Source organism: Delftia sp. SD018, assembly GCF_017355445.1.
Classification (GTDB): domain Bacteria; phylum Pseudomonadota; class Gammaproteobacteria; order Burkholderiales; family Burkholderiaceae_C; genus Comamonas; species Comamonas acidovorans.
Window position 1 is genome coordinate 1 of the sequence record NZ_JADDRN010000036.1, and the last position, 48,764, is coordinate 48,764.

General features: G+C 65.1%; 43 protein-coding genes, 1 tRNA gene and 1 pseudogene. 18 read left to right on the forward strand and 27 right to left on the reverse strand.

What is annotated here, in order from left to right:
• Both INR38_RS25475 and INR38_RS25480 read right to left on the reverse strand, forming a co-directional pair.
• Positions 1-541 (reverse strand): (2Fe-2S)-binding protein (locus tag INR38_RS25475; RefSeq protein WP_207476005.1); only part of this gene is annotated, 541 nt, incomplete at its 3' end.
• Entirely contained in the window at positions 538-3,459 is a 2,922-nt protein-coding gene (locus tag INR38_RS25480) for a molybdopterin cofactor-binding domain-containing protein (protein ID WP_207444195.1), read from the reverse strand. The genes INR38_RS25480 and INR38_RS25475, both read right to left, overlap by 4 nt.
• Positions 3,460-3,892: 433 nt before the next feature.
• Between INR38_RS25480 and INR38_RS25485 the strand changes: the two genes are divergently transcribed.
• From INR38_RS25485 to INR38_RS25505, 5 genes are all read left to right on the forward strand, one after another.
• Positions 3,893-4,939 (forward strand): methionine ABC transporter ATP-binding protein, encoded by a 1,047-nt coding sequence (locus tag INR38_RS25485; protein WP_012205010.1) that lies wholly within the window; start codon positions 3,893-3,895, stop codon positions 4,937-4,939.
• Between the two features lie 3 nt (positions 4,940-4,942).
• Positions 4,943-5,608: a methionine ABC transporter permease gene (locus tag INR38_RS25490; protein ID WP_012205011.1), complete on the forward strand. Its 666-nt coding sequence runs from the start codon at positions 4,943-4,945 to the stop codon at positions 5,606-5,608.
• Between the two features lie 70 nt (positions 5,609-5,678).
• Complete coding sequence (locus INR38_RS25495) at positions 5,679-6,488, forward strand: MetQ/NlpA family ABC transporter substrate-binding protein (RefSeq protein ID WP_012205012.1); 810 nt, start codon at positions 5,679-5,681, stop codon at positions 6,486-6,488.
• 4 nt (positions 6,489-6,492) lie between these two features.
• Positions 6,493-7,023, forward strand: a complete 531-nt coding sequence (locus tag INR38_RS25500; protein WP_207444196.1) for a cupin domain-containing protein — start codon at positions 6,493-6,495, stop codon at positions 7,021-7,023.
• The gene (locus INR38_RS25505; RefSeq protein ID WP_207444197.1) at positions 7,020-8,120 is read left to right on the forward strand and encodes a DUF6817 domain-containing protein; all 1,101 of its coding nucleotides are present in this window, start codon (positions 7,020-7,022) and stop codon (positions 8,118-8,120) included. Before INR38_RS25500 ends, INR38_RS25505 begins: the two co-directional genes overlap by 4 nt.
• Positions 8,121-8,179: 59 nt before the next feature.
• Here INR38_RS25505 and INR38_RS25510 read toward each other — a convergent pair whose 3' ends face one another.
• Positions 8,180-9,223, reverse strand: coding sequence for a bile acid:sodium symporter family protein (locus INR38_RS25510; protein WP_034392464.1), 1,044 nt, complete (start codon positions 9,221-9,223; stop codon positions 8,180-8,182).
• Between the two features lie 118 nt (positions 9,224-9,341).
• Here INR38_RS25510 and INR38_RS25515 point away from each other — a divergent pair, with 118 nt between their 5' ends.
• The gene (locus tag INR38_RS25515; RefSeq protein ID WP_207444198.1) at positions 9,342-10,259 is read left to right on the forward strand and encodes a LysR family transcriptional regulator; all 918 of its coding nucleotides are present in this window, start codon (positions 9,342-9,344) and stop codon (positions 10,257-10,259) included.
• On the opposite strand, the gene INR38_RS25520 is transcribed toward INR38_RS25515, so the two are convergent.
• The 8 genes from INR38_RS25520 to INR38_RS25555 form a co-directional block, all read right to left on the reverse strand.
• Positions 10,234-11,589: a D-tagatose-bisphosphate aldolase, class II, non-catalytic subunit gene (locus INR38_RS25520; RefSeq protein WP_207444199.1), complete on the reverse strand. Its 1,356-nt coding sequence runs from the start codon at positions 11,587-11,589 to the stop codon at positions 10,234-10,236. The two genes, INR38_RS25515 and INR38_RS25520, sit on opposite strands and share 26 nt — an antisense overlap.
• Positions 11,590-11,593: 4 nt before the next feature.
• A complete protein-coding gene (locus tag INR38_RS25525; protein WP_207444200.1) occupies positions 11,594-12,562 on the reverse strand; it encodes a sugar kinase in 969 nt (322 codons plus the stop codon).
• Positions 12,563-12,622: 60 nt separating this feature from the next.
• On the reverse strand, positions 12,623-13,678 hold the full coding sequence (locus tag INR38_RS25530; protein ID WP_207444201.1) for an ABC transporter permease: 1,056 nt from the start codon (positions 13,676-13,678) through the stop codon (positions 12,623-12,625).
• Positions 13,675-15,192, reverse strand: coding sequence for a sugar ABC transporter ATP-binding protein (locus INR38_RS25535; RefSeq protein WP_207444202.1), 1,518 nt, complete (start codon positions 15,190-15,192; stop codon positions 13,675-13,677). The genes INR38_RS25530 and INR38_RS25535 overlap by 4 nt, the downstream gene beginning before the upstream one ends.
• 59 nt (positions 15,193-15,251) lie before the next feature.
• On the reverse strand, positions 15,252-16,178 hold the full coding sequence (locus tag INR38_RS25540; protein ID WP_043823111.1) for a substrate-binding domain-containing protein: 927 nt from the start codon (positions 16,176-16,178) through the stop codon (positions 15,252-15,254).
• A gap of 34 nt (positions 16,179-16,212) precedes the next feature.
• Positions 16,213-17,022, reverse strand: coding sequence for a DeoR family transcriptional regulator (locus tag INR38_RS25545; protein WP_063326406.1), 810 nt, complete (start codon positions 17,020-17,022; stop codon positions 16,213-16,215).
• A gap of 110 nt (positions 17,023-17,132) precedes the next feature.
• The gene (locus INR38_RS25550; protein WP_012205023.1) at positions 17,133-17,864 is read right to left on the reverse strand and encodes a type 1 glutamine amidotransferase; all 732 of its coding nucleotides are present in this window, start codon (positions 17,862-17,864) and stop codon (positions 17,133-17,135) included.
• 183 nt (positions 17,865-18,047) lie between these two features.
• Positions 18,048-19,442, reverse strand: a complete 1,395-nt coding sequence (locus INR38_RS25555; protein ID WP_242699189.1) for a hypothetical protein — start codon at positions 19,440-19,442, stop codon at positions 18,048-18,050.
• Between INR38_RS25555 and INR38_RS28830 the strand changes: the two genes are divergently transcribed.
• Positions 19,434-19,826 (forward strand): hypothetical protein, encoded by a 393-nt coding sequence (locus tag INR38_RS28830; protein ID WP_225970930.1) that lies wholly within the window; start codon positions 19,434-19,436, stop codon positions 19,824-19,826. The two genes, INR38_RS25555 and INR38_RS28830, sit on opposite strands and share 9 nt — an antisense overlap.
• A gap of 562 nt (positions 19,827-20,388) precedes the next feature.
• Here INR38_RS28830 and INR38_RS25560 read toward each other — a convergent pair.
• Positions 20,389-21,291 (reverse strand): DMT family transporter, encoded by a 903-nt coding sequence (locus INR38_RS25560; RefSeq protein WP_097202615.1) that lies wholly within the window; start codon positions 21,289-21,291, stop codon positions 20,389-20,391.
• Positions 21,292-21,305: 14 nt separating this feature from the next.
• Between INR38_RS25560 and INR38_RS25565 the strand changes: the two genes are divergently transcribed.
• Positions 21,306-21,875 (forward strand): XRE family transcriptional regulator, encoded by a 570-nt coding sequence (locus INR38_RS25565; RefSeq protein ID WP_026062195.1) that lies wholly within the window; start codon positions 21,306-21,308, stop codon positions 21,873-21,875.
• A gap of 45 nt (positions 21,876-21,920) precedes the next feature.
• Here INR38_RS25565 and INR38_RS25570 read toward each other — a convergent pair whose 3' ends face one another.
• From INR38_RS25570 to cysC, 4 genes are all read right to left on the reverse strand, one after another.
• The gene (locus INR38_RS25570) at positions 21,921-22,265 is read right to left on the reverse strand and encodes a hypothetical protein (protein WP_207444216.1); all 345 of its coding nucleotides are present in this window, start codon (positions 22,263-22,265) and stop codon (positions 21,921-21,923) included.
• Positions 22,266-22,343: 78 nt separating this feature from the next.
• Entirely contained in the window at positions 22,344-23,504 is a 1,161-nt protein-coding gene (locus INR38_RS25575) for a sulfotransferase family protein (RefSeq protein WP_207444204.1), read from the reverse strand.
• Entirely contained in the window at positions 23,497-24,132 is a 636-nt protein-coding gene (locus tag INR38_RS25580) for an aspartyl/asparaginyl beta-hydroxylase domain-containing protein (RefSeq protein WP_207444205.1), read from the reverse strand. The genes INR38_RS25575 and INR38_RS25580 overlap by 8 nt, the downstream gene beginning before the upstream one ends.
• Positions 24,129-24,815, reverse strand: a complete 687-nt coding sequence (gene cysC / locus INR38_RS28935) for an adenylyl-sulfate kinase (RefSeq protein WP_207444206.1) — start codon at positions 24,813-24,815, stop codon at positions 24,129-24,131. The genes INR38_RS25580 and cysC overlap by 4 nt, the downstream gene beginning before the upstream one ends.
• Before the next feature lie 745 nt (positions 24,816-25,560).
• Between cysC and INR38_RS25590 the strand changes: the two genes are divergently transcribed.
• The 3 genes from INR38_RS25590 to INR38_RS25600 all read left to right on the forward strand — a co-directional run bounded on the left by INR38_RS25590 (position 25,561) and on the right by INR38_RS25600 (position 28,061).
• Entirely contained in the window at positions 25,561-26,775 is a 1,215-nt protein-coding gene (locus INR38_RS25590) for an MFS transporter (RefSeq protein WP_242699190.1), read from the forward strand.
• A gap of 378 nt (positions 26,776-27,153) precedes the next feature.
• Positions 27,154-27,516, forward strand: a complete 363-nt coding sequence (locus INR38_RS25595; protein WP_242699191.1) for a hypothetical protein — start codon at positions 27,154-27,156, stop codon at positions 27,514-27,516.
• 221 nt (positions 27,517-27,737) lie between these two features.
• The gene (locus INR38_RS25600) at positions 27,738-28,061 is read left to right on the forward strand and encodes a bacteriocin (protein ID WP_088165046.1); all 324 of its coding nucleotides are present in this window, start codon (positions 27,738-27,740) and stop codon (positions 28,059-28,061) included.
• Between the two features lie 131 nt (positions 28,062-28,192).
• Here the strand turns inward: INR38_RS25600 and INR38_RS25605 are convergent, their stop codons facing one another.
• Together INR38_RS25605 and INR38_RS25610 are read right to left on the reverse strand one after the other, a co-directional pair.
• Complete coding sequence (locus INR38_RS25605; protein WP_207444207.1) at positions 28,193-28,561, reverse strand: hypothetical protein; 369 nt, start codon at positions 28,559-28,561, stop codon at positions 28,193-28,195.
• A gap of 190 nt (positions 28,562-28,751) precedes the next feature.
• Positions 28,752-28,991 carry a hypothetical protein gene (locus INR38_RS25610; protein ID WP_141441621.1) on the reverse strand — a complete coding sequence of 80 codons (240 nt, stop codon included), beginning with the start codon at positions 28,989-28,991 and terminating at the stop codon, positions 28,752-28,754.
• Between the two features lie 141 nt (positions 28,992-29,132).
• On the opposite strand from INR38_RS25610, the pseudogene INR38_RS25615 reads away from it, so the two are divergent.
• Positions 29,133-29,381 (forward strand): annotated as a pseudogene (locus INR38_RS25615) (hypothetical protein); the annotation flags it as partial.
• A 45-nt stretch (positions 29,382-29,426) separates the two neighbouring features.
• On the opposite strand, the gene INR38_RS25620 reads toward INR38_RS25615, so the two are convergent.
• Together INR38_RS25620 and INR38_RS25625 are read right to left on the reverse strand one after the other, a co-directional pair.
• Positions 29,427-29,591, reverse strand: a complete 165-nt coding sequence (locus INR38_RS25620; protein ID WP_157760081.1) for a hypothetical protein — start codon at positions 29,589-29,591, stop codon at positions 29,427-29,429.
• A gap of 56 nt (positions 29,592-29,647) precedes the next feature.
• A complete protein-coding gene (locus INR38_RS25625) occupies positions 29,648-30,631 on the reverse strand; it encodes a hypothetical protein (protein ID WP_141833218.1) in 984 nt (327 codons plus the stop codon).
• Between the two features lie 462 nt (positions 30,632-31,093).
• On the opposite strand from INR38_RS25625, the gene INR38_RS28970 reads away from it, so the two are divergent.
• Complete coding sequence (locus tag INR38_RS28970; protein ID WP_311770687.1) at positions 31,094-31,219, forward strand: hypothetical protein; 126 nt, start codon at positions 31,094-31,096, stop codon at positions 31,217-31,219.
• A 92-nt stretch (positions 31,220-31,311) separates the two neighbouring features.
• Here INR38_RS28970 and INR38_RS25635 read toward each other — a convergent pair whose 3' ends face one another.
• On the reverse strand, positions 31,312-32,421 hold the full coding sequence (locus INR38_RS25635; protein WP_207444208.1) for an Ig-like domain-containing protein: 1,110 nt from the start codon (positions 32,419-32,421) through the stop codon (positions 31,312-31,314).
• Positions 32,422-32,972: 551 nt separating this feature from the next.
• On the opposite strand from INR38_RS25635, the gene INR38_RS25640 reads away from it, so the two are divergent.
• Together INR38_RS25640 and INR38_RS25645 are read left to right on the forward strand one after the other, a co-directional pair.
• Positions 32,973-33,671, forward strand: a complete 699-nt coding sequence (locus tag INR38_RS25640; protein ID WP_207444209.1) for an SOS response-associated peptidase family protein — start codon at positions 32,973-32,975, stop codon at positions 33,669-33,671.
• Positions 33,672-34,095: 424 nt separating this feature from the next.
• Positions 34,096-34,368, forward strand: a complete 273-nt coding sequence (locus INR38_RS25645; protein ID WP_099733936.1) for a hypothetical protein — start codon at positions 34,096-34,098, stop codon at positions 34,366-34,368.
• A 261-nt stretch (positions 34,369-34,629) separates the two neighbouring features.
• On the opposite strand, the gene INR38_RS25650 is transcribed toward INR38_RS25645, so the two are convergent.
• From INR38_RS25650 to INR38_RS25675, 6 genes are all read right to left on the reverse strand, one after another.
• Positions 34,630-34,705: transfer RNA gene (locus tag INR38_RS25650), tRNA-Thr, on the reverse strand.
• A gap of 26 nt (positions 34,706-34,731) precedes the next feature.
• A complete protein-coding gene (locus INR38_RS25655) occupies positions 34,732-35,739 on the reverse strand; it encodes a class 1 fructose-bisphosphatase (RefSeq protein ID WP_183019219.1) in 1,008 nt (335 codons plus the stop codon).
• Positions 35,740-35,789: 50 nt separating this feature from the next.
• Complete coding sequence (gene pepN / locus INR38_RS25660; protein WP_207444210.1) at positions 35,790-38,516, reverse strand: aminopeptidase N; 2,727 nt, start codon at positions 38,514-38,516, stop codon at positions 35,790-35,792.
• Between the two features lie 77 nt (positions 38,517-38,593).
• Positions 38,594-39,698 (reverse strand): peptide chain release factor 2 gene (gene prfB / locus INR38_RS25665; protein WP_013802816.1). Its coding sequence is split into 2 segments (ribosomal slippage): positions 38,594-39,616 and positions 39,618-39,698, totalling 1,104 coding nucleotides; the frame shifts between segments, so codons are not numbered across the junction.
• A 315-nt stretch (positions 39,699-40,013) separates the two neighbouring features.
• Positions 40,014-41,882 carry a methyl-accepting chemotaxis protein gene (locus tag INR38_RS25670; protein ID WP_207444211.1) on the reverse strand — a complete coding sequence of 623 codons (1,869 nt, stop codon included), beginning with the start codon at positions 41,880-41,882 and terminating at the stop codon, positions 40,014-40,016.
• 256 nt (positions 41,883-42,138) lie between these two features.
• On the reverse strand, positions 42,139-44,727 hold the full coding sequence (locus tag INR38_RS25675; protein ID WP_207444212.1) for an EAL domain-containing protein: 2,589 nt from the start codon (positions 44,725-44,727) through the stop codon (positions 42,139-42,141).
• A 228-nt stretch (positions 44,728-44,955) separates the two neighbouring features.
• Between INR38_RS25675 and INR38_RS25680 the strand changes: the two genes are divergently transcribed.
• The 3 genes from INR38_RS25680 to INR38_RS25690 form a co-directional block, all read left to right on the forward strand.
• Positions 44,956-45,486 carry a sigma-70 family RNA polymerase sigma factor gene (locus tag INR38_RS25680; RefSeq protein ID WP_207444213.1) on the forward strand — a complete coding sequence of 177 codons (531 nt, stop codon included), beginning with the start codon at positions 44,956-44,958 and terminating at the stop codon, positions 45,484-45,486.
• On the forward strand, positions 45,483-46,493 hold the full coding sequence (locus tag INR38_RS25685; RefSeq protein ID WP_207444214.1) for a FecR domain-containing protein: 1,011 nt from the start codon (positions 45,483-45,485) through the stop codon (positions 46,491-46,493). The genes INR38_RS25680 and INR38_RS25685 overlap by 4 nt, the downstream gene beginning before the upstream one ends.
• Positions 46,494-46,588: 95 nt before the next feature.
• The coding region (locus INR38_RS25690; RefSeq protein WP_207476006.1) for a TonB-dependent siderophore receptor at positions 46,589-48,764 on the forward strand (2,176 nt) is incomplete at its 3' end.

The following is a 48,764-nucleotide window of genomic DNA, read 5'->3' on the forward strand; positions in this document are numbered from 1 at the left end:
CGGCCGCGTAGTAGCGCACATAGCCGGTGCAGCGGCACAGGTGGGGCTGCAGCGCCTCGCCCACGACCTGCTCCACATCGGCCGCGCGGATGGGTGCCTTGGCCAGGCGCTCGACCAGCACCGTGGCGGCGATGACGAAGCCCGGCGTGCAGTAGCCGCACTGGAAGCTGAAATGCTCCAGGTACTTTTGCTGCACGGGGCTGATGGCGATGACCTTGCGCGGCTGGCCCGAGGCGCCGGGCGAGGGCGGGGGCGCGGTGTCCGCGCCGGCCGGGTCGGCAATGCCTTCGATGGTGCGGACCTTGCGGCCCTGGAAGTAGTGGGCGCCGGTGATGCAGGTGCGCATTTCGCGGCTGCCCTCGGGACCGTCCACGATGATGGTGCAGGCCCGGCATTCGCCGATGCCGCAGCCCAGGCGCGAGCCGGTGAGGTTCAGGTATTCGTGCAGGAAGTCGATCATGGGCATGCCTTCGGGCACGTCCATGGGGCCGACGCTCTGGCCGTTGACGGTCAGCGACAAGGGGCGCGGGACAAGGCTCATGGTGCGAGTGCCTCCCTGATCTTTTGCGGGGTCACGGGCAGGTCGTGGAAGCGCTTGCCAATGGCGTGGTGCAGTCCGTTGACGATGGCGGCGACGATGGGAATCATCACCACCTCGGCAATGCCCTTGGGCGGATCGGTGTCCGACAGAGGTGCCAGCAGCTCGGCTGTCTGCTTCCAGACCGCCACCTCGCTGCCGCGCGGCAGGTGGTAGCGGTGGAAGTTCCAGTTGCCGTCGCCGGGGCCGCCCTCGTACAGCGGCATGGTTTCGTACAGCGCATGGCCTATGCCCATGGCAATGCCGCCTTCGAGCTGGCCGTGCACCAGCTCGGGCACGATGGGCCGCCCGCACTCCATGATGGAGTGGTGGGCCAGCAGCTCCACCGCGCCCGTGCCCGTGTCCACCGCCAGCTCGACCAGGGCCGCATTGGCGCTGTAGTAGGTGACGCCCGCGTTGTTGCGCTGCATGGGCGGATAGAACAGGTTGCGCCGCGCAATCATGCGGTAGCCGGCGGCGCTGCGCCGCGCGGTGACAGAGGCCTCGACGGGCGTGGCCGCCTGCGGCGTGTCGGTGGTTTCAGGGGCCGGCGTGACGGCGGCAGCATCGGGCGCGCTGCCCAGGCGCACGGCCAGCGCGTCCAGCGGCCGGCGCGCGCTGGTGCCCAGGATGTCGAAGTCGGCCTCGGCCCATTGCCAGCGGTTGAAGGTATGGCCCACGGCGCCCGTGACCAGCTGCATGGCATGGGCCTTCTGGGCCAGGGCCTGCAGGGACAGCGGCTGCATGCCGTTGGCCGTGAGCATGCCGTTGACCCAGCGCGCGTCCTCGCGGCGCACCACGTAGGGCGCCTTCTGGCCGCCGCCCGTGCCCTGGCTCCAGATGGCGACGGCGGCCGGCCACAGGCCGTGCTCGAAGACCACGCGCGCCGTCTCGCTGGTGGCGTGGCTGTAGTAGTAGGCCGAGTTGCTGGCGCTGGCCGGCGAGGCGTAGACCGGCGTCCACAGCGGCCGGGTGGCGAAGCGGTCCTGGTCGGCCTGGGGCATGGTGTAGTTGTCGCCCTCGGCCTTGAGCGGCAGCTCCGGCCAGTCCAGGCAGGCGGTCTGCAGCTCGTCGGCGGGCTTGCCGAACCATTGCACGCACAGCTGGGCCTGCGAGGTGCCCATGCCCGTGCCGATCTCGGTGCCCGAGTGGTGCAGCAGCACGCGGCCCTGGGGCGATATCTCGATGCGGGCGAAGGCCGCCTCGCCGCCCGTGCCGAAGTCCTTTTGCACGCAGGCAAAGCCCACGCCGTAGCGCTGGCCGGGGTGGCTGGCCTCGTAGGCGGTCTTGCGCTTGGCGCGCTCGGTCCACAGCGGGTGACGGCGGGCGCGCTCCAGCACCTCGTCGGCGCGCAGGGCACCGGCGGCGATGGCGCCCTGGGTGTTCTTGGCGCCCGAGGTCAGCACGTTGCGCAGGCGCAGCTCGATGGGGTCGATCTGCAGCAGTTCGGCGATTTCGTCCACCATCATTTCGGTGGCCGCCATGCTCTGCAGCGTGCCGTAGCCGCGTGCCGAGCCCGCGTCCAGCGCGCGGCTGGCCAGAGCCACGGCGGTGATGTCGTTCTTGGGAAAGTAGTAGATGGACTGCGCCGCCGTGCCGCCCACCATGGCGACCGAGGGCGAGAAGTTGGCCCGGCCGCCGCCATTGGCCGTCATGCTGGCCACCAGGCTCTGGAAGAGGCCGGTCTTCCTGTCGATGGCCATGGTGTAGTCGATCTCGAAGGCATGGCGCTTGAGCGAGGACTGGAACTGCTCGAACCGGTCATTGGCCAGGCGCACGGGCTTGCCGTCCGCATACAGCGCGCAGACCAGGCCGTAGTAGGGCATGGGCGCGTGGTCCTTGGAGCCGTATCCCACCGTGTAGCACGGGTGCACGAAAAGGTTCTTGAGCGGGAACCTGCTGGCCTGCACCATCTGCGCTGCCCATTCGGCCACTTCGTGTGGCGATTGCGTGGCCAGCACCATGTGCAGGCTTTGCGTGGCCGCGTCATACCAGCAGTTGGCGTTGTCGGGTTCCAGCGCGGCCGTGTCCACCGATTGCGTGGCGTAGTGGCGCTGCAGCACCAGCCAGTCGGCGGGCGGGGTGGCCAGCTCCTGGGCGATCTGCTCGGCCGCGCGCAGGCCGCGCGCCGTGACCGCGTCGGCCTTGGAGATCTGCGGCCAGACCAGCGGCTTGCGTTCGGCGGGGAACAGCGGGGCATCGCGCAGGCTGGAGAACACGTCGTCGTCAAAGGCCGTGGCGCCGCCCTGGCGCACGTAGCGGAACACGCCCCAGGGCGGACGGTCCAGCGCGCCCGTGATGCGGCCGTAGCGGATGACGCCGGCCGTGGCCTGCAGCCTTTCCTTGGCAAAGCGAAAGCGCGCGAAGTCGTGGTAGATGAGGATGGCCACGGCCTGGCCCAGGTATGCGGGGGTCTTGCCTGGTGGCAGCAGCATGTCTTCGCCATAGAACTCGGGAAAGGCCAGGCCATCGCGCGCCAGGTCCTCGGCCGTTACCACGCGGTCGGGCGCCAGTTCGCCGTCCAGGGAAGACAGGTCCATTCCATCGAACAGCCGGTCGGCCAGCGTGGTGCGCACGATGAAGGCATGGGATTGCTGCTGCGGCCAGTGCGGCATGTCGCGTGCGCGGATGTCGCGGGCGAAGACCTTGGCGCCCATGACCTTGGAGCGGCCATCGAGCCGCATGCGCGGCAGCTGGGTGGCCGGCTCGCGGGCCACACTGCCCAGGACGCGGTCTTCAAAGAGGGCTGCATAGGCCTGGCTGGCCAGCGGCGCCACCCAGACGCTGACGCCTGCGATGCTGGCGGCCTGCAGAAAGCCGCGCCGCGACAAGGGAGCCGTGCCGGCCTGGCTGCCGGCGCCGGAGTGTTGTTCTGGGCGCATGGCGCTCTTCTCCTGTGGGGTTGAGCCCACTGTAGGAGGGCGCATGCCGCGCGGCCTGTCAGCAAAGGCTGCTTCTGGCGTCAGCGCGGCGGCAGCGGCGAGTGCTTGCCATCGTCAAAAGCAGGAGCGGGCCAGGGCCGCCAGGCCGCGACGGCAGCGTGCCGGCCGCACTGTCAATCAGACGCCGGCGCAAGAAGGGCCTTGCCGCAGTGCTCCGTGGCGCCGCGCATAGCCCGGCAGGGCAAGGGCGTGTCCACATTCAGGCATAGTTGAGGGTTGTGCAGAAAGTAGTGAAGTCCCGGGCATAACCGGAGCTTCTTATTACTTTATTTTTTTATAGTTTGCGTTTTTATACGCGCAACCTATATTTGCTCCCACTTCCCAACAATGCGCAGCGGCGTCCCCAGGCCGTCCTGCGCCGCGGCGTTTTTTCATGATCGAGATTCGGGATCTTTCCCTGACCTACAAGGGCCCCACCGGGCCCGTCCATGCCTTGCGGGGCATCAACCTGCAGATCGAGTCGGGCGAGGTGTTCGGCATCATCGGCCGCAGCGGCGCGGGCAAAAGCTCGCTGGTGCGCTGCCTGAACCTGCTCAACCGCCCGACCTCCGGCCAGGTGCTGGTGGGCGGCCGTGACCTGATGCAGCTCAGCGATGCCGAGCTGCGCACGGCGCGCCGTGACATCGGCATGGTGTTCCAGCATTTCAACCTGCTGTCCTCGCGCACGGTGTTCGACAACGCCGCGCTGCCGCTGGAGATGGCGGGCATGTCGGCCGACGACATCAAGAAGCGCGTGGACCCGCTGCTGGACCTGGTGGGCCTGAGCGCGCTGCGCGACCGCTATCCGGCGCAGATTTCGGGCGGGCAAAAGCAGCGCGTGGGCATTGCGCGCGCGCTGGCCAGCCACCCCAAGGTGCTGCTGTCGGACGAGGCCACATCGGCCCTGGACCCCGAGACCACGCGCTCCATCCTGGACCTGCTGCGCAAGGTCAACCGCGAGCTGGGCCTGACCGTGGTGCTGATCACGCACCAGATGCAGGTGATCAAGCAGATCGCCGACCGCGTGGCCGTGATCGACGGCGGCGAGATTGCCGAGCTGGGCCCCGTGATCGACGTGTTCACGCGCCCGCAGCAGGCCATCACGCGCAGCCTGATCGACGAGATCGTGCCCCAGCAACTGCCCGAGTCGGTGGCCGTGCGCGTGAATGCGCTGGCCGCCCAGCTGGCGCCGGGCCAGCAAGGCCGGCTGCTGCGCCTGTCGTATGCGGGCGAGAGCGCCTACCAGCCCATCCTGTCGCACCTGATCCGCGAGCTGGGGCTGGACCTGTCCATCCTGCATGGCCAGATCGACGAGATCCAGGAGCAGACCTTCGGCTCGCTGGCCGTCTTCGCCAGCGGCGACGCGGCAAAGATTGATGCCGCCGTGGACCATCTGCGCGCCACCGGCGTGCAGGTGCAGATCGTTTCCACCAGGGATTGAGCGATGTTTGAGAATTTTTCGGAAATGATGCTGGAGCTGTTCGTCAGCTCGCTGTGGGAGACCATCATCATGGTCGGCGTCTCGGGCCTGGTGGGCGGCCTGATCGGCATTCCCCTGGGTGTGTTCCTGCGCCTGACCGACCACGGCGGCGTGCTGCAGAACGGCCCGGCCAACAAGATCGTGGGCTGGATCGTCAATGCGCTGCGCTCCACTCCCTTCATCATCCTGCTGGTGGCCATCATCCCGCTGACGCGTCTGATCACGGGCTCGTCCATCGGCACCTGGGCGGCCGTGGTGCCGCTGACCATTGCGGCAGCGCCCTTCGTGGCGCGCCTGGTGGAGACCGCGCTGCGCGAGGTGGACAACGGCCTGGTGGAAGCGGCCCAGTCCATGGGCGCCACCACGGGCCAGATCGTCTGGAAGATCCTGCTGCCCGAGGCGCTGCCCGGCATCGTGGCGGGCCTGACCATCAGCTTCGTGAGCCTGACCGGCTACTCGGCCATGGCCGGCGCCATTGGCGGCGGCGGCCTGGGCGACCTGGGCATCCGCTACGGCTACCAGCGCTTTTTGCCCGATGTGATGCTGGCCGTGGTCATCATCCTGATCTTCTTCGTGCAGGCCATCCAGAGCCTGGGCGACTGGGCGGTGCGCAGGTTGAGCCACCGCTGATCCACACACCCCGGCGGCCGGCGCGGCCGGGGCGGCAAGCTGCCGTGAGATTGTCTGAAAGAGGGATTCCATGAAAAAGCGCGCATTGCTTCAATCGCTGGCCCTGGCTGCCGTCCTGCCCCTGGCGGGAATGGCCGCGCTGCCGGCCCATGCGGCCGACGGCTCGGTCACCATCGGCGTGACCTCGGGCCCGCACGCCCAGATCGCCGAGGTGGCCAGGAAGGTGGCCGAGAAGAACGGCCTCAAGGTGAAGCTGGTCGAGTTCGGCGACTTCATCCAGCCCAACGCTGCCCTGTCGCAGGGTGAGCTGGATGCCAACATCTACCAGCACCAGCCCTTCATGGACGCCCAGAACAAGGACCGCGGCTACAAGCTCGTGCCCGTGGCCCGTGCGGTCAACCAGCAGATGGGCGTGTACTCCAAGAAGATCAAAAGCCTGGCCGACCTCAAGAGCGGTGCGCGCGTGGGCATCCCCAACGACCCCACCAACGGCTCGCGCGCACTGATGGTGCTGGCCGCGCAAAAGCTGATCGAACTGAAGACCGGCGCGGGCGCCCGTGCCTCGGTGCTGGACATCACGGCCAATCCGAAGAAGCTGCGCTTCGTCGAGCTGGAGGCCGCCCAGCTGGCGCGCTCGCTGGACGACCTGGACGCCGCCGCCGTCAACAGCAGCTACGCCGTGGCCGCAGGCCTGTCGCCGCAAAAGGATTCGCTGGCGCTGGAAGCCACGGACACGCCCTATGTGACCGTGCTGATCGCCACGCGCGCCGGCCATGAAAAGGACGCGGGCCTGCAGGCCTTCGTCAAGGCCTACCAGTCGCCCGAGGTGCGCCAGTTCATCGACACGCAGTTCAAGGGCGCCTACACGGCGGCCTGGTAAGAGCATGGGCAGCCTCGCATCGCACCAAGTTTCCGACGCGGACTTCGTGGCCGCCATCGGCGTGCAATGGCAGCACCGTCCGCTGGCGCCCGAGCCCGGCCTGGCCGCGCTGCTGGCGCAGGCCCAGCTGGACGATGGCGGCAAGGCCACCGTGGTCCAGGCCGTGGGCATGCTGGTGGTCGACGAATGCGTGGCCCATGGCTACCACAGCATGGACCTGGTCGTGCTGCACCCAGGCACCCCGGGCCTGGACGAGGCGCTGGAGCGCTTCGACAAGCCCCACACCCATGCCGATGACGAGGTGCGCTACATCCTCGAAGGCGAAGGCCTGTTCGGCTTTTTTGATGCCCATGGCCAAGAGCGCGTGCTGCGCGTGCAGCCCGGCGACTACCTGCGCATACCGGCGGGCGTGGAGCACCGCTTCACGCTGACCGCCACGCGGCGCATCAAGGCGCTGCGCCTGTTCGCCGATACGGCGGGCTGGGTGGCGCAATATACCCAGCGGCCCGCCGCTGCCATGGAGATGCCCGCATGAGCCTGCCTGTCCCGACACTGTTCCAGACACTTGACGAGGCGCTGTTCACGCGGGCCCAGGACCTGCTGGACGAGGAATGGCTGGCCAAGGATGCCGACCTCGCTCCTGTGCTGCCCGTGGTGCTGGCGCGCGGCGTGGGCCAGGACTGGCACAAGGCCGGCACCTTCCGCCACCACCTGGCGGGCGTGGCCCGTTCGCTGGCGCTGTGGCGCCAGCCGCGCGACGTGCGCCTGCTGGGCCTGCTGCACAGCGTCTACGGCAACGCCTTCGTGGACCTGGTCAAGTTCGACGCGGGCAGCGAGCGCGGCCGCCTGCGCGAGCTGGTGGGCGAGGGCGCCGAGCACCTGGTCTACCTGTTCTGCACCATGAGCCGCACGCAGTTCATGCAGAAGATCCTGGCCGGCGACCTGGCCGAAGACGGCTCCATGGCGCTGGAATCTGCCGGCCGCAGCCAGCGCCTGAGCGCCTATGAGGTGGCGGCCTTCACCATCGTGAGCATGGCCGATGCCATGGAGCAGTGGTTCAGCTGGCAGGAAGACATCTATTCGCAGTTTCCGCAGGTGCAGAACCAGCGGCAGCAGGGCGTGCACTGGGCGGCCTCGCTGTGGCCCGGTCCCATGCGGCCTGCCAGCCGCATGCTCAGCCAGATCAGCGACCTGGGCCGTGCGCTGCTGCACCCGGCGCTGCGCGCCCAGCTGCCGCTGCCGCCGGTGTTCGACCATTGCAGCCGGCAGCTGTCGCCCGGCGACGAGGCCGCTGCCGTGTCGCTGTACTGGTCGGTGATCCAGCTGGACCAGCCGCTGGTGGACCTGGACGCCGCCACGGCCGTGCTGGAAAGCGCCGTGCGCCTGAACCCCTGGGTGGGCGAGCCGCAGATGGTGCTGGCCCAGCTCTACCTGTCTGCCGGCCGTGCCGACGACGCCGCGCGCGCAGCCACCAGCGCGCTGCAGTGCTTCAGCGGCTGGGGCAATGCCTGGGACAAGCGCGTGCAGTGGGACGCCTGGATCGCCTGGACGCGCATCCTGCTGCAGTCGGCGCAGCAGGGAAGCTGGCCTGAACGGCTGGACAAGCTCAACAACCTGGCCCTGAAGGGCTGAGATGCAAAAAAGCCTGGCGCGAGAGCCAGGCTTTTTTGTGATGGGAACGCGCCCGCGCCTTATTTGGCCGGCGCCGTTTCGGCCTTGGCGGCCGGCGCAGCGCTGGCGGGCACGGCGCCATCCTCGATCGCCTCGGGATGCATGGGCCGGCGTGCATAGCGCTGGGCCAGCACGGCGCAGACCATGAGCTGCAGCTGGTGGAAGACCATCAGCGGCAGCACGATGGCGCCCACGGCACTGGACTCGAACAGCACCTTGGCCATGGGCACGCCGCTGACCAGGCTCTTCTTGGAGCCGCAGAACACCAGGGTGATCTCGTCCTCCTTGGAAAAGCCCAGGCGGCGCGCCGTCCACGACGTGATGACCAGCACCAGGGCCAGCAGGATGGACGACAGCAGCAGCAGGCCCAGCAGCGCAGGCAGGGGCGTCTGCTGCCACAGGCCGCTGATGACGGCGGCGCTGAAGGCCGTGTACACCACCAGCAGGATGGAGCCCTGGTCCACGAACTTCACGCGCTTGGCATGGCGCGAGATGAAGCCGCCGATCACGGGCCGCAGCAGATGGCCCAGCACAAAGGGCAGCAGCAGCTGCAGCGCGATCTTGCCGATGGCCTGCAGCGCGTCGCCCCCTTCGGCGCTCTTGTGCAGCAGCATGCTGACCAGGATGGGCGTGATCACGATGCCCATCAGCGTGGAGGCCGAGGCGCTGCACACGGCGGCGGGCATATTGCCGCGCGCCATGGCCGTGAAGGCGATGGCCGATTGCACCGTGGCCGGCAGCGTGCACAGGAAGAGCACGCCCATGTACATCTCGGGCGTGACCAGCGGCTCAAGCACGGGGCGCAGCGCCCAGCCCAGCAGGGGAAAGAGCACGAAGGTGGCGGCAAAGATGGTCAGGTGCAGGCGCCAGTGGCCTATGCCGGCAAAGATGGCCTCGCGCGAGAGCTTGGCGCCGTGCAGGAAGAACAGCAGGCTGACCATGAGCGTGGTCGCCACCTCCAGCCATTGCGAGACGGTGCCCGAGGCGGGCAGGAAGCTGGCCAGTGCCACGGTGGACAGCAGCATCAGCGTGAAATTGTCAGGGGCGAAGCGGGGGCGTGCCATGGGAAAACTCTCTCCAACTAACTATCGGTTCGTGCAGCCAGGCTGCAAGGCCCCGATTGGACGCCACGGCCATTGAAAAGAGAAATGGATTTATCTGATGGTTTTATAATTTTTCCGTATGAATATCAGCCTGCGCCAGCTGCGCGCCTTCCTGGCCGTGGCGGAAAGCCGCAACTTCAGCCGCGCGGGCGAGCTGATGGCGCTCACCCAGCCCGCCGTCAGCCGCAATGTCACCGAGCTGGAACAGGCCCTGGGCGTGCAGCTTTTGCACCGCACCACGCGCGAGGTGGAGCTGACCGACGCCGGCCGCCTGCTGCAGGGCCATGCCACGCGCGTGCTGGACGCGCTGGATGAATGCCTGCTCGAAGTCAGCGGCCTGGCCACCCAGCGCCTGGGCAAGGTGCGCGTGGCCAGCAGCCCCACGCTGTCGGCGCATCTGATGCCACGCTGCATTGCGCGCTGCCGCGAGCAGGCGCCGGGCATCGAGCTGCTGCTGCTGGACCGCATCCAGAGCGACGTGCTGCAAAGCGTGCGCAGCGGCGAGGTGGACTTCGGCGTGGTCATCGACCCGCAGGGCCGCGATGACCTGTACTGCGAAACCATACTCAGCGAGCCCTTTTGCCTGGTCTGCCCGGCCACGCACAGGCTGGCCCGCAAGCGCCAGGTGGCCTGGAGCGACCTGGCCGGCCAGCCGCTGGTGCTGCTGGACCACGCCTCGGGCAGCCGCCGCCTGATCGACGCCGCGCTGCAGGCCCACGACGCCGAGGCCGCCGTGGTCCAGGAAGTCGGCCACACCACCACCATCTTCTGCATGCTCCAGGCGGGCCTGGGCCTGAGCGTGGTGCCGGAACTGGCCGTGCCGCAGGAATGGCGAACTCCCGCGAGTGGCGCCACCACCCCCGACGCCCTCGCAAGCCGTCCCCTGCTGCCGCGCGTTCAGCGCGACATCATGCTGGTGCGCCGCCGCCAGCGCGAACTGTCGCCGGTGGCGCAAAGCGTGTGGGATTTGATCAGGGGGGAGGCGGCGCAGCTGTGAGGCTGTGGCCACAAGCCGCCGCATACGGCCTGATCGCCTCGCGCACGCGGTCCAGCACCAGCGCGTGGGGCGAGGGTGCCAGCCGCCCGGCGCGCACGGCCTGGTATTGGGCGGGGAGGAACTGGCTGAGCATGTTCTCGGGCAGGGTGCAGGCGGACAGGTTGTCCAGCAGCCGCGCCACGGCGGCGTTCACCGTGGGGTCGGCCCAGTAGTAGCGGATGCGGTCGCTGTAGCTGTAGATGCGCAGCAGCCTTTGGGCGCCGGGATCGGGCTGCTCGCCGCGGTAGTAGCGCTCCCAGCTGGCGGGGCGGCCCAGCATGGCGGACTCCAGTACGGCGGGCAGGTGGGAGCGCTGGTGCGCGTCGATGAGCTGCTCTTCGATGGAGGCCAGCGCGAACAGCACCTCGCGCAGCGCAAAGGTGGCGCCGGGGCCGACCTTGAGGATGGCAAAGCCGTCCTGCACCAGCTGGCGCAGGGCCTCGGGCCGCTGGTAGTCGGTGGAGTGGGCCTCGAAGACCAGTTGCGGGTGCTGGCGCAGCAACTGCTTGAGGTCGGCCGCTTCACGGGGCGCGTAGTCCACCACGCGCGTGTGATCGAACTCCACGCCGGGCTGGACCACCATGGCAATGATGCGCGGCCAGACGGGGTCCAGCCCCTGTTGCGCGAAGACGTCGCGGTGCACCTGCAGCGTGCGCTGGGCGTCGGCGCGGGCAGTGACTTGCACATGCTCCAGCGCATGCGCGGCGCCGCCGGGCACGGGCACTTCGGTGCCGATCACGTAGACGGGGCCGGGCGCCGGGCAGGTGCTGCCGCGCTCGGCCGCCTGGCAGAGCAGGGCAGCGCGGCGGGCCACGGTTTCGTCGTCCAGCGCCTGGGGGTCGTCTGCGCAGGCCATGCTGGCGTCCAGGTGCAGCTTCACGAAGCCGGCTGCCGCATAGGCGTGCACCAGGTCCTGCGCCAGATCCATGGCCTCGGCGGCTGGAAGATGGGTCCACGCCGTGGGGCCCAGGTGGTCGCCGCCCAGCAGCACGCGGTCGGGCGGCAGGCCGACGCGGTGGGCGATGGCCAGCACGAAGCGGCGGAAGTCGGCGGGCTGCATGCCGGTGTAGCCGCCGAACTGGTTGACCTGGTTGGCGGTGGCCTCCACCAGCAGTGGCGTGCCATCGTCCAGCGCCTGGTGCATGGCGGCCTCGATGACCAGGGGATGGGCCGAGCAGATTGAGTAGATGCCGAGTGCGCTGCCTATTCCGTGCGCATCGCCTGCGGCTGCTGGCGTTTGCATGGAGCGTGACTGCGCCAGGCGGGTGAAGTGGGTGAGATGGGCCGGCATGGCTTCAGCCCTCCATCACCGCATGCCGCAGGTGCTGCGGCTGTTGTGCCAGCAGCGCGTCTAGCCCGGCAAAGCCGGATGTGCCCTCCATCGGCCCCTTGCTGGAGACGGCCAGCGCGCCGGCCGCATTGGCGTAGCGCAGCGATTGCAGCGCGGTCTTGCCCAGGCGCCGGCAGGCGATGAAGGTGGCGCCAAAGCAGTCGCCCGCACCCGTGGGGTCGGCCACGTTCACGCGGAGGGCGTCGAGGTCGATGCGCTCGTCGGCACTGAAGTAGCTGCAGCCGTCGGCGCCGCGCTTGACCACGATTTCGCGCACGCCGCGCGCGAAGATCTCGGCGATGGCGCCGGCCTCGTCGGCCGAGCGGGCCAGCTGCGTGACCTCGTGGCCGCTGGGCAGGAAGATGTCGGTGAACTCCAGGATGTAGGCCAGGGCTTCGCGCATTTCGGGGATGCGCAGCATCTCCTTGCGCACGTTCGGGTCGAAGGACACGGTGCCGCCCTGGGCCTTGACGATTTCGATGGCCTTCTTCATGGCATCGATGATGCGAAACGAGAACAGCGACGAGCCCATGACATGGAAGTGCGCGCAGTCCTTGAGCACGGCCTGGTTGACCTGCTCGGGCTGCAGCTGGGCCGAGGCGCTGTTGGTGATGTTGAAGATGAAGTCGCGCTCGCCGCTGTCGCGGTAGGTGACGAAGGCGCTGCCCGTGACGGCACCCTTGCACACGGCGATGGCGCTGGTGTCCACTCCGTCGCGGCGCAGGCGGTCGATGTTGAGCCAGCCAAAGTCGTCATCGCCCACGCAGCCGATGATGGCGGCCGGATGCCCCAGCCGGGCGACCTGGTCGATGAAGATGGCGGGCGCCCCGCTGGCATAGGGCCCGGCCAGCGGCCCCGGCGCGCGAAAGCTCTGGCCTTTTCGCTCGGCCATGATTTCGACGAGGATCTCGCCCATGGTCATGATGGATTGCATGCTCTCCCTCCCTTTGGAATCGAACCCCGTGCGCCGTTCGCTGCACCGCCGGCCCATGCGTCAGCGCCTGCGCCTGCTGTGCACATCGATGCACACGGCCACCAGAATCACGCTGCCCTTGACGATGAGCTGATAGAAGTAGGGCACGCTCATCAGGTTCATGCCGTTGTTGATGACGCCGATCATCAGCGCCCCTATCAAGGTGCCCGCAACGCTGCCGTGGCCTCCGGCCAGGCGCGTGCCGCCCAGCACGGCGGCGGCAATGGCGTCCAGCTCCCAGCCCATGGCCGCGTTGGGCTGGGCCGAGTACAGGCGGGAGGTGAGCAGCAGGCCGCCCACGGCCGCCATCAGCCCCGACAGCATGAAGATGGCGATCTTGAGCCGCCCCACCCGTATGCCCGCATAGTTGGCCGCCTCGGCATTGCCGCCTGCCAGATAGGTCTTGCGGCCAAAGACGGTACGGGCAAGCACGAAGTGGTTGGCGGCCAGCAGTGCGGCCAGGATCCAGATGGGCACGGGCATGCCCAGCCATTCGCCGTTGCCGATCCACAGAAAGGCCTCGTTGTCCACCGGCGCCGGCATGCCGCCCGAGACGATATAGGCCAGCCCCCGGAAGATGCCCATGGTCGCCACCGTCACGATGAAGGACGGCAGATGCAGCAGCGCCGACAGCGAGCCGTTGAGCGCGCCCAGCAGCAGGCCGCACAGCAGCACGGCGGGCAGCACCAGGGCGGGCGCCAGGCCCTGGCCCAGCATCAGGCCGGCCACGCTGCCTGCCAGGGCGACCACCGATCCCACCGAGAGATCGATCTCGCCCAGCAGCAGCACATAGGTCATGCCGAAGGCCACGATGGCGATGATGGACACCTGCAGCAGCACGTTGCGCAGGTTGCCGGCCGTCAGAAAGGCCGGCGACAGCAGGGAGAACAGCAGCACCAGGGCGGCCAGGCCCATGAGGGTGCCGGCGTGGCGCCGCAGCGATCGCCAGCCACCTCGCAAGCCGTCTCGCCAGGTTTCCTGGCTGTCCGGGATGCTTTCGGCGGCGTCGGCAGCGTCGGAGGCGTTGGAGGCCTTGGAGTAGCCAGACGCGGTGATGCTCAGTTCGGAAGGGGTCATGGCAGTCCTGCTCCGGTGGCGTGCGCCATCACGGTCTCCTGGCGCAGATGAAGGGTGTCCAGGCTCTGGACGAGGCGCTTGTTGCGCATGACCAGCAGCCGGTCGCTCATGGCCAGTGCCTCGGGCAGTTCCGACGACACCAGGATGACGGCCGTGCCGGCTGCTGCCAGCTCGCGGATCAGGGCATAGATCTCGAACTTCGCGCCCACGTCGATGCCGCGCGTGGGCTCGTCCAGCACCAGCAGCCGGGGGCGCATGGCCAGCCATTTGGCGAACACGATCTTTTGCTGGTTGCCGCCCGACAGCTGGCGCACGGGCTGGTGCAGGCCGGCAACGCGTATCTTCAGCCGCTGCACGCAGGCGCGGGCCAGCGATTGCTCGGCCGCCTCGTCGGTGAGCAGTGCGCCGCCGCGCCCGCTGTGCACCTGCACCATGCAGATGTTGTGCTGCACGGACTGGTCCAGCACCAGGCCTTGCTCCTTGCGGTTCTCGGTCACGAAGGCCATGCCCTGGCCAATGGCGTCGGCCGGCGAGCGCAGGCGCAGCGGCCGGCCGTGCATGAGGATGCTGCCCGTGCAGCGGTGCATGCCGAACAGCGCATCCATGACATCGGACCGGCCCGAGCCCACCAGCCCGAAAAAGCCCACGATCTCGCCCGCGTGGACCTCGAAGTCAATGCCTTCGAAGCGCCCGGCCAGGCCCAGGCCGCGCACCTGGAGCAGGGCGCGCGTGCTGCGGTCAGGGGCGGGGCCGCGCGGCGGATAGATGTCCTGCATCTGGCGCCCCACCATGAGCGCGATCAGTGCCCCGATGTCGGTTTCGTCCCGCGCCAGGGTGCAGATGGAGCTGCCGTCGCGCATGACGGTGATCTCGTCGGAGATGCGCATGATCTCGTCCATGCGGTGCGAGACGTAGATGATGGCGCGCCCCTCGGCCTTGAGGCGGGCGATGAGGGTGAACAGAATCTGCGCCTCGCTGTCGCTGAGCGAGGAGGTGGGCTCATCCATGATGACGATGCGCGAGGGCTGGCACAGCGCCTTGGCGATCTCCACCAGCTGGCGCTGGGCCAGCGACAGTTCGGCCACCTGCGCGTTGGGGTCCAGGTCCATGCCCAGGCGGGCCAGCAGCGCGGCGGCGTCGCGGTGCAGTGCGCGGCGGTCCACGCAGCCGGCCCGCTGCGGGAGGCGCGCGGCAAACAGGTTGTCCGCCACGCTGAGGTTGGGCGCCAGGCTCAGCTCCTGGTGAACGATGGCGATGCCGTGGCGCTGCGCATCGGCGGGGCTGGCCAGCTCGGTGCCGGCACCCTCGATCAGCAGTTGGCCGCCATCGGGCCGGTGCACGCCGGCCAGGATCTTGAGCAGGGTGGATTTGCCGGCCCCGTTCTCGCCCAGCAGCGTGTGCACCGTGCCTGCGCGCAGGCGGAAGGACACGCTTTTGAGCGCCTGCACGGCGCCGAAGGATTTGGCCAGCGCCTGGGCCTCGAGCATGGGGGGCGGCGCAACGGCGTCGAGCATGGCACGGCCTGGGTGGCTGTGTGCAGTGGGGCCTGGCATGGCGGGCTCCGCAGGTCCATTTACCTGGCGGCAGCCGTGTACACGCCGGGCAGCACGGGGTGGAATTTCTCCACCGGCTTGCCCTGCAGCAGCTGCGCGGCAATGGCCACGGCTTGCAGTCCCAGCTGGTCGGGGTACTGGCGGATCACGCCCACGAAGGCCGGTTCGCGGTCCACGGCCGCGCGCGCCTCGGCCATGCCGTCAAAGCCGACGATCTTGACCTGCTCCAGCTTTCTTGCGCCCTTGACGCTGGCCAGTGCAGCCAGGGCCGCGTCGTCGCCAAATCCGAAGATGCCCGCGAGATCGGGGTGGGCCTGCAGCATGTTCTGCGAAGCGGCCAGGGCCTCGGCACGCGTGATGCCCGGCTGCACGGAGACGATCTTCATGCCAGGGAAGGTGGCGATGGCGGCCTTGAAACCCTCCACGCGATCGACCACGGACTGTATGGACGGGTAGTGCAGCACGCCGATCTGGCCCTTGCCGCCCGTGGCCCGACCCATGAGCTGGCCGGCCAGCACGCCGCCGGCGCGGTTGTCGGTGGCCACGTGCGATGCGACCTCGACCCCGCTGGCCGCAATGTCCACGGTGATCACGGGAATGCGGGCGGCGGCAGCCTTGAGCACGGCGGCCTTCACGCCCCGGGAATCGACGGGAGACAGGATGATGGCATCGACCTTCTTGCTGACGAAGTCCTCCACGTCCGAGATCTGCTTGCCCAGGTCCTGGTTGGCAATGCTCAGGTCCAGCTTCAGCCCCTGCCGCGCGGCTTCCTGCTGCATGGCCTGGGCCAGTTCCAGGTAGAACGGGTGCTGCTGCGTGAGCAGGGACACGCCGATGGTGCGGGCAGGGCTGGGGCCGGGGCCCGGCTGTGCAAGCGCCGGGCTGGCCGGCAGGCCGAATGTGAATGCGCCGGCCAGCATGCGCCGGAGAAACGTGTTGCGGTCCATGGCTGTCTCCCTCCCTCTGTCGTTGTGGAAAAGCTCAGGTTCTGGCGAATTCGATGCGGCCCTCGGCCTTGCGGGTGGCCTGCAGCCGGTGGTGCGCCAGCAGATCGAAGGCGCCCGGCTCCATGTCCTGGTGGGCGCACAGGCCGTCGATCTGGGCGATGTCGCAGACCGGGTGCCCGCCCGTGGTGCTGTCCAGATCCAGGGCCAGCGCCACGGCCTTGGTGCTGTGCTCCACGGCTGCCGAATACAGGCGAGCCGCGCCCGGGTCGCGGCACAGCAGGCGGTTGCGGTCGTCGATGCCGCAGATCTCGAACAGGCAGATGTCCAGCGGCCGGGCCCGCAGACCCGCTTCTGCCCCGGGGCCGATGAGGCCGGGCTCGTCGCCGGCCAGCGTGCCGCCCGTGACGTGGATGGCGCAATCGAGAAACTGCCGCGCCGTCGCCACCATGGCCAGGTCGTGCAGCGTCAGCGCAATGCCCTGGCGGCTGGCCAGCAACGGCAGCACGCGGTGGGTGATGCGGCCGCTGCCCAGGAAGACCGAGGCGTCGTCCTCGATCCAGCCCAGCGCGCCCTGGGCCACCTGGGCCTGCGCCGGGCCTTGCGCGGCGGCAGGGGCGCCGGGCAGCTCGGCGGCCGTCTTGAGCAGGGCCGGGTTGTAGCGCGCCTTGCCGAAGGCGCGCACCACATAGCCTTGCTGCTCAAGGTAGTGCAGGTCGTTGCGGATGGTGACGGTGGAGACGCCGAAGAGCACGCTCAGCGCCTCCACCCGCACCTCATCGGTCTTGCGCGCCAGCTCCACGATCTGCAGCCTGCGCTTGAGTGAACTGTTGCCTTGGTCCTGCATAGATTCTTTCGATTCGAAAGTTTTTTATTTCGTATCGAAAGTTTCCCTGCGTGCAAACGCCAAGTCAAGCGCTCCCCGGGTATTCACCGGGGCGTCTGCTTCTGGGAGGGCTATCGGCTGGCCACGCCCAGGTTCACGACCACCGGCCGCTGCAACTGTGCCGTCCAGGCCCGGTAGGTCCGGTGGGCCAGGGCGTTCAGCACGGGAATGCGCAGGTCCAGGTGGCGCAGGATCTCGCTCTCGGTCTGCGCCGCGGGGCCGCGTGCGCGCAGCAGCTCGTCATGGCCTTCGGTGCACCAGGCGGCCACGCTGGCGGCGGTCACTTCCATGTGGCCCTGGAAGGCCCAGTGCCGGCCGTGGCGAAAGCCCTTGTTCAGGCAGTGGCTGCCGTACATGGTGCGCACGGCGCCGCGCGGGATCTCGAAGGTGTCGTAGTGCCAATGGAAGATCGTCGCCTCGCGCGGCAGGTCCATGACCTGCTGGGCGGCGGCCGTCACCCAGATGCGGCTCCAGCCAATGTTGGGGCAGGGGTTGCGCCAGACCCTGGCGCCCATGGCGCGCGCCAGCATCTGTGCGCCAAAGCAGTGGCCGAGCACGGGGATGTCGCTGCGCAGCGCATCGGCCAGCAGGGCCTGTTCATCCTCCATCCACGGCAGGCCCTCGTTCACGCTGTGGTTGCTGCCCAGCACCACGATGCCGCTGTAATCGGCGGCGTGCACAGGGGCTGTGCCATCGAGGGCGGGCTGCAACAGTCGGTAGGGAATGCACTGCTGCTCCAGGTGTTCACGCAGAACGCCGGGGCCCTGGGCGGATTCGTGCTGGAGGATGGCGACAGGTCTCATGGCGGCGCGGCTTCATCGGGAAGCCATTTGTTGTGAGGCCTTGACTCTAGGCACGGCTGCCTCAAGGGCGGATTGTGTTTGCGCACAACGCCATCAAGGCCGCATCAAGGCCGCCCCATGCCTTGCGCAGGCCCAACGCAAAAAGGCGCCACGGCCGTGGCGCCTTTGATGGTGGCAACTCCGTCAATCGTGGTGCCGCCCGGAGCGCTGCGGGCCCGGCTGCCTGCCACGGCGGCGCAGTCCCAGCGCCGCCGCGCCCAGCAGGAGCAGGGAGGCCCAGGCCCCGCCCACGGGGATGGCTGCGACGGAGTCGCTGCCTGGGACATCGTCCGCGCCAGGCGTGGTCTTGGTGGTGGTCGCAGTGCTTGAGTCGACATCGCCCGTCGCCTGGGTCTGGGTGACCGTGATGGTCACCGATCCCTTGGGCAGGCCGCTCACGTCTGTGGCAGGAGTGGTCCAGTGGCCATTGCCATCGCAGGGCACGGTCACCACCACGGCCTTGGGTGCCGTGCCGATGGTCACCGTCACGCTGCCGCCGCCGGCCGTGCAGGTGCCAGAGAGGATGTAGCCGCCCTGGTTGCCCGCGTCTATCGGGGGAGGATTCACCACTGTGACCGAGGGCGTGGTGGGCGGCGTGGTATCGACCTTGGTGACCGTGGCATCGGCCGTGCCCGAATTGCCGGCGGCATTGGTCTGAGCCACGTGGATGTCCACCGTACCCGCAGGCAGTGCGCTCACGTCGGTGGCGGGGGTGGTCCAATGGCCATTGCTGTCGCATGGCGCAGTGGCCACCACCGCGTTGGGCGCCGTGCCTATGGTCACGGTGACGCTGCCTGCGCCGACTGTGCAGGTGCCAGAGAGGATGTAGGCGCCCTGGTTGCCCGCATTGATCTGGGGCGGGGTGCCCACTGTGACCACAGGCAGCGTGGTGTCTGCCTTGGTGACGGAGACATTGGCGGTCCCTGTATTGCCAGCCGCATCGGTCTGGCTTGCCTGGATGGGCACCGTGCCCGCAGGCAGCCCGCCCAGGTCGGTGGCGGCAGTGGTCCATTGGCCGTTGCTGCCGCACGCTGCGATGGCTTCCACGGAGTTGGGCGCCGTGCCGATGCGCACCCTGACATCGCCATCGCCGGCCGTGCAGGTGCCCGAGACGGTGTAGCCGTGCTCATTGCCGGCATTGATCGCGGCTGCGTTGTCCACCGCGACCAGGGGTGCCGTCGTGTCCGTGGCTGCGGCCGTGGTCTTGGTGGTGATGACACTTCGCGTGCCGGTGTTGCCGGCCGCATCGGTCTGGGTGGCCGTGATGTCCACCGGACCCAGGGGCAGGCTGGCCACATTGGCAGCCGGTGCCGTCCAGGCTCCGGCTGCATTGCAGGCCGTCGTCATGGTCACGAACTTCGGGGCCGTGCCGATGGTCACCTTCACATTGCCATCGCCCGCGGTGCAACTGCCTGCGACGATGTAGGCCTCCTGGTTGTCTGCATTGATCACCGGGGACGTGGTGATGTCTACCGCAGGTGGCGTGGTATCTCCTTGCGCTGCCGTGCAGTCGGCAAGCGAGGCTTGCGAATGGCCCAAGACGAGGTTGACGTCGGCGAGGGTGGGTATTTTCGCGCCAATGCGCAGGGCATTGACTTCCATTCCCCCATCCACGGGAGTTTGCTCATTGAAAACGATTTCCAGGATTCCGGTATTCAGTCCGGTATTGGGGGATGGATTCAGTGGAATTGGGACAGGGATACCGAGCACGGAGATGCTCAGGTTCTCGATGGTCGCGGCCCCGGTGGGCTGGACGGTGCCATTGACGCAGGTTGCCTGCACTTGGGACTGCAGCACATCAGCCTTGATGGCTACGACGCTAGCGATGGACAGGTTGATGTCACTGATGCCTGCGGTTGTTTCGACGCGGTTTTGCGCCAGCGAGCTCCCGGTGCTTGCCGAGAGCACACCCGCCTTCAATGAAATCAAGCTGTTGGTGGCGCCCCCGATGTCTGCAGCAAGCATTTTCCCGGAAACATTGAACGCCGGCGGCGCACTTTGCAGTCCGGTATCTACCAGCGGGATATCCAGCCCGAGGTCTACCAATGAAACGCCGGCCTTCACTTCCAGCGCATAGCCGCGACCTTGCCCTGCGGAGGCGGCCCATGCGGTGCCACCTGTCCCCAAAACGATTGTGCAGCTGACTGCCATTGCTGCCGTAAAGCCGGCCAATTTCCGTCGATTTCCCGCGCCACGCTTTTGCATGCCATCGCCCTTTCATGAGTTCCTGAATTGAATGACCATCAAGCCGATGAATGGCTTGCCTGTTTTCAAAAGCGGAATCTAAAGGGTTGATTGCGTTTTGTAATGATCTTTTTGATGAAAATCGGATTTTCAGAGTAGTCCTAGGATTATTGAGGAAATGGGATTTATCCTAGGAATAGCTTATTTGATCTCGGATGTTTCTGATTGATTATGAAAATACCGTTTTTCAAGAGCTTCTACAGGTGCGGCCCAGCACGCCGGGGGCCGCAGCCGGGGTGCGTTACGGCTTGGGTGTTTGCCTGCCCAGGCGCAGCTCGCTGACCAGCACGCCGCCCACGATCAGCGCGGCCCCCAGGATGGCCAGCCCCGGCAGCCGGTCGCCGGCCATGCGTCCCACGATGCCGGCCCAGACCGGCTCGCTGGCATAGATCACGGTCGCACGCGTGGGCGACAGGGACTTCTGGGCCCAGTTCATGGTCAGCTGGATCAGGATGCTGGCGCAGGCCATGGCCACCGCGGCGGACAGCCAGACCCATGAGAAATCGGGCACGGATTCGCCTGCCACCGGCATGGCCAGCAGCGCCATGACGCCGGCCGCCAGCAACTGCACCGTGGTCACGCGCCGCGCATCGACCTTGCCCGCGAAATGCCCGATCAGCAGCACCTCGGCCGCAATCGCCAGCGTGCTCAGCATGGTTGCCATCTCGCCCACGTTCAACTCCATGCCGCCGGATTCCGGTCCCGCCACCAGCATGAGTCCCGTGAAGGCCAGGCCAATGCCTATCCAGCTCATCAATCGCGGCGGCTTGCCCATCACCAGCCATTGCACAAGAGGCACCAGCGGCACATACAGCGCCGTCAGAAACGCCGACTTGCTGCTGCTGATGGTCTGCAGCCCAAAGGTCTGCAGGCCATAGCCCAGGAAGATGCTGGCGCCGATGGCGATGCCTGCCACCAGCTCGGTGCGCGTGAGCCCGGCCATGGCCTTGCGGAACACCAGCAGCCCGATCAGACCCGCCGTGACAAAGCGCAGGCCCACAAAGAACAGCGGCCCGCTGTACTGCATGGCCAGGTGGACCACGAGAAAGGTGCCGCCCCAGACCATGGTGACGGCGATCAAGGCCAGCTCCTGCCGGCTGAGCAGCGGCGTGCGCGAACTGTGAGAAGATGACGTGTGCAACATATTGCGCAGATCATATGAGAAATATATTGCACAGCGCTGGCGAGCGCTCCGATGTCCTGGCTTTCGTCAGCGAAAACCTGCGCCGCCTGCGCCAGCGTGCAGGACTGAGCCAGGCGGCCCTGGCCGAGGCCGCAGGCCTGAGCCGGCGCATGGTCGTGCAGCTGGAAGGCGGCGACACCAACATCAGCCTGTCCAGCCTGGATCGGCTGGCCGACGCGCTGGGCGCCAGCTTCATAGAAATCGTCAGCGACCCGGCCGCGCAGCGCCTGCGCATGGACGCCATGGCCTGGCGCGGCACCCGGCCCGAAAGCCAGGCCATGCTGCTGGGCAGCGTGCCCGCCACGCGCGAGGCTCAGCTGTGGTCCTGGTCCCTTGGGCCCGGCGAACGCTACCAGGCCGAACCTGACCCGGAAGGCTGGCATGAAATGATCGTCGTGGTCGAAGGCCGCCTGCTGGTGGACCTGAGCGAAGGCCCGATGACGATTGAGGCGGGCGACTACGCCATCTACGGCAGCGCCCAGGACTACGCCTATGTGAACCTGCACGAAGGTGTGACGCGGTTCATCCGGAATGTGATTTCCTGAGGGCGCTGCAGCGGTCTGTGCCGTGCTCTGAGCAAGGCACTGTCGTCAATGAAATGCGGTGGCCTGCGGTGCCGCTTCAGACTGAAGCTGTGCATACACAGCGCGGACTACCAAAGGATCTGTGCTGCGCAAATCAAAGGAACGGGCAAAGCCGCAGATCGACTCGCCGTTGCGGGCAGCGGCAAGCGCCTGCAGTCTGTTTTTCTCGCGGTTTTTCGACCATGCTCCGCAACTGACCAATGCAGTGACGGTGAGTGCCGTGGCAGCCGGATGTGCCACGGAAATGGTGCCTGTGGCGCACGCCAAGATTGCAATGAAGCTCCAGAAAGCCACGCGCTGCCAAATGTGGGGCACAGGGCGGGCGGGTGAGCACACCGAGGAGGTGTACATGAGGCGAGACAGACTTTTCCGGGGCTGGTACATCGTGGGCGCTGTCCATGTGCTGCTGCCGCTGATCTTTGGCGAGGCCTATTCGTTCACGGGTTGTGCGCGCCGCAGCAGCTGTGCGTGCAGCGGACCCAGGCGCGATTCGATGTGCTGGCGTTCGCTTTCGCCAAAGACGGCCGCCTTGTCCCGCCCGTCAGGCTCGAAGCGCTGGTCCAGTGCCTTGGCATGCTGGCGAAGGCGTGCGGCGATGCGCTGGCGCGCCGCCTTGCCTGCATGCAGGTCGAAGCGCCGGGCTATCTGCTCCATGGCTTCGGCATCCAGCTGGCGGTAGTGCAGCACAGGAACACCCTGGCTTTCGTGCAGATCCCGCATCCGCTCCATCATTGCCTGCAGCACGCGCACGCGGTGGTCGAGCATGGAGACAACGGGCTGGCTGCCACTGCCGGAACAGAAAACCGGACCAGCGCCAGCCAGCGACGGGTCGCCCGACATGTGCCGGCCGGCCTGCTTGTGGTGTGAGGCCAGGATCTCCACAGGATCGCGGACCAGCATCAGGCCGGGCACCTCGGGGTAGAGATCGTGCAGCAGCTCCCACTGGAAAATGTCCCAGGCATTCCACTTGACCACCAGGTTGCGGCGCCCCGGCACGGCCACGGTGATGGCCGACACCAGGCCGGCAATGCCATCGCGCTTTTGCGCCCGGTCCAGCGAGCTGTCCAGCAGCAGCTCGGTGAACACAGGTGGCTCCGACAGGACCAGCGTGCCGTCCAGTTCGGAAAGGCAGCCCGAGACCAGGGTGGAGCCGCAGCGCGAGAGGTGGAAGATGAAGCCGGCAGGCGGATGGCCCCCGGGCCTGGGAAGGGATTCCGCGCACAGGCCGGCCAGCGGCGTGCGCGGCCGGATGAACTGGTTCAGCAGCCTGCGCTGCAGGCAGCGGCTGATGTACTCGTCATGAAACGGCTCGGTGGCAGGGCCGTCCGGCAGGCACCAAAGGATGCTGCGCGTGCGTGCCTCATACCTGTGTGGCAGCCAGCCACCGGCCAGCAGTGCGGCAGTTGGCACGGCAGCCGCCTGGTTCAACTGCTGCAGCGCCTGCATGAGGCGACCATCGTTCCAGGCGGGAAGACACCACAGCAGGCGCAGCTGCACCAGTAGCGACTCCATGCTCCTGGCCTGCTGGAACAGGGTGTGCTGCCGGGGGCTTGCGATCAGTTCGGCAAAGGCCGCCTGCAGCTCATGCATGGGCGTGTCCCTTGCCGATGCTGTCTGCCAGCCAGGCGTTGGCAAGGCAGTCGATGACCAGGTGGGTGCGGTCCCGGGTGCCCCGGTTCACCACTTCATGCGTGGCATCGGCATTGAAATACCAGAGCTCCCCTGCGGCCATGGGGATCGTGCGGCCTTCCACGATGAACTGCACATCGGGATGTGTGTACACGGGCACATGCAGCCGGGCCTGGCCATGCGCCAGGCCCAGCCTACGGTCGCGATGCGGCTTGATGGATGAGCCGGCCTTCAGCTGCATCAGGCGCACAGAGCGCAGCGGGCACTGCAGTTGCTCCAGCACCTGGCGTATGGCGGGGCAGTGCTGCAGCAGGGGCAGGTCCTCCCAATCCTCCTCGGGTTCCTCGATGGAGAAGCTCTGGAGAATGGGGTGGGCCGCCACATGCTGGCGCTGGCAGCGCAGCGGCATCACACGCCATACGCCTTCGTAGCCGCCGTGGTTCACGTGGTCGCACCATGGCGAGGACAGCAGCGCATCCACCTCGTCGCGCAGCGCCTGCAGCGCAACCCTGGCATCAAGCCGCGCAAACAGGGGCGTGCCGGCACAGGCGTCTTCATGCGCGCAGGGCAGGGCGGGCCTGGCATTCATTGCAGCGCCTTGGCCAGTGGCAGGGGACAGGTCATCAGCGGAGCCATGCCCTGGGCGGGCGTGCCCGGCGCAGTCGGCTGCCCGTGCAGCAGCAACGCCTGCAGGCGCGAAACACATGCGGCCACGCTGAGCTGGTCCGTGCGCAGGGTCAGCTCCGCTGCCACAGGGGGTTCATAGGGCGAGTCGATTCCGGTGAACTGACGCAGTTCGCCGCGGCGCGCTTTTCTGTACAGGCCCTTGGGGTCCCGCCGCTCGGCAACGGACAGGGGAACATCCACGAACACCTCCAGGAAGTCACCCTTGTCGAACAAGGCCCTGGCAGTGTCGCGCTCGCTACGGAATGGGGAAATGAAGGCCGCGATCACGATCGTGCCCGCATCCACGAAAAGCCGGGCGACCTCCGAGACCCTGCGTATGTTCTCCGCCCGGTCTTCTTCGGAAAAGCCCAGATCGCGGTTCAGCCGGCTGCGGATGTTGTCTCCGTCCAGCACATAGGCACGCCGGCCGGCCGCGTGCAGATGCGCCTGCAGCGCATTGGCGATGGTCGATTTGCCGGACCCCGAAAGTCCGGTCAACCATATCGCAACCGCTTTATGACCATGGAGTATCTCCCGGTCTTGCCTTGAAACGGAAGACAGTTGGTCATGTATGTCGGGCGGCGGATTCTGGCCGGAAAACAGCATGGATTCAATACGGGAAGGAAAGGCCTGGAGTGGATGCTGAGCGCATCAGGTAGGCGGGAATATCGATGGATTGTAAGAAGTTTTCAAGAAGAAATTGCTGAGGCGGTTTTTCGTTGTGTGACCGGATTCAAGTGCTTTCATTGGTCATTTATTTTCTTCTTCAGAGGGGAATGACGCACAAGAGAGGTGCTTTTGGTAATCATCAGTAAATGCTTATATTTCTCATGATTCTTGATAATTCATTTGCAATAGTCGTTGATTATGTCGATTGAGCATGCTGCTGTCGGTTTTTGGTGAGTGATTGATTTCTTGTTATCAATAGCATTGTGCGTATCAAGAATGTAAGGCAGAAAAATCTGCGTCTGATGCGAATGGTTGGAAAACCTGTTCAATGCATATGCGCGACATATCACTGAAACCAGGTACTGACTGCAGATTCCAGATGTCCGGCGCCCGGCGCTGTCCCGCATGCCTGAAGGAGGGGAGGGGGCAGCTCAGGCCTGACTTTGAAAGTGAGAAGCTGCGCGGTTCCGGCGCAGAGGCAAGGTGCCGCCTCCAGGCGAAGTACCGATAGCCGTTGGTGGTTAGGCGGCTCGTTGAGCTTGCCTGACCTCTGACGGGCAACTGCCGGTGATCTCGCTGGCCTGTGATCTCCGGGTTGATACTTAATGTCTGAACATGTATAGACAACTACAGTCAACCCTATCAAGGAGATGCATATGGACCGAGGCAGGCTGTTCCGGGGTTGGTACATCGTGGGCGCTGTCCATGTGCTGCTGGCGCTGATTTTGGTGCCGCCTATTCGTTCGGGGCGTTTTTTGCCAGCATCCAGGCACAGTTCGGCGCCAGCAGCTTCTCCACGGCTTCCATCTTTTCATTGACGGCACTGATCTACTACGCCGTCGGCGTGTTCTCGGGCGCCTGGAGCGACAGGACCTCGGTGCGCACCGTCACCTCGGCCGGCATTGTGCTGCTGTCGCTGGGCTTTGTGGCCAGCAGCCTGCTGACATCATCGCTGGCGGCTTTCCTGGGTGCCTTCTGTGCGCTGGTCGGGCTGGGAGTTGGTCTGGTCTACGTGCCTGCTGTCTCCACCATTCAGCGCTGGTTCGTGCTGCGGCGCAGTTCGGCTTCGGGTATCGCGCTTGCCGGCACCGGACTTGGAACGCTGCTCGGGCCCGTGGTGGCCGGCGCACTCATGGAGCATCTGTCCTGGCAACTGACCATGCAGGTCTATGCCGCAGCCATCGCACTGGCCGGCTTAGCTGCCGCAGCCGCCCTGCGAAGCAGGCCCGAGGAGCTGGGGTTGCATCCCGATGGCATCCAACCCGGCGGCGCCAAGGCTGCGGGGCAGACGGGCCAAGGTGTGGTGGGCGTCGGCCTGGGGCAAGCGGCCCGGCAGGCGCGCTTTTGGTGGTATTTCGCCGCCATCTTCTTCGGCTCCATCGGCCTGTTCCTGGCGCTGATCCACATCAATCCGCTGGCACGTCAGCAGGGGCTGCCTGCCGCGCAGGCCAATCTGTTGATCGGGCTGATCGGCGTCGGCAATGTGCTCGGGCGTCTGGTGCTGGGGCGGCTGGGCGACAGGATGGGTCCACTGCGCTTTCTGATGGTGCTGACCGCGAGTCTGACCCTGCTGTGCGGGCTGTGGTCCATGGCGCAAGGCTTCACGGCCCTGGCAGGCTTCGCGTTGGCATTCGGTGCGGTCAATGGCGGCTGCATCGCGCTGTATCCGGCCGTGGCTGCCACCTGGTTTGGCACGCGGAGCCTGGGCGCCATTCTGGGTGCGCTCTACGTGTCGGTCGGTATTGCTGCCGTGGCAGGGGGCAGTCTGGCGGGGCTGCTGTTCGATCTGTCGGGCAGCTACACATCGTCCATCCTGCTGGCAGGCGGCAGCGCCGTACTGTCGGCCCTCGCGGTGCGGATGGCGGCGCGCGCAGGAGGCGCGAAGCCACAAGCATGACCCAACGAAAAAGCCCCAGACTCTTGCGAATCTGGGCCTTCTTGTTTGGTGCCGGAGAAAGGAACCGAATAGCTGTGTTGGTATGTGCTTGTCTTGAACAAAGTCATGAAAATCAATAAGTTATGATCGTTCCGAAGAGTGGCATGTGCAGCGGAAATACATGTTTGCACAACGTTTGCCCCCAATTTCCGCCACTTTTCCCCCGTGGCGAAGCCCAAGAAAACTGCCTCCGGCACCTACCGAATACAGACCAACGTGAAGGGGGTGACCGAGGAGCAGTTGCAGCACGTGGCCGAGCAGCTGCCTCGCAAGAGCCGGGGCCGACTCGACATGGTTGGCGCCCGCATTGCCGAGGGCCGGTGACAGATGGAGCGCCGCATGCAGATCCTGTGCAGCCTGCCGCAGTACAGCAGCCTGGTGGACATGCACGCCGGCTTCATGCCCTGGGTGCTGGCGCAGGGCATCAAGAATGCCCGCGCCAAGCTGACCGACGTGCTGCTGTGGTGGTGCGACCGCAAGTGCCCAGGCTGTGGTGGCGTCAAGCTGGGCAAGATGGCGATCTGCGAGACCTGCAAGGGCTTTGGCACCCGTGAAGTGCCGCACGAAGCCGAGGGCCAGCTGATCTCCGAGCACATTGGCGAGCATGTGGACCGCGCCCGCTGCGGCACCATCGCCGCGCTGAAGCTGATGAAGGGCATGAAGGTGGTTGCAGCCCAGGCGGTGAGTCTGGCAATACATTGAAGCGATGGGGAAACACCACACGCCCCTAAAGATGACCAGCCCGCTGGCAATGCCGGCGGGCTTTGTTTTCCGGGTACAGAGCGAATGAATGTTGCGAAGGCGGGAGAGCGCCTTCCCTTACGCCGCGCCGGCTGTCTGGACCACAGGTGCGAGTGAGCAGCAGGGAGTACAACGAAGGTGAGGCGAGGTGCTTCTATCTTCCTCATCTCTGGGAGAGTGCCATGACTTCATCGATTTCGCTTAAGTACCTGCTGGGGCGGCCCGTTGACCCGGATCTTGCTGAGCAGGCCGTTCAGGGGCATGGTGTGCCCTCGCAAGATCCTGATCCCTCGGCGCAGATTCGGATGACCAAAGAGGAGTCAGTCCGGGAATCAAAGTCAACCATGGTGGCCGGCTTCATGATGCTTGGCGCAGTGATGGGTGCGGGAGTCGGTGCCGTAGCTGCTGGCCCTGTAGGCATTTTTGTTGGCGGCGCTCTTGGAGGCTTGATAGGCGCTGGAGCCGGAGAGGCAGCGGGTATGGCGACAGTAGCGCGTGAGGCCTGAAGGCGTCCTACCTGCCATAAATTCTTCTTGATACGCTTCGTATCCCTCCCCTGCTGGATCCGTCCAGCAGTTACCTACCCAGGCTTGCCTTGGTAGGTTTTTTTTGCAGTGGCCCCGCTGACACTGCGGGGTCAGTTGCGGTCAAGCTGCGCTAGGTAGTGGCAGATATCAACCCGCGCGTCATACACCGCAGACAACCAATTTCCCGCTATCGGATGAGAGCCGGAGGTTGGCTTCAGGTGCAGAGCTGCCTCATTGACTGCAGGGGAAAAAAATGCAGCAACTGCGCAAGCTGGGTCCTTCCCGGCGCGACGCGTGGCAGCGGCATCGGCTTTGAGATCTCTTTTGAGCGCGATGTATTGGTCCCTGATCTGATCGACCCGTGCGGTGACCGTTTTGTTGTCGCCGATCGCGCGCAACAGTAGCGTGCAACGCTCCTCGTAGCTGCGTAGCCGCAGCCGGATGGCGTTTGTATCGGCGTGGTCGAATGGCTCGGTCATCAGACCAGTCTATAGAGAACGTTAAGTGACTCATCCCAGATCGGGGGAGTACACATGTTCGCACAGTGGTTGCGCCACCTTCGGGTGGCTTTTTTTGTTTCCGCCGCCACCAGAAGCATCTATGCAAAGCATGGATGGCATGGGGGATGCGAGGCTTGCGAGTGTGCAACGGCACTCGCCGCCGAATCGCTCAGCTCTCTGCTACGTCGATGAGCAGGGAAAGGTAGTTGTCAAGAGCGCGTTCGGTTGTCGCGAGCTCCAACTCTGGGCCACCGGTAGAAGTTCCGATGCGGATGGCGTCTCGGTCAATCAGAAGCGCCTCATGAGCGTGGGCCGCTTGCTCAGGTGTGATGGTCTCAATCAGCCGCACCACGACAGTGGCCAGCGCGCTCAGTTCACCGGCGAGCACATCCATACGTTCATTGTTCAAAAATTTATCCCAGTATGTTTAAAGATGCATCTTAACTGGCGGCCATAGGCAGGCGGCATCCTTATGTCCAAGCTCCAGACATTGAAGAGTACGCTGCCCGTGCTGGACACCCGCCGCGTGCAGACGATGCAGGCCGGCAGCTACATCACCGCCCACCGTGCGGCTGCCAATGCTCGCGTCGCTGCCGGACAGTGCGCGCCAGACACCAGCGCCCTCGATCTGCTTGCCGAGTTGCAGCGCCGCGCTGACGAGCGAGCGGGAGAGCTGGCTCGCATTGCTTACGAGGCCCGAGGCAGGGGCTGGGCTTGCGAGGGTTCCTACGATGCCAGCCATGCCTTGATTCAGGCCGAGCGGCTGATGCGGGATGCGTGGTCCGGGGTGGTGCGCTGATGGCAGACGCGACCGGCGGCCGCGCGATGACGCTTCGGCGCAGGCTCACTCCAGGGAGTGCTTGCGCTGCAGGTGCTCAAGCAGCTCCGCAGTGCACTTTTGAGCGGCGCTCAGGTCCCTTGCCTTGAGCCCTGAGTCATCCGGCTTTTTCGCAGCTTCGATCTGCGCGCCTTCGGCCGCGGCCATCTCGAAAAATAGCTGTCCGATCACCTCGAATCGATGTCAGCTTGGGTAGACGATTTCCAGAATTCCGCTGACGTCTTCCTTCACTTGCGCACGCCCGCATCCAGTTCTGTGTCCTGGGAAAGGCGCACACTGACGCCCTGGTATGCACCAAAATCGAAGTCATAGACCTTGCAATCGGCATCAAACAGATTGGTGTGCGAAATGATCAGGCCGGACTTGCTTGTAATCCTCAACCCGACGCCGATCTGGAAAATATCGCTCGTATCGCATACGAAAAGCGCCTGCGACAGGATGTCCCAGTTGGCGGAGGCCACCGATGAGAAGTCGCGGATCGGAAAACCTCTTGCCATGGCATCCGGCCCCTTGTCCACAAGATCGTCATCCTTGTTGAAAACCGCGGAGTCCGTCTTGGTCAACCGATAGACATGCCTCACGAATTTTCCATCGCTGAGATTGTTGATGGAAATATCCTTGATGGTCTTGGAAAAGCTGCTGGTGATGCTGACGCCGCCGCTGAGCGACGGCCCCGAAGGATCCACGCCCGGATTGATGTTGTACGCAATGGAGCTGCTGACGGTGCCGTCCTCGAGCGTAGACCCCGGGGTGTCCTTGCATATGTCGAACCGAACGCCCTTGCCCGGCTTGCCTTGGAGCGCCTTTTCGTACTCGCTGCGCGAAATGCCTTCGACATCGATTTCCACCTGGACCTCGCGCAGGAACAGCCCCTTCACCCTGGTGTCCTCGTGCAGCGAAAGGGTGCTCACATACTTATCGGTGAACATCTTGCCATTCTTCGATGCGGCAGCGTGGCTGCCATCCATGTTCACGAGGACGAAGCACTTGTTCAGCGCCGTGCTGCGATAGACATCGATGCTGGCATTGATTCTGCAATTGGGCACGTAGCCGGCATCTCGCTTGGCCTGGTCCAGCAGCGTGACTTGAAGCCATTTCCCTTCGTATTTCCTTGCAGGCCATGTGTTGTACAGCGTCTCTCCATTGGAGTCATCCGCGTACATATTAATGACCTGCGTGGCGCAAGGAGTGGCTTGTGGCAGTTGAGACATAGTGCCCTTTTGAAATGGTAGGTAAGGAGCGGGAAATTCCCAGGCCGACCGCAGACATGCCGGAAAGTCATTCCTTCCGGCGCATTCGCGTGGGCGGCCAGTAAATATTAGGCGCAGGGATTGCATGGCTATTGACTCTGGGTCTGGCAGAAATTGACTGTCCGTTCGCGAATAGGGACGGGACAGGCGCGCCTGCCGCGTTGGCAGGCCTCTACAGCGAGTGAATCGACCCCGAGACGGGTGAACTGGCGCCGACTACACGCTGTCGGCGACGACTGCGAGAGCCTGCAGGCCTTGGACGCGGACTGGCTGAAGGGGAGGACCAAGCCACGATGCGCGTCGTTCTGCTGCTTGGCGTGCTGGCGCTGGCTGGCTGCGGTTCCGTGCCTGGGGGTCGAGGTCCAGGCCGTCAAGGTGCCAGTGCCTGTGGAGTGCCGCGAGCCGATCCCGGGCCGGCCCGCCATGCCGACCGAGGCCCTGGCCGACGATGCCAATCCCTTGGAGCTGCTGCGCGCCGCCCTGGCCGAGATCGACCGCCGCGAGGAGTACGAGGTGCGGCTGCTGGCCGCGCTTACCGCCTCCGTGTGAACCCTGATGACGCGTGTAGTCCCAACGCAGAAGTCAGTACAGTAGAGGAACTGACAACTTTAGAGAATCTTATCGGCAGCGGCCCTCTTGATTTATTTGGCTTTGCGTCGGAGTAACAACGAAAAAAAGGCGATTATCGAAGACAAAGCGACTAATCCAAGTTCACCAATGGTTGGTACTGCAGTGATTGTCGGTTTGGGAGGCGTTATGTTTGTAAGGGTGACATTGCCAGTCGATGTTCCGCCTCGGCCATCAGAAATCTCATACTGAAATGAGATAGGATCTGTAGTATTGCCAGAGGGGGTAAAGATGATTTCTCCTGCTGCCGAGACTCCGATGCTTCCGCCTGCTATCAAAATGGTTGTTGGAGTGCCACGAGTAATTGGATTTCCATTAATGCTGATGATTTGCAAAGTATCCGAATCTGCGTCGGTATCGTTCGCCAAAATATTTAGTATGGTGGGCGAGTTAGGTATAGAGTATTTGTCCGGATTGGCTATCGGCAGATTGTTCTGAATTTTTGGATTGGTATAAGTCTGGAAGTTGTAGAAGCCGACAACTTCACCCGTTGAATCAAGGCCCACCCAGCGAATCTCTTTTATGAAAAGACCGGCCGCAATATCAGAAGGAGACAAAGTCACTCCGAATTTCTGAGGTGGGGCATCAAAAGCGTTTGTGGCATCAGAAACTATTGCGCTCGTTCCATCGCTTGCAAAAATTTGAAGATTAGATCTCTCAAATAAATCGTTCCAATCGACGAAATCGAAGCTGAAAGCAGCAGTTGCTGAGTTGGCTAGTTTAAAGGAGATGCCATTCTCCGTGTTCAATGCGGCAAATATTCCTGGAACTGCTGGTGCGAGGGGGTTCCAAAATAGACACTCCTCCGAATAATTTGATGTCCCTGATCCGGAATTTAATGCATGACAATATTTTGAAGGAGACCAAGCAGTGCTTGTATTGGGGCCGTAGGCTTCTACAGTGAAGCCATTCCAAATATCCGGATTTCCTGCGCTTCCTATGGGCTTCAGGTTTACAGAGGTGCTGAAATCTTCGTGGGTGGAGAATGTCCCTGAACCAATGGCAGACAGGAAACCGGCTTGGTCGTCGATGAAGGTTGAAAATGTCGCCGCCTGGCTGCTCGTGACCCAAGAAAAAATCACCAGAAAGGCCAATTCTTTTAGTGTCGGTATTCCAAAACGCATGTTGATCGTCCATAGAGGGAATTTATAAAGACGGGGAGCGTGATGGAAATCATTCTTATTATCAATAAGGGTTTTTGTGAAAGTTTGTCAAGAGGATTTTGGGGGCACTTAGCCTTTGCCCACTACTAGCTAGCGGTATGTAAGAGGCCGAGAGCAGATTCAAACAATCCAGCAACGATTAACGAAAAAGCGTCTCGGTACATGATTTTTAAGGGTTAATACCTACATCTAAATTCCCTGTAGTTGTTGTGAGAAATGGATGCAACATGGATTTTGTGTTAATTGCAGGTCAGTTTGGGGTGACAGCTCTTGCAGTGCCGAAGTTGGATCTGCAACGCAGGATGACTTTATAAAAAAATGTTAATTTTTGGCATGAGATGTTACTTTTCGATAGCTGTAGGGCATGATGAGAATTGCCTATCGATAACGCAAAACTGAGCATTTTGCTTAAGCAAAACAGGATGGGTTTTGTTTCCAAGCGGATGCTTGTTTCGTAAGCTTGCGAATTCCGCTCTGTGAAGTCCTGTATAGCTATTCAAGAGGCTCTCGGCATGGGTAATAGATATAGCTCTCCCGATATTTCTGATATTGACGAACTCTATCCGCTGCAAGGACCTGCCCCTAAAAAGGGGTGGGGTGTATATATAGTTCCATTGGCATGCGGTCCATATATTAAAGCATGTGAATGCTTAGAAGTTGGGCAATGGGGGTTGATTCCAACGACGTCGCTAAGCAGGCGTCCTTTAAATTTGGATGGTTCCCCTATGTCAACGGAAAAAGCGTTCAGAGAAACGTTGAGCAATGATTACGTCTTTGGCCCGTCTTGGCATGCGGGTCGAAGGTGTCTTATTCCAGTGAGCAGCTGGATCGAGAATTACTCTGGGTTATCTGGTCGCAGTATTAACTGGATGTTCCGACGTTCCGATGGAAAGCCTGCAATGTTGGCGGGGCTGTATAGTGAATGGATCGATCCGGTGAGCGGAGAAAAGGTGCCGAACTATACGGTGATCACACAAGATGCCAGCGCGCACCCAATTCTCTCTCTCATGCATAGGCCTGGCAGAGAAAAGAGGTGTGTGATAGTTCTGGAGCGCCAAGACTGGGATGCTTGGCTGCATTGCACTCCGTCCCAAGCAGATTCATTGATTAAGTTGCCCATGACGGGTGCGTTGAAGAGCGGGGCAGAAAATCCAGACGAAGAAGCTCTGTTGCCTCTTGAGCAGTTGCGCGCATTAAAGGCAGGTGGTTAATTTGGTGCTTGCTATCCAATCGTGTGGTAATTTATCAAGTTTTTTCTCATGTGGAAATCAGCAATAAGTTAGGCTTGATAATCTTGTTGAAAATGGTGAGAGCATGGAATTAAATATTTATGAGATTCTGCTATTCATTGCAATACAATTAATTTGCTTCTCATTTTTCATGATTGTATTCTGGACATACTGTATTGTTATGAAGAAAAAAATAACAGAATCTTTTAATATCTTAGCTTTTTCCTTTGGACTTGCGATGTCTGTCGTTGCTGCAAAAATTATCACACCGTAGCGGATTTCTATTGAAATTGCCGGACCGCATATCGTCAAGATTTGCTGCGCATATTTTTTGTTAAAAGACTGAGTGGGAAGATAAAGATCACTCCGCGTCCGGTATCAGGAGCTTATGCAAGGCCGTCAAGCCATGATCTACACGCTGCACATAGATATGCAGGTTTCCGGTTGCTATACGGACCGGATCTTGCATGGAAATGTCGAGCTCTTCGAGTTCCAGGCGGCAACTCTCTCCGGTGCAATCCGAGATGGTTGCTCCGTTGGCAACTTGCTGCGACTAGAGGGATTCCACATCTGGTACGGCCATGTCTCCATCGGCACCACGTCGCTCTATGCCATGCGCCACGACGCCGAGACGCTGGCGCAGCGGCTAGTGAGCCTGCATTCGCAGTTCTATGGGTAGGGGGAGCGCAGCCCGCGAACTGTCTTGGTCGGATCTGAAATCCGAGCAAGTTGAAGGCACTTGGTGTGCTGGTGAGGGTACGGAGAGGCCTGAGGAAGAAGCGCCGCTGCGGGCGAGCCAGCTGCAAGCGCCATCGGCTGAACAGGTGGCTTGAGCTGCCGAGGCTCAGGCATGCTTTGGCCGCTGCAAAACAAAAAGGGAAATTGAGTTTCCCCAATTTCCCCCCAGAATCCTTGCGGAACCCGCATGGATGCTATGTTTTGGTGCCGGAGAAAGGAATCGAACCCTCGACCTTCTCATTACGAATGAGCTGCTCTACCAACTGAGCTACACCGGCGACAGACAAAAATTATAACGGCAAATTCATGCCTCGGAATGGTACTGCGTCACTTTTTCGACTTCGTTCTTCGAGCCGAGGATGACGCTCACACGTTCGTGCAACTGCGTGGGCTGGATGTCGAGGATGCGCTGCTTGCCGTTGGTGGCGGCGCCGCCGGCCTGCTCGACCAGCCAGGACATGGGGTTGGCTTCGTACATCAGGCGCAGCTTGCCGGGCTTGTTGGGCTCGCGGCGGTCCCAGGGGTACATGAAGATGCCGCCGCGGGTCATGATGCGGTGCACGTCGGCCACCATGGAGGCGATCCAGCGCATGTTGAAGTCCTTGCCGCGCGGGCCTTCCACGCCGGCCAGGCATTCGTCCACGTAGCGCTTGACGGGGGTGTCCCAGTGGCGCATGTTGGACATGTTGATGGCGAATTCCTTGGTGTCTTCGGGGATGCGGATGTTTTCCTGCACCAGCACGAAGGAGCCTTGCTCGCGGTCCAGCGTGAACATGGACACGCCGTCGCCCACGGTCAGCACCAGGGTGGTCTGGGGGCCGTAGATGCAGTAGCCGGCCGCGACCTGCTGGGTGCCGGGCTGCATGAAGTCCTGCTCGGTCACGCCGGGGTGGCCTTCGGGCTTCTTGAGCACGCTGAAGATGGTGCCGATGGAGACATTGACGTCGATGTTGGACGAGCCGTCCAGCGGGTCGAACATCAGCAGGTATTCGCCGTGCGGGTAGCGGTTGGGCACCAGGTAGATGCCTTCCATTTCCTCGGAGGCCATGGCTGCCAGGTGGCCGCCCCATTCGTTGGCCTCGATCAGCACCTCGTTGGCGATGATGTCCAGCTTCTTCTGGACTTCGCCCTGCACGTTCTCGCTGCCGGCCGTGCCCAGCACGTCGCCGATGGCGCCCTTGTTGACGGATTGGCTGATGCGCTTGCAGGCACGGGCCACGACTTCCAGCAGCAGGCGCAGCTGGCCGGGGATGAGGCCGTCCACGCGTTGCTGCTCGACCAGGTAGCGGGTCAGGCTGACGTTTTTCTTCATGGGTTCAACTCCTAAAAATCCGGGAGGCGCGGCCTGGGCCGCGCCTTGGGTCAATCCGCGAGGGCGCGGGTGACGACTTCACGCACGTCGTTGCTCAGTTCAGCGCGGGCCGCCACGCGGGCGACGGCCTCGCGTGCGGCCGTGCGGTAGGGCTCGGCCAGCTTGCTCCAGCGGTCCAGGGCGCGCGCCAGGCGGGCGGCGACCTGGGGGTTGATGGCGTCCAGCTCGATGACGCGCTCGCTCCAGAACACATAGCCCGCCGCGTCGGCGCGGTGGAAGGCGCCGGGATTGGCGCTGCAGTAGCTGAAGATCAGGCTGCGCGCGCGGTTGGGGTTCTTGATCTGGAAGTCGGGGTGCTTCATCAGCTGCTTGACGGCCGGCAGCACGTTGCCGCCACGGTCGCAGGCGCCGCCTTGCAGCGCGAACCACTTGTCCAGGACCAGCGCGTCGTGCTGGAACAGCTTGTGGAAACGCGCCAGGGCCTGGGCTGCCAGCGGGTGGCCGCTTTGCAGCAGTGCCGTCAGGGCGCTCATGCGGTCGGTCATGTTGCCGGCGTCCTTGAAGCGCTGCAGCGCCTTGCCGGGCCAGACGCTGTCGCCCGAGGCGCGTGCGGCCAGGCACAGCATGGACAGGGCCAGGCCTGCCAGCGCACGGCGGCCGGAGCTGACGGGGTCGGGGCGGTAGGCGCCGGTGTCGCTGTGCTCTTGCCAGGCCTGCTGCCAGTCGGCCTGCAGCTCGGTCGCCAGTTGCTGGCGCATGGCTTCACGCACGGCGTGCACGCGCTGCGGATCGACCACGGCCAGTTGCTCGGCGATGTAGCTTTCGCCGGGCAGGGCCAGCATCAGCTCCTTGAAGGCCGCATCCAGCTGGGGATGGCGCAGCACGCCGCGCATGGCCTCGATGAAGGAGGCCGGCAGCAGGGCGGCCGTGATCTGGCCGCTGGCGTCTGCCGTGATGGAGGTGTCGCCGATGGCCTGCAGCGCGATGCGCAGGCCCAGGCGCTGGCCGGCTTCCCAGCGGTTGAAGGCGTCGCTGTCATGGGCCAGCAGGGTCAGCAAGGCGGCATCGCTGTCGCTGTGCTGCAGCACCACGGGCGCGCTGAAGCCGCGCAGCAGCGAGGGCACGGGCTCCTGGTCCACGTCGGTGAAGACGAAGCTGTGGCTGGGCTCGGACAGCACCAGCAGGCGGCTGTCGCCCGCTGCCGCCTGGTCCTCGCCCTGCAGGCGCAGGGTCAGCGCGCGGCCGTCCTGGCCCAGCAGGCCCATCTGCACGGGGATGACGAAGGGCAGCTTCTCTGCCTGGCCCGGCGTGGGCGCGCAGCTTTGGCTCAGGGTCAGCGTGTAGGTGCGTGCGGCGGCGTCGTAGCTGCCATCGGCGTGCAGCTGGGGCGTGCCGGCCTGGCTGTACCAGCGCTTGAACTGGTCCAGGCGCTGGGCCAGCTCGCTGCCGGGGTTGGCATCGGCCATGGCCTGGGCGAAATCGTCGCAGGTGACGGCGTGGCCGTCATGGCGCTCGAAGTACAGCTTCATGCCCTTGGCAAAGCCTTCGCGGCCCACCAGGTTGTGCTGCATGCGCACGACCTCGGCACCCTTTTCGTAGATGGTGACGGTGTAGAAGTTGTTGATCTCGATGTAGCTGTCGGGCCGCACCGGGTGGGCCATGGGGCCCGCATCTTCGGGGAACTGGGCGGTGCGCAGCACGCGCACGTCCTCGATGCGCTTGACGGCGCGCGCCGAGGGGCTGCCCGCCATGTCCATGCTGAATTCCTGGTCGCGGAAGACGGTCAGGCCTTCCTTGAGCGACAGCTGGAACCAGTCGCGGCAGGTGACGCGGTTGCCGGTCCAGTTGTGGAAGTACTCGTGGCCGACGACGGACTCGATGTTGGCGTAGTCGGTGTCGGTGGCCGTGGACTGGCTGGCCAGAACGTACTTGGTATTGAAGACGTTCAGGCCCTTGTTCTCCATGGCGCCCATGTTGAAGTCGCTGGTGGCGACGATCATGAAGCGGTCCAGGTCCAGGGACAGGCCGAAGCGGGCCTCGTCCCAGGCCACGCTGGCCATGAGGGAGTTCATGGCGTGCTCGGTCTTCTCCAGGTCGCCGGGGCGCACGAAGACCTGCAGCAGGTGGTCGCGGCCTGCGCGGCTCTTGATCTTTTGCTCGCGCGCAACCAGATTGCCGGCCACCAGGGCGAACAGGTAGCTGGGCTTTCTGTGCGGGTCGGCCCACTTGGCGAAGTGGCGGCCGTCTTCCAGCGCGCCTTGCTCGACCAGGTTGCCGTTGGACAGCAGCACCGGGTACGCGGTCTTGTCGGCGCGCAGCGTCACGGTGTACATGGCCATCACGTCGGGACGGTCCAGGAAATAGGTGATGCGGCGGAAACCCTCGGCCTCGCACTGGGTGAAGAACGTGCCCTGGCTCACATACAGGCCCATGAGCTTGGTGTTCTTGGCGGGCGCGCAGGTGGTGAAGATTTCCAGATCGACGGGGTCGCCGCCCTCGGGCAGGTTCTCCAGCACGAGCTGGTCGCCGTCCATCTTGAACGAGGTGCCGCCGCCGTTGACCAGCACGCGCGCAAGGTTCAGTTCATCGCCGTCCAGGCGCAGCGGCTGCGCCGGCACCTCGGTGTTGCGGCGCACGCGCATCTTGTTGAGCACGCGGGTCTTGGCCGGATCGAGATCGAAGGTCAGGTCCACGGTGTCGATCCACCAGGCAGGAGCCTGGTAGTCGGCGCGGTGGATGGCGGTGGCAGGGGCCTGCCCGTCACGCAGTTGCAGCATACAGATTCCTTCCTATGCCAATATCAGGGGACAGAGTCCAAGCCCCTGTGCGGCCGGTGCCGCCCAGGGGCTTGAAATCAGAGGCCTTGCTTGAGCGAGGCTTCGATGAAAGCGTCGAGGTCGCCGTCCAGCACCTTCTGGGTGGCCGAGATTTCGACGTTGGTGCGCAAATCCTTGATGCGGCTGTTGTCCAGCACGTACGAGCGGATCTGGTGGCCCCAGCCCACATCGGTCTTGGTGTCCTCCAGCTTTTGCTGCTCCACCATGCGCTTTTGCATCTCGTGCTCATAGAGCTTGGAGCGCAGGCGCTGCCATGCCACGTCGCGGTTGCTGTGCTGGCTGCGGCCGTCCTGGCATTGCACGACGATGCCGGTGGGCATGTGCGTCAGGCGCACGGCCGAGTCGGTCTTGTTGATGTGCTGGCCGCCCGCGCCCGATGCGCGGTAGGTGTCGGTGCGCACGTCCGAGGGGTTGATCTCGATCTGGATCGAGTCGTCGATCTCGGGATAGACGAACAGCGAGGCAAAGCTGGTGTGGCGGCCGCCCGAGCTGTCGAACGGCGACTTGCGCACCAGGCGGTGCACGCCGGTTTCGGTGCGCAGCAGGCCGTAGGCGTACTCGCCCTCGATGTGGATGGTCGCGCTCTTGATGCCGGCGATGTCGCCCGGCGTTTCTTCCTCGACCGTGGCCTTGAAGCCCTTGCGCTCGGCGTACTTCAGGTACTGGCGCAGCAGCATGCCGGCCCAGTCGCAGGCTTCGGTGCCGCCGGCGCCGGCCTGGATGTCCACGAAGCAGTTCAGCGGATCGGCTTCCTTGCCGAACATGCGGCGGAACTCCAGCTCCTCGATCAGCGGCTGCAGCTTGGCGGTCTCGCCCTCGATGGTGAGCAGGCCGGTCTCATCGCCTTCTTCCTTGCTCATCTCGAACAGCTCGGCGTTGTCGGCCAGCTCGGTGGTCAGCTTTTGCAGCGTCAGCACGACGCCGTCGAGCAGCTTCTTTTCCTTGCCCAGCTCCTGGGCCTTCTTGGGGTCGTTCCAGACGCTGGGATCTTCCAGCGAGGCGTTTACCGTGCGCAGTCGTTCGTACTTTGCATCGTAGTCAAAGATACCTCCGTAGATCTGCCGCACGCTGCGACAGATCTTCGAGGGTGTTGCCGATGAGGTTGATGCGTTCTGCTTCCATGATGTGTTCCGTTCTTCTGATGAATGTGTTCTTGGCCGAATCGCCGATTTTCTCATGCTGGGGCATCGTGCCGGGGCAAGCGCCCGCCGCGCCGGCCTGGAGGCGCGCTGCCGTGTGACGATGGCTTTCAAAACAAGGGCTTGCAGCGGCCGATCATGGCAGATTTGAAGGGCTTGGCCATGGCAATGCGCAGGTTGCAGCGTGGACCCTGGCTTGTTCTGGCTGCAGACCTCCCGGAAAAAAGGCCCGGCCAGCTGGAGCTGGTCGGGCCTTGGCAGGCATGTCCGCCCCCGGCGGGGCGGGCGAAAACCTGGTTCAGAAGGTTTCCCAATCGTCGTCGGAAGCCGTGCTGGCCGCCTTGGCCTTGGCTTTGGCCGATGCCGTCACGGCAGGCCGGGCCGGCTGTGCTGGCTGGGCCGGGCGCGCGGCGCCTGCCGGAGCAGGGGGTGCACCGGCCGCACCGGTCGCACCGGTTGCACGGGTCGCAGAAGGCAGGGCGGCCGAAGCACGTGCGGGCACCGCGCGTTTGGGAGCGGAAGGCGCCAGATGCGGACGGGGCGCCGTCGGCGCGTGGCGGGGCGCTGCCACGGCGGCGGCCTGGTTGACGCCACGGCTGTTGCCCAGCATGCCGGTGGACGGCGAGAGCTTGAACACGCTGACCACTTCGGCCAGCGCCTTGGCCTGGGCCTGCAGTGCGCCGGTGGCCGCCGCCGATTCCTCCACCAGTGCGGCGTTCTGCTGGGTCATCTGGTCCATCTGCGTGACGGCCTGGTTGACCTGCTCGATACCGGCCGTCTGCTCATGGCTGGCGGCCGAGATCTCGCCCATGATGTCGGTCACGCGGCGCACGCTGGCCACGATCTCCTCCATGGTCTTGCCGGCCGAGTCGACCTGGGCGCTGCCTTCCTCGACCTTGCCCACCGAGTCGTCGATGAGCTGCTTGATCTCCTTGGCGGCGGCGGCCGAGCGCTGGGCCAGGGTGCGCACTTCCGAGGCGACGACGGCAAAGCCGCGTCCCTGGTCACCGGCGCGGGCCGCTTCCACGGCGGCATTCAGCGCGAGGATGTTGGTCTGGAAGGCGATGGAGTCGATGACGCCGATGATGTCCACGATCTTGCGCGAGGCATCGTTGATGGCAGACATGGTCTGCACCACCTGGGCCACGGCCGAGCCGCCGCGCACGGCGACCTGGGAGGCGGCGGCGGCCAGCTGGTTGGCCTGCTGGGCGTTGGCACCGTTTTGCTTGACGGTGGAGGTCAGCTCCTCCATGGAGGCGGCGGTCTGCTCCAGCGAGCTGGCCTGTTCCTCGGTGCGGGCCGACAGGTCCTGGTTGCCCGAGGCGATCTGGCCGCTGGCCGTGGCGATGGAGTCCGTGCCCTGGCGCACCTGGCCGACGATGCGCTGCAGGCTCTCGTTCATGTGCTGCAGGGCCTGCAGCAGCTGGCCGGTCTCGTCCTTGCCATGCACCTCGATGCGGCTGCCCAGGTCGCCGGCAGCCACGGCCTGTGCCAGGCTCACGGCCTGCTGCAGGGGGCGTGCCACGCTGCGAGCGATCAGCAGCGCCATGCCCAGGCCGAAGAGGACGGCCCCCGCCAGCAGGGCGATCACCCACCAGCGCGCGGCGGTGAAGATGTCGTCGCCTGCCTGGTTGGCATCCTCGATGCCCTGGGCGTTGATCTTGAGCAGTTCGTCCAGCTTGGCGTTGATGGCACGGCTGGTCTTGACCGAATCGCCGCGCAGCACCTCGGACGCCTCGTCGGTGCGCAGGGCGTGGGACAGGTCCACGATCTTTGCCGTGTGCTGCGCGTACTGGCCCAGGTCGTCCTTGATGCCGGCCATCAGCTCGCGCTCACGCGCGGTGTTGGCATAGCGCTCGAAGGCCTGCTGGTTCTTGAGCAGCTCGGACCACAGCGCCGGCATGCTCTTGTCGTAGATGGCCATTTCATCCATCGAGGTGGCCAGCACATGCTGCATGGTCTGCGAGCGGTAGCGCTGCAGCTGGTAGCGCATCTCCATGATCACGCGCTCGGCGGGCATCCAGTGGTGCGCCAGATCGGTGGCCGTGCGGTTGACACGGTCCAGCTGGACCACGGAGAACAGGCCCAGGCCGGCGGTCAGCAGCAGCAGGGCGATGAAAGAGGCCAGCAGCTTGTGGGCCAGCTTCAGATTGCGGAAAAACATCATGGTGGGGAGTGCCGTACGGCGAGAAGCGAAAGCGGGTGAGCGGCGGTGGCTGCGAATCGAGGGGATGCGGTGGCGATCGGTGGCGATCAGCGGGACCGACACTCGGCCCCGCCATGCCGCAGTTATCGGTCACTTGCCGGCGAGGCTTAGGGAAAAATAGGTCCAGTCCGAATATTTATTGCGGATTGTTACTTTTTCCGGCCAAGGTCTCCGCGCGCATGGCCTGGTCCGCTCACATGCCCGCTCAGACGTCCGCTCACACGTCCGTCGCCAGGCCGGCTTGCAGGCTCGATGCCTGCAGCCACCGCTCCAGATCCGCTGCCGGCAGCGGGCGCGAGAACAGATAGCCCTGCGCGACCGGATAGCCCTGTTCGCGCAGGATGGTGTTCTGCGCCGCCGTCTCCACTCCCTCGGCCACCACGGTCAGGTGCAGGCTGCGGCCTATGCCCAGGATGGCGTTGCTCAGGGCCTGGGCGGCTTCGTCGTTTTCCAGGTCGGCCACGAAGCTGCGGTCCAGCTTGAGCTCGCTGACGGGCAGGCGGCGCAGATAGCTGAGGCTGGAGTAGCCCGTGCCGAAGTCGTCCATGGACACGCGCACGCCCTGGGAATGCACGGCCTGCAGCGTACGCATGGTGCCCGGGTTGGTGTCCAGCAGCAGGCTTTCGGTGATCTCCAGCGTGAGGTCCTGCGGCTTGAGCGCGTTGTGCTCCAGCGTGTCGGCAATCATGCGCGGCAGGTCCAGGTTGTGAAAGCTCGTGGGCGAGAGGTTGACCGACATGGCCGGCACGTCAATGCCCCGGCTGCGCCACTCGCCCAGTTGGCGGCAGGCCTCGCGCAGTGCCCAGGTGCCCAGCTCGCCGATCAGGCCGCATTCCTCGGCCAGCGGAATGAAGCGTGCGGGCGAGATCTCGCCGAATTCCGCGTGGCTCCAGCGCGCCAGGGCCTCCACGCCGTAGAGGCGCCCGTCCTTCAGGTCGAGCTGGGGCTGGTAGTGCAGTCGCAGGCCGCCGCTGCGCAGGGCGTCGCGCAGCGCCGTCTCCAGCACCAGCCGCTCCTGGGCCAGGCGGTTCATCTCGGGGCTGAAGAAGCTGTAGAGCCCGCGCCCGCCCGATTTGGCCTGGTACATGGCCATGTCGGCGCGGTGCAGCAGGGTCTCCATGTCGCGCCCGTCGGCGGGAAACACGGCAATGCCGCAACTGGCCGTGCTGGCCAGGGACACGTCGTCGATCATGCAGGGCTCGCCAAGTGCCGACTGCAGCCGCTCGATCACCTCGGCCGCCTGCGCACCGCCGCAGTGTGGCAGCACGATGACGAATTCATCGCCCGACAGGCGCCCGGCAATGTCGCCCGTGCGCAGCTCCGCCTGGATGCGCTGGGCCACGCTGCACAGCAGCCGGTCGCCGGCCGGGTGGCCCAGCGAGTCGTTGACCTGCTTGAAACGGTCCAGGTCGATGAAGACCACGGCCAGCTCGTGGCCCTCATGCGAAGCCACGGACAGCGCCTGCTCGGCCTGGGCCAGCAGCAGACTGCGGTTGGGCAGGGTGGTCAGCCCGTCGTAGAAGGCCAGCTGCCGGATGCGGCGGCGTGCCTGCTCGCGCTCCAGCGCCAGCGCGCACAGGTCGGTGCAGGCCTCCACCAGCCGCTGGTGGAAGGGATCGGGGCCGGGCCGGTCGAAATGGCGGTAGTAGAAGGCAAAGGTGCCGGCCACGCCGCCCTGCAGCCCGCAGATGGGCGTGGACCAGCAGGCCGTATACCCCAGCGGCAGGATGAGCTGCTTGAATTCGGCCCACAGCGGGTCGGTGGCGATGTCACGCACCAGCACGGGCCGGTTGTGGAAGGCGGCCGTGCCGCAGGAGCCGATATTGGGGCCGATGGGCACGCCGTCCAGCGCCGCCGAATAGGAGGCCGGCAGGCTGGGCGCGGCCAGCGGGCGCAGGCGGTTCTGGTCATCGACTTCCAGCACCGAGACCGCAATGTCGGGCGCAATGCGCTCGACCTCGCGGCACACCAGGTCCAGCACCTCGGTCAGCGGCTGGTCGCGGGCCATGGCCTCCAGGGCGCGCCGCTGCAGCACCTCGTGCATCTTGGCCTCGGTGATGTCGGTGATCACGGTCACCGTGGTGTGGAGGCGGCCATCGGGGCCCATGACGGGATTGGCCTGGGCGCTGACCCAATACCGCTCGCCGTCCTTGCCGACGAGGATTTCCTCGCGGTACACCGGCTTGCCTGCGTCCAGTTCGGCGCGGTAGGCGGCCGTGAATTCGGGCGAGGCATGGGGCACCAGCAGGGCGATGGGCGCACGGCCCACGACCTCTTCGCTGCTCCAGCCGAACATGCGGGTGAAGCCTGCGTTGACATAGGAGATGGTCCAGTTGCCGTCGGCGATCACCACGGCCGCATCGGTGGCATCGGCCACCAGGGACAGGCGCCGCAAATGCTCCTGCCGTCTGCGGTCGGCCTGCACCCGGGCCGTGATGTCGGTGGCAATGCACAGCACATGGCTGAGCGCGCCCTGGGTATCCAGCACGGGGGCATAGGTGGCCTCCAGCCAGCAGGTGCTGCCGTCGCGGCGCCGGTGTTCGCCCACGCGCGAAATCGTCTCGCCCCCGCCCCAGCGCTGGCGCCACCGGCCGTAGGCGTCGGGATCGGCATGTGCCTGGGTGCACAGGTCACTGTGCAGCAGGCCCTCGGCGCCCGAGGTGGAGTAGCCAAGAATGGCTTCGTAATTGGCGTTGGCGCGCATCAGCCGGCCTTCGGGCGTGAACTCCGCCAGCGCCATGGCCTTGTCCAGCGTGCTCCACAGCGCCTGCTGCCCTGCCGTGCCTGCTACCCGCGTTTCGAACATGGTTCGCTCTCCTGATGGATGCTGAGCTGATGATGATTGTTTCCAAATGATACCGATCCGGCGCAGCAGCTGGATGTCCAGCCACACCTGATCGCACGTGCTCCCTCTGTTCGCCCATGGATGGTCCGCCTGATGACACTCTTAGGCAAGTGCTGCCGCTGGTTACAATGATTTGAGAATGATTCTTGTTTGATGGTGCATCCCGCCTTCAAGCCATCGGGTCCCACCATGCCATCCGCCCCAGCCTCCAGCGCCGCCTCCAGCCCCTTGCACCGCGAAATCTCCACCCTCTATGCCGGCCACCATGGCTGGCTGCAGGGCTGGCTGCGCCGCCGACTTGGCAATGCCTGCGACGCGGCCGACCTGGCGCAGGACACCTTCATCCGCCTGCTCACCGCGCCTGCGGGCGACTTGCCCGCCCTGCGCGAGCCACGCGCCTACCTGGCCACGGTGGCGCGGCGCCTGCTGATCAACCACCTGCGCCGCCAGTCGCTGGAGCAGGCCTGGCTGCAGGCCCTGGCCGCGCTGCCAGCGCCGCAGGCGCCGTCGCCCGAGCAGCAATTGCTCATCCTGCAGGCGCTGCAGGAGGTCGATGCCATGCTCGACGGCCTGCCGCCCAAGGTGCGCGCGGTCTTCATCCTGTCCCAGGTCGAGGGGCTGACCTATGCGGCCATTGCCGAGCAACTGGGCATGGGCCTGCGTTCGGTCAAGCGCTACATGGCCCAGGGCATGGCCGAGTGCATCCTGCTGTCGGCATGAACGCCGTGGACTCCCAGGCCGCAGCGCCGCTGTCGCGCGAAATCGCCTTGCAGGCCGCCGAATGGTTTGTGCTGCTGCACTCGGGCGAGGCCAGCGAGGCCGACCACCGCGCCTTCGAGGCCTGGCGTACCCGTGCCGATGTCCATGCGCAGGCCTGGCTGCGCGCCCTGGCCGTGAGCCAGCGCGCGGGCAGCCTGCCGCCCGCACTGGGTGCACCGGCCCTGGGCCGCAAGCAGCGCCGCCTGGGCGCCATGGGCCGCCGCGACACCGTGCGCGCGCTGGCCCTGCTGATCACGGCCGTCCCCGCAGGCTGGCTGGCCTGGCGCGCCACGCCCTGGATGCAGTGGACCTTCACCCATGCCACGGCCACGGGCGAGCGCCGCGAATGGACGCTGGCCGATGGCAGCCGAATCGTGCTCGATACGGGCAGTGCCGTCGATGTGTTGTTTGACGAGGCGCTGCGCCGTGTCCACCTGAGTGAGGGCGCCGTCTTCATAGAGACCGCGCCCGACCCGCAGTCCCGGCATCGGCCCTTCGTTGTCACCACACGGCAGGGCAGGGTGCGCGCCCTAGGCACGCGCTTTGTCGTGCGCAGTGTCCGGGAGCGCAGCGAGGTGGCCGTGCTGCAGGGTGCCGTGCAGATCACCACCCGTGGCGGCGCCGCGCAGCAGCTGCAGGCAGGCCAGCAACTGTGGTTTGACGCCATGGGCATAGGCCGTGCCGAGCCTGCGGACGCCAGCGCCGCCCAATGGGCGCGCGGCCTGCTGGCCGCAGACAACATGCGGTTGGCCGACTTTGTGGCCGAGCTGTCGCGCTACCGCTCCGGCTGGCTGCACTGCGATCCGTCTGTGGCGGATTTGCGCGTCACCGGCGCCTTTCAACTGGGCGATGCCGATACCGGCACGGACGCCGTGCTCGCCAACCTCGTGCACCTGCTGCCCGTGCAGGTCCACTACCGCACGCGCTACTGGGTGACGGTGGCGGCGCGCGGTACACCACCGGCTTGAAATTTCTTTCGGAATCTGGCCCCTTTCTGCGGCAGGCCGTGTCCTGTTCGATGGCAACCGATTTCATCGAACGACTTCCGAAGGAAAAACAGACCATGGCTCTCCGGCCCGGCATGCGCAGCGTGGCGCGCACTCCCTCCCCCTTGCTCTTTCCGCTGTCCCGGACAGGCCTCGCCGTGCTCATGGCCGCGGGCCTGGCGGCAGGCGCCGCCTTGCCGCGCGCCGCGCTGGCCCAGGCCGGTGCGGCGGCCGCCAGCGCGGTGCAGCGTCCGTTCCAGGTGCCGGCAGGCCCGCTGGCCGCCGCGCTCACGGCGTTTGCCGCTGACGCAGGCGTGAGCATCAGTGCGCCGCCCGCCCTGGTGCAGGGCCGGCGCACCCAGGGCGTGCAGGGCCGCCTCACGGTGCGCGAGGCGCTGGACCGGCTGCTGGCCGGCACCGACCTGCAGGCGCAGGCGGCGGGGGAGGGCGGTTTTGTGCTGCGTGCGGTGCCCGAGGCCACCCAGGCATCGACCGTGCTGGGTGAGGTCAGGGTGACCGCCGCGGCCCCGGCAGAAAGCCCCTGGGGCAGCACCAGCGGGTATGTGGCGCGCCGGGCCAGCACGGCCACAAAGACCGATGCCTCGATTCTGGAGGTGGCGCAATCGGTGTCCGTCATCACGCGTGACCGCATGGACGACCAGGGCGTGCGCACGCTCAACGACGCCGTGCAGTACACGGCCGGCGTGCGCACCAACACGGGCGGGGCAAATCCTGCGGACGACAGCCTGTCGGTGCGCGGCTTCAGCCAGTTCTCGGGCAATTTCTACCTGGACGGGCTGCGCCTCATGCCGCTGGGCACGCTGGGCTTTTTCGGCATGGAGCCTTACGGGGCCGAGCGCATGGAGGTCCTCAAGGGGCCGGCCTCGGTGCTGTATGGGCAGAACTCGCCGGGCGGCATCGTGAACTTCGTGTCCAAGCGGCCTTCGGCCGATGCGGTGCGCGGCATGGAGTTGTCCGTGGGCAGCCATGCTCGCCGGCAGGCGGCCTTCGACCTCGGAGGGCCGGTGGGTGACGATGGCACGGTGAGCTACCGCCTGGTGGGGCTGGCCAGGGCGGCCGACCAGCAGATTGACTTCATGCGTGATGACCGCGTCTACCTGGCGCCCAGCCTGACCTGGGCGCCGGACGCGCGCACCAGCGTCACGCTGCGCGGCTTCTACCAGAAGAACCACGCCATGATGTCCACCAACGTGCAGTGGGATGCGCTCAACGGGCGCAACCCCAATGGCCGGCTGCCCCTGAACCGCTTCCTGGGGGAGCCGGGCTTCGACCGTGAAGAGACCGAGGTCGCATCGCTGGGCTACGACGCACGCCATCAATTCGACAGCGGCTGGACGCTGCGGCAGAACTTCCGCTACCTGCACGCACGCAACCACGAGCAGTACATGTTCCGCTACGGGCCGCTGATCGACGGCTCCATCACCAACCGGGAGATCGATTCGCGCGATGGCAAGGGCGGCGTCTATACCGTGGACACCAGCCTGTCGGGCCAATTCGCGGCGGCCGGCCTGCAGCATGAACTCATCGTGGGGCTGGACTACAACCGCAGCCGCTCCAGTTTCGACTCCTATATTGCCGACGGTCCGCAGCTGGACATCTACCGGCCCGTCTATGGCAGCTTCATCGACACCTCGCTGCTGCAGCCCGATGCGCTGCGCGATGAGCGCGCCCAGCAGGTAGGCCTCTACGTGCAGGACCGCATCCGCAAGGACCGCTGGGTGCTGGCCCTGGGCGGACGCCACGACTGGAGCCGCCTGGAGCAGACCAGCCGCCTGGCCGACCCCGTGTCCACCAGCGTGCGCAAGCCCAAATCCTTCACCGGCCGTGTCGGCCTGACCTATCTTGCAGACAATGGCGTGGCGCCCTATGTCAGCTACAGCGAGTCGTTTGTCCCTTTGATGGGCGCTGACCGCAACGACCGGCCCTTTGATCCGGAAACCGGCAAACAGGTCGAGGTCGGCGTCAAGTACTCGCCCGACGAGCGCAGCAGCTTCACGCTGGCCGCCTTCGAGCTGCGCCGGCAGAACGTGCTCACCACCGACCCCGAGAACGTCCGCTATTCCATACAGCAGGGCGAAGTGCGTTCTCGCGGCATCGAGTTCGAGGCGGCAGTCCAGCCAACGCGCGGGCTCAAGCTCCTGGCAGCGCTGACCTACAACCCCGTCAAGGTGACCCGGGCCCAGCCAGACCAGTGGGGCGGCAACGTGCAGGGCAAGTCGCCTTACGAAGTGC

Excerpts from the sequence above, each read along its gene's own strand:
- INR38_RS25560 (WP_097202615.1), bottom strand. The coding sequence starts at position 21,291 with ATGTTGCACACGTCATCTTCTCACAGTTCGCGCACGCCGCTGCTCAGC.
- INR38_RS25655 (WP_183019219.1), bottom strand. The coding sequence starts at position 35,739 with ATGAAGAAAAACGTCAGCCTGACCCGCTACCTGGTCGAGCAGCAACGC.
- INR38_RS25545 (WP_063326406.1), bottom strand. The coding sequence starts at position 17,022 with ATGCAGGACCAAGGCAACAGTTCACTCAAGCGCAGGCTGCAGATCGTG.
- INR38_RS25565 (WP_026062195.1), top strand. The coding sequence starts at position 21,306 with ATGAGAAATATATTGCACAGCGCTGGCGAGCGCTCCGATGTCCTGGCT.
- INR38_RS25670 (WP_207444211.1), bottom strand. The coding sequence starts at position 41,882 with ATGATGTTTTTCCGCAATCTGAAGCTGGCCCACAAGCTGCTGGCCTCT.
- INR38_RS25685 (WP_207444214.1), top strand. The coding sequence starts at position 45,483 with ATGAACGCCGTGGACTCCCAGGCCGCAGCGCCGCTGTCGCGCGAAATC.
- INR38_RS25520 (WP_207444199.1), bottom strand. The coding sequence starts at position 11,589 with ATGCCGGCCCATCTCACCCACTTCACCCGCCTGGCGCAGTCACGCTCC.
- INR38_RS28970 (WP_311770687.1), top strand. The coding sequence starts at position 31,094 with ATGCCGACCGAGGCCCTGGCCGACGATGCCAATCCCTTGGAGCTGCTG.
- pepN (WP_207444210.1), bottom strand. The coding sequence starts at position 38,516 with ATGCTGCAACTGCGTGACGGGCAGGCCCCTGCCACCGCCATCCACCGC.
- INR38_RS25525 (WP_207444200.1), bottom strand. The coding sequence starts at position 12,562 with ATGCAATCCATCATGACCATGGGCGAGATCCTCGTCGAAATCATGGCC.
- INR38_RS25540 (WP_043823111.1), bottom strand. The coding sequence starts at position 16,178 with ATGGACCGCAACACGTTTCTCCGGCGCATGCTGGCCGGCGCATTCACA.
- cysC (WP_207444206.1), bottom strand. The coding sequence starts at position 24,815 with ATGCTGTTTTCCGGCCAGAATCCGCCGCCCGACATACATGACCAACTG.
- INR38_RS25635 (WP_207444208.1), bottom strand. The coding sequence starts at position 32,421 with ATGCGTTTTGGAATACCGACACTAAAAGAATTGGCCTTTCTGGTGATT.
- INR38_RS25505 (WP_207444197.1), top strand. The coding sequence starts at position 7,020 with ATGAGCCTGCCTGTCCCGACACTGTTCCAGACACTTGACGAGGCGCTG.
- INR38_RS25485 (WP_012205010.1), top strand. The coding sequence starts at position 3,893 with ATGATCGAGATTCGGGATCTTTCCCTGACCTACAAGGGCCCCACCGGG.
- INR38_RS25580 (WP_207444205.1), bottom strand. The coding sequence starts at position 24,132 with ATGAATGCCAGGCCCGCCCTGCCCTGCGCGCATGAAGACGCCTGTGCC.
- INR38_RS25530 (WP_207444201.1), bottom strand. The coding sequence starts at position 13,678 with ATGACCCCTTCCGAACTGAGCATCACCGCGTCTGGCTACTCCAAGGCC.
- INR38_RS25575 (WP_207444204.1), bottom strand. The coding sequence starts at position 23,504 with ATGCATGAGCTGCAGGCGGCCTTTGCCGAACTGATCGCAAGCCCCCGG.
- INR38_RS25480 (WP_207444195.1), bottom strand. The coding sequence starts at position 3,459 with ATGCGCCCAGAACAACACTCCGGCGCCGGCAGCCAGGCCGGCACGGCT.
- INR38_RS25680 (WP_207444213.1), top strand. The coding sequence starts at position 44,956 with ATGCCATCCGCCCCAGCCTCCAGCGCCGCCTCCAGCCCCTTGCACCGC.
- INR38_RS25490 (WP_012205011.1), top strand. The coding sequence starts at position 4,943 with ATGTTTGAGAATTTTTCGGAAATGATGCTGGAGCTGTTCGTCAGCTCG.
- INR38_RS25625 (WP_141833218.1), bottom strand. The coding sequence starts at position 30,631 with ATGTCTCAACTGCCACAAGCCACTCCTTGCGCCACGCAGGTCATTAAT.
- INR38_RS25535 (WP_207444202.1), bottom strand. The coding sequence starts at position 15,192 with ATGCTCGACGCCGTTGCGCCGCCCCCCATGCTCGAGGCCCAGGCGCTG.
- INR38_RS25605 (WP_207444207.1), bottom strand. The coding sequence starts at position 28,561 with ATGACCGAGCCATTCGACCACGCCGATACAAACGCCATCCGGCTGCGG.
- INR38_RS25645 (WP_099733936.1), top strand. The coding sequence starts at position 34,096 with ATGATCTACACGCTGCACATAGATATGCAGGTTTCCGGTTGCTATACG.
- INR38_RS25510 (WP_034392464.1), bottom strand. The coding sequence starts at position 9,223 with ATGGCACGCCCCCGCTTCGCCCCTGACAATTTCACGCTGATGCTGCTG.
- INR38_RS25675 (WP_207444212.1), bottom strand. The coding sequence starts at position 44,727 with ATGTTCGAAACGCGGGTAGCAGGCACGGCAGGGCAGCAGGCGCTGTGG.
- INR38_RS25640 (WP_207444209.1), top strand. The coding sequence starts at position 32,973 with ATGGGTAATAGATATAGCTCTCCCGATATTTCTGATATTGACGAACTC.
- INR38_RS25495 (WP_012205012.1), top strand. The coding sequence starts at position 5,679 with ATGAAAAAGCGCGCATTGCTTCAATCGCTGGCCCTGGCTGCCGTCCTG.
- INR38_RS25550 (WP_012205023.1), bottom strand. The coding sequence starts at position 17,864 with ATGAGACCTGTCGCCATCCTCCAGCACGAATCCGCCCAGGGCCCCGGC.
- INR38_RS28830 (WP_225970930.1), top strand. The coding sequence starts at position 19,434 with ATGGCCCAAGACGAGGTTGACGTCGGCGAGGGTGGGTATTTTCGCGCC.
- INR38_RS25600 (WP_088165046.1), top strand. The coding sequence starts at position 27,738 with ATGACTTCATCGATTTCGCTTAAGTACCTGCTGGGGCGGCCCGTTGAC.
- INR38_RS25570 (WP_207444216.1), bottom strand. The coding sequence starts at position 22,265 with ATGTACACCTCCTCGGTGTGCTCACCCGCCCGCCCTGTGCCCCACATT.
- INR38_RS25500 (WP_207444196.1), top strand. The coding sequence starts at position 6,493 with ATGGGCAGCCTCGCATCGCACCAAGTTTCCGACGCGGACTTCGTGGCC.
- INR38_RS25595 (WP_242699191.1), top strand. The coding sequence starts at position 27,154 with ATGCAGATCCTGTGCAGCCTGCCGCAGTACAGCAGCCTGGTGGACATG.
- INR38_RS25515 (WP_207444198.1), top strand. The coding sequence starts at position 9,342 with ATGAATATCAGCCTGCGCCAGCTGCGCGCCTTCCTGGCCGTGGCGGAA.